Here is a 57,671-nt window from a genome sequence, read left to right on the forward strand (position 1 = left end):
GGCCTTCTTTGTGCAGGGATGATATTATTTGTTATTATTTGACCTGATACTTTTTCAAACGGTATTGAAGGCTTTGGCGGCTAATATTCAGGGCCTTGGCTGCTTGGGAGATATTCATGCCATGTTCCTTCAATATCTTCTCCAAGTATTGCTTTTCAGTATTGGCGATATAATCATCAAGAGATAAGGTCGAATCCTGTAAATCTCCATTTGCATGAGTCTCTTTTCTTCCGGGATGAATGTCTTCCAAATGGGCTTTCTTCCTAAATAGAGCCGGAAGGTGGGTGATGGCAATCTTTGTATCGCCAGGCTCCATTAAATTCATGGCCCCCTCAATGATATGTTCGAGTTCCCTTACGTTCCCGGGCCAGTCGTAATCATAAAAAAGCGAGTAGACTTCTTCGCTGATCCCTTCTATATTCAATTCGAACAGCGCATTGAATTTCTCGATGAAGGATTGCGCCAGCAAAGGAATATCCTCTTTCCGTTCACGAAGAGGCGGGATGAATAACGAAACGACACTTAATCGGTAGTATAAATCCTTTCGTAAATGGTCATTTGAAATGGCATCTATCGGATCTTCATTTATCGTTGCAATGACCCTAACGTCAATTTGTTTATCCTTAGTATCCCCAACGCGGCGAATCGTCCTTTCTTGAAGGGCCCGTAATAATTTCGCTTGCATGTTCGGATTTAATGAGTTGATTTCATCTAGCAGGATGGTACCGCCCTGTGCCTGTTCGAATAATCCAGGCCGTTCGATCGATCCGGTGAAGGCGCCTTTCTTTGTGCCGAAGAGTATTCCTTCAATTAGACTGTCTGGCAGGGCAGCACAGTTTTGGCTGATGAAGGGTTGAGTCGAACGGCTGCTGCCATTATGGATGCTTTGGGCGAAGAGCTCTTTTCCGGTGCCCGTTTCCCCAACGATGAGGATGGAGGATGCCGTCCTGGTCGAGCGCTTGCACTTTTCTATCACTTCCAGGAAATTTTCACTCGTTCCGATGATGCTGTCAAAGGTATATTTGGTATCGCCCTTATTCAATATATTATCTTTAATGATTCTTTCCAGATTCGTTATATCCTTTGCCACTTCAATGGCCCCGATGATATTTTGCTTTTGATCCAAAATCGGAAACGTATTATTGATTGTTGTAATTTCCTGACCAAGATTATTGAAGTAGGTCTGCTTCGAGTTCTCGGTTGTCTTCCCCGAATGAAGAGCCCTTATTAATGTACTCTCCGTTTCTTCCTTGAATTTAAAGATTTCGTGAATCTTCTTCCCTAACACTTCTTCTGAATCCATTCCTTCGATTTCTGCCATTTTCTTGTTATATACAATCGTCCGCCCTTTTATATCGATTATATGTATCCCTGTATCGATTACATCCACAAGCGAATAGAGGATGGATTGGAAACCATCTATTTTAATGATTTGATCTAAATTCATGAATGCCTCCCGTTTTTCTTCTTTTCTTAGAGCTATTGTAGAGGAATTGAAGCAAAGGCGCAAATAAAATTTGCACAGCAAGATTATTTTGCATTGAAGTGCAAAAATATTTTGCGGAAAAAGTGAAAAAATGCTGTTTTTTATGGTTTTTCTAGTTGGCACGAAATTTGCATTAATAAAAAGTGTAAGGGTTAAGCGACAAAAATAGGGATTATAGCAAAAAATAATGGCATACTATGTCAATTTTGCCCTTAAAGTGCTGAATTTCATTGCATTTTTCAAGAAAAAACATTATTTTTTCGAAAAAATGAAAAGTTGGCACGGAACTTGCTTGTTTAATTAAGGGAGAAGTAAAAACATAAACTTAGGGAGATGAGACATAATGGTCCAAACATATAAACACGAACCATTTACTAATTTTAAAATCGAAGAAAACAATAAAGCTTTTCAAGCGGCATTGAATGATGTAGCTAATGATCTAGGGAAGAAATATCCGCTGATCATTAATGGTGAAAGAGTGTTTACTGATGAAGTCATTACCTCTGTAAACCCAGCAAATAAAGAAGAAGTTATCGGAACCGTATCCAAAGCGAATAAAGATCTTGCAGAGCAAGCGATGCAAGCGGCAGATAAGACATTCCAAACTTGGAGAAAAACGAAAGCGGAAGTGCGTGCAAACATTTTATTCAGGGCTGCAGCGATCGTTCGCAGAAGAAAACACTATTTCTCGGCTCTATTGGTTAAAGAAGCAGGGAAGCCTTGGAATGAGGCGGATGCAGATACAGCGGAAGCGATCGACTTCATGGAATACTATGCACGTCAAATGCTGAAGCTTAAAGACGGCATGCCAGTGGAAAGCCGTCCGATTGAACACAATGCTTTCAGTTATATTCCGCTTGGTGTCGGTGTCATCATCTCACCTTGGAACTTCCCGTTTGCGATCATGGCAGGCATGACGACGGCTGCTCTTGTTTCAGGTAATACGGTCCTATTGAAACCGGCCAGTACAACACCGGTCATTGCAGCTAAATTCATCGAAGTGCTGGAAGAAGCGGGCATGCCTGCAGGAGTTGTGAACTTCATTCCAGGAAGCGGTGCCGAAGTGGGCGATTATTTGGTAGATCATCCTCGTACACGTTTCATCAGCTTTACCGGATCTCGTGATGTCGGTATCCGTATTTATGAGCGTGCGGCAAAAGTACATGAAGGCCAGATCTGGTTAAAACGTGTCATCGCTGAAATGGGCGGTAAAGATACGATCGTTGTTGATAAAGAGGCTGATCTGGAATTGGCGGCACAATCAATCGTCGCTTCTGCATTCGGATTCTCCGGTCAAAAATGTTCTGCTTGTTCACGTGCTGTCATAGTGGAAGATGTATATGACCAAGTCTTGAATCGTGCCATTGAATTGACGAAAGAAAAAACGATCGGGGAACCAACAGATCTAAACAACTTCATGGGTCCGGTCATCGATCAAGCAGCTTTCGATAAAGTCATGAGCTACGTTGAAATCGGTAAAGAAGAAGGGAAAATTGTTACAGGGGGAGAAGGAGACAATTCAAAAGGTTTCTTCATCCAGCCAACTATCATTGCCGATGTGGATGAGAACGCACGTGTCATGAAAGAAGAGATTTTCGGACCGGTTGTTGCATTCTGTAAGGCAAAAGATTTCAATCATGCAATCGAGATTGCCAATAACACGGATTATGGATTAACGGGTGCAGTCATCTCAAACAACATTGAACATATCGAACAAGCGCGTGAGGATTTCCACGTAGGTAACTTGTACTTCAATCGTGGCTGTACTGGTGCCATTGTAGGATACCAGCCATTTGGCGGATTCAATATGTCAGGTACAGATTCAAAAGCGGGCGGTCCTGATTATTTAGTTCTTCATCTTCAAGGTAAAACAACATCTGAAACGCTATAAATTTTAGGGGGAATCAACATGACAACTTTAACTGAAAAATTAATCGAGCAAACAGAACAATATGGTGCAAACAATTATAATCCACTTCCAATCGTCATTTCGAAGGCAGAAGGAGTTTGGGTGGAAGATCCTGAAGGCAACAAATATATGGATATGCTTAGTGCCTATTCAGCAGTGAACCAAGGCCACAGGCATCCGAAAATCATCGACGAATTAAAAAAACAAGCTGATCGCGTAACATTGACATCCCGTGCATTCCATAGTGATAAATTAGGACCATGGTATGAAATGGTTTCACGCATTACGCAAAAAGACATGGCACTGCCTATGAATACAGGTGCTGAAGCCGTTGAAACAGCCATCAAAGCTGTTAGACGCTGGGGCTATGATGTTAAGGGAATTGCAGAAAACCAAGCTGAAATCATTGCTTGTATCGGGAACTTCCATGGCCGGACGATGGCAGCCGTGTCCTTGTCATCCGATGATGAATATAGAAGGGGCTTTGGACCGATGCTGCCTGGGATCAAGCTTATCCCTTACGGCGATCTTGATGCATTGAAAGAAGCGATTACACCGCAAACGGCTGGATTTTTAATCGAACCGATTCAAGGTGAAGCGGGAATCATCATTCCGCCACAAGGATTCTTAAAAGAAGCTTACGACTTATGTAAAGAAAATAATGTCCTATTCGTTTCTGATGAAATTCAGTCAGGACTTGGACGTTCAGGAAAAATGTTCGCCTCTGACTGGGATGGAGTAGTTCCCGATATGTACATTTTAGGTAAAGCGCTGGGCGGAGGGGTTTTCCCAATCTCTTGCGTAGCAGCGAACCGTGAAATCCTTGGCGTATTCAATCCTGGTTCCCATGGTTCTACATTCGGCGGCAATCCATTGGCATGTGCGGTTTCCATCGCTTCATTGGAAGTCCTTGAAGAAGAGAAGCTTGCGGAACGTTCATTGGAGCTTGGGCAATACTTTATGGATCGTTTAAAAGAAATCAAGAATCCAATGATTAAAGATATCCGCGGCCGAGGCTTATTCATCGGAGTCGAATTAACAGAAGCGGCAAGACCTTATTGTGAGCAGCTTAAAGAAGAAAAACTGCTATGTAAAGAAACACATGATACAGTTATCCGTTTTGCTCCGCCATTAGTGATTACTAAAGAAGACTTGGATTGGGCAATCGAACGCATTAATAAAGTTTTATCCTAATATACCTATGAGGTGAATTCCATTGAGTACAACAATCAAAGAAGAAAAAGAAACAGCCAGCTTGCTTGATTCAACACAGGTCGTAATCAAGGAGGCGCTGAATAAGCTTGGCTATTCTGAAGAAGTGTTCGAGCTTTTGAAGGAACCTCTACGGATGCTTACCGTCCGGATTCCAATTAAGATGGATGACAATTCGACGAAGATTTTTACTGGATACCGTGCCCAGCACAACGATGCTGTCGGTCCGACGAAAGGCGGAATCCGTTTTCATCCTGAAGTCGATGAGGAAGAAGTCAAGGCACTTTCAATGTGGATGAGTTTGAAATGCGGAATCGTGAATCTGCCATATGGCGGAGGAAAAGGCGGCATCATCTGTGATCCGCGCCAAATGTCAATCGGTGAATTGGAAAGGCTTAGCCGTGGATACGTTCGGGCAATCAGCCAAATAGTGGGGCCGACTAAAGATATCCCGGCCCCAGATGTTTATACGAATTCACAAATCATGGCATGGATGATGGACGAGTACAGTAGAATAAGAGAACACGATTCTCCTGGTTTCATTACAGGTAAGCCACTGGTACTGGGCGGTTCACACGGCAGGGAAAAGGCGACTGCACAAGGTGTCACCATCTGTATCGAGGAAGCGGCAAAGCGTAAGGGCATAGAATTGAAAGGTGCACGCATCATCGTCCAAGGGTTTGGGAATGCAGGAAGCTTTTTGGCCAAATTCATGCATGATGCAGGTGCGAAAGTGATTGGCATATCGGACGCATATGGTGCCATCTATAAACCTGAGGGTCTGGATATCGATTACTTACTTGATAAAAGGGATAGCTTTGGAACGGTAACGACACTATTCGATCATACAATCACCAACCAGGAGCTTCTGGAACAAGATTGTGATATTTTAGTGCCTGCTGCCATTTCCAATCAAATCACCAAAGAGAATGCACATCTTATCAAAGCCCAAATTGTCGTAGAGGCCGCGAATGGACCTACCACATTGGAGGCAACCAAGATCTTGACGGAACGCAATGTGCTTCTCGTACCTGATGTTTTGGCAAGTTCAGGCGGTGTGACAGTTTCTTACTTCGAATGGGTTCAAAATAATCAAGGTTATTATTGGGAAGATGAAGAGGTCCAAACCAAATTAAAAGCGTTATTGGTCAACTCATTTAATCAAATATATGAAATGTCCGAGACGAGAAAAGTGGATATGAGGCTTGCAGCGTATATGGTGGGTGTCAGAAAAATGGCAGAAGCCTCGATATTCCGCGGCTGGGTATAAGCTATAGTCTAATAATGGGGAGTGGAGGAGTGATTCCGTGTTAAAACCGATTCATACCATCGAGTGTGCTCAAGATGGGACCGTCGAACAAGTTTACGTTCAAAAGGATTCCTATGTTTATGAATGGGAAAGGCTCTTTTTAGTGAAGACGGAAGATGGGAAATTGATTGATGTTTCAATAGGTGCCAGTGGTCACATTACTGAAATTAATGTTTCGGCAGGGGATCCTATTAATAGAAAGCTTCCTTTAGCTTTGCTCCAAGACGATTTTGTTATAACTGGCTCTGATTGATTATAGGAAAGAGGGTGTTCCAAAGGCGGAAGCGATTTCTGCTTTGGGATGCTCTTTTTTTTGTTGTGATCATTTATAAGGCGGTGACAAAGCCAGGAAAAAGTTTGAAAAGGAAACACGATGAGGGCTCGATCGTGGTGAGAAGAACATGAAGGACAATCCCACTTACGAAGATTCATCCCACACTTCAATCAGATCGTAATGTCGATAAGTGGTGGGTAGTTCAACCATGCTGTTCGAAAGATTTTGGAATAGATTAAATGAGTGGCCCGGTCTACCTGGGAAAAGGAAAAAAGAACTAGATTAACATAAGGACTTTTAACTAAGATAAATACATGCTCCTTCGCTGACCATACGTCATAACAGGGTATGGTTCCGCGAAGGTATTTTGATTTGGAAGGGCATATTGTCTTATTCCTGTTCATAAACTTTTACAAGCCAATACCAAGGCAAGAAAGGAGTGGATCATGGTTGCTCGAAACCGGTTGACTCTATCCGTGTGCGCTTTCTAGGAATTTAAGCTCGCGGCTAGAAGCTAGTATGTTAAATACAAATTGAGATTTAGACATCAAATAAATAGTGGTTTTTCTGAATCCATCCAAATTTACAATGAAAAATTCAGAATTCCGCCGTTTAAAAGAGGGGAGTTAATCAGAGTATGAGAATCTCAGAATTAAAGAGGAAAGCCCTTCAGTCGTTGGGAGGTAAATGGGGAGTAACTGTTTCGCTTATGTTGCTGTTATTCTTGATCAACCTCATTTTTCCTTTAATTGTCGAAGTGATTGGAAGCGGTGGTTTTTCAGAATGGCTCATGCAGGAAGACACACCGTTATGGTCCGATATCTTCAGTATGGTCTTTTCCATTGCCTTAATCCCGCTTACCATTTCAACCACTTGGTTCTACCTGAATTTAGTTAGGGAAGGGAATCCTGGCATTCCAGAAGTGTTCGCTATCTATAAAGATGGAAAAACCTCTTTCAAGCTTATTGGGGCTTCCATCTTACAGGCAATTTTCATTTTTTTATGGTCATTATTATTAATCATTCCGGGTATCATCAAGGCCATCGCTTATTCGCAGCAGTTTTTCTTATTGAAGGATCATCCTGAATACACGGTGCTTGAAGCCATTACAGAGAGCAAAAAAAGAATGAAGGGCTTGAAATGGAAGTATTTCCTTATGCACCTAAGCTTCATCGGGTGGGGCATCCTTTGCATGTTCACGCTGGGAATTGGTTTACTATGGTTGATTCCTTATGCAGGAACAACAACGGCTGCATTCTATGAAGAACTGATTGTACCTCAAGAAGATATTGACGATGATCAACAAATAGAGGGATAAAAGATAAACCGATAGCATTTGGCTATCGGTTTAAATTTATAGACAAAAGTGGTTTTACCTAAAATTTTAAAACATAGTTGATTGGAACGGAAGGTGCGAGACTCCTGCGGGAAAAGCGCGTCGAGGGGAGACCCCGCAGGCGCAAGGCGCCGAGGAGGCTCCCGGACCGCCCGCGGAAAGCGAGTGCCTGGAGTGGAAATCGACGTTCGAGGTTTTATAAACCCTCATAAAAACTGAAACAAACTTGATTTTCATCGATTTTGTCTAAAGTCTGCAATCGGTAGCAAAATGCTATCGGTTTTTTATTCCCGATTCTCCTTAAAAAGGTTAAATTGTTCATTTTGCCTGGTGTATAATAGAATATTGAGAATGCCATTTAGGGGGATTACATAGTGAGTGGGTATAATATTGCGGATCTGGTATACCAATTGCTTTGCCTTTTATTTCTAATCCTGATCATCGTTGGGACCGTATCCCTTTTCCGTTCCATCAAGCACCGTAAAACCAGACTGGATATCATGGAAAAGAAAATGGATGATTTGCATGAACTGATTAAAAGGGGAAAAAATTGACGGCGGCATCGTGCAGGCGTTCAAGCTGCAGGTAAACTCGAAGAAAAGCGAGTTTGCCTGCAGTTTTTTTATTTAAACAGCTTGATTTCAGAAATAATTTAATCCTATATAAAAGTGTGAAAAAGTCTAGCCTTATTTTAAATCATGGTTATCACCTGTGATAGCTTGATGGGCATTCGGCAGGAAACCATTCCGAACCCTATGTTGTCGCAGTTTTTATTAATTGGAAAACGTTCCAGTTGATTTGAACGGAAGGTACGTGACTCCTGCGGGAAAACCGTGTCCAAGGGAGACCTCACAGGCGCCAAGAGCGCCGAGGAGGCTCCCGGACGGCCCACGGAAAGCGAGTGCCTGGAGTGAAAAGCAACGTGATCAACAAACTCCGGCAATTATAAAATAATTTATACTGAAATAACTTAGTGGAAAGCGCTGTCTCCAAATTTGAAAAAAGAGGAGTGGATTTTAGCATCAATTGAGAGACATAAAAAAATAGAAAAAGAAAGGGAATTGTAAAAAAATAAGCAGTTTTACATAGGGGTGTCGGGATTTTGGGGCAAATTTCATGTAAGGCCGCTGGTATGTAAGATGCATGGTTTGTTGCGGTCTTTTACCCTATAATGGAATAGATGTGTATTTAAGGATTTGGTGAAAAAGTCTATCAGGAATGCTCGACCCTATAACAAATCGACGGAGTTGGAGAATGCTTAACATTCGGTCCTTTTGTTAGGTAACTTTTAAGAAGTGGGAGGAGTCGGTATCATGAAAGAAGTTATTGCAGTAAAAGAAATTACTGGGTTTAAAACAAGGACGGAGGAATTTAGCCCGTACGCTTGGTGTAAAAGGATGTTAGAAAATGACCCTGTGAGTTATCACGAAGGAACGGATACGTGGAATGTTTTTAAATATGAAGATGTGAAGCGGGTTCTCAGTGATTATAAACATTTTTCAAGTGTACGGAAACGGACCACGATATCGGTTGGAACGGATAGTGAGGAAGGTTCTGTGCCTGATAAAATCAAAATCACTGAAGCGGATCCACCTGATCATAGAAAACGTCGTTCACTGCTGGCAGCAGCATTCACACCTAGAAGTCTTCAAAACTGGGAACCTCGCATTCAGGAAATTGCAGATGAATTGATTGGACAAATGGATGAGGAAACGGAAATCGATATTGTGGCATCATTGGCGAGTCCGCTTCCGATCATTGTCATGGCCGATTTGATGGGAGTTCCCTCGAAAGATCGTTTATTGTTTAAGAAATGGGTGGATACCTTATTTCTTCCTTTTGATAGAGAAAAACAAGAAGAAGTAGATAAATTGAAGCAAGTGGCAGCAAAAGAATACTATCAGTATTTGTATCCGATTGTTGTGCAAAAACGTTTGAACCCGGCGGATGATATCATCTCAGATTTATTGAAGTCAGAAGTGGATGGGGAAATGTTTACGGATGATGAGGTTGTCCGGACGACCATGCTGATTTTAGGTGCAGGAGTCGAGACAACCAGTCATTTATTGGCCAATAGCTTTTATTCGCTGCTATATGATGACAAAGAAGTTTATCAAGAGTTACATGAACACCTGGATTTAGTTCCGCAGGCGGTCGAAGAAATGCTCCGTTTCCGATTCAATCTTATTAAATTGGATCGCACTGTAAAGGAAGATAACGATCTATTGGGAGTGGAATTGAAAGAAGGGGATAATGTGGTTGTTTGGATGAGTGCAGCTAATATGGACGAAGAGATGTTTGAAGACCCCTTCACACTTAATATCCACCGCCCTAATAATAAGAAACATCTCACATTCGGTAATGGCCCTCACTTCTGCCTGGGAGCGCCGCTTGCCAGGCTGGAAGCGAAGATTGCGCTTACTGCATTCCTGAAGAAATTCAAGCATATTGAAGCGGTGCCATCGTTCCAGTTAGAAGAGAATCTTACCGATTCAGCGACAGGGCAAACTTTGACCTCACTGCCGCTTAAGGCAAGCCGCATGTAAAAAACGAAAAACCTTGTGCCTAACCTGCATAAGGTTTTTTTTTCTTTTTACATGTTGAATGGTATGCGTTAAATATGTTCCTGTCGCTCCTTGAAACGTTCGGCAGGAAATCTTATAGTAACCTGAAGTTGAGGTGACAATGACGAATAGAGTAGTATGATAAAGTAGAAAATTTTGTGCCCAGGCATGTTCCCCGAATTAGGTTGGCGGGCGATGAAGCAATTACACCCACCATGTAATGAAGAAGATATGATAAAATAGAAATTTCCAGATGAAACAGTTTTAATAAGTGAAAGGATGTTATCATGAAATTGAAGCAGCAATTAACCATTGCCTTTATAATAAGTGTATTTTCTTTAATCGGGTTCAGTTTCATGGCATTTACAATAAGTGCAAATGAATACCTGAAATTTGATGAAGATGTGATTTCCTTGGTGCAGGGAATTGAGTCCCCTCTGCTGACGGACATCATGAAGTTCTTTACTTACATAGGTTCAACTGCTTCACTGATCATCCTTTCCTTGGTCATTTTGTTTTTCTTATATAGGGTTTTGAAGCATCGTTTGGAACTAGTTTTATTCACTGCAGTCATCGTGGGTTCACCTCTTCTCAATTTGATGGTTAAGCTATTCTTTCAACGCGCCCGCCCCGATTTACATCGACTCATCGATATAGGGGGATACAGTTTCCCGAGTGGACATGCCATGAATGCATTTTCTTTATACGGTATTCTTACATTTCTGCTATGGCGTCACATTACGGCTAGGTGGGCAAGGATTCTCTTGATTCTTTTCAGCATGATGATGATCCTCTCGATAGGTATTAGCCGAATATACTTGGGGGTCCATTATCCTAGTGATATCATAGCCGGGTATTTGGCAGGCGGTTGTTGGATTGCGATTTCCATCTGGTTTTTCCAAAGGTATCAAGACCGGCGGAAGAACAAAGATCGTTAATAAAGGGAGCAAGGTTATTGCAAGATAGGCAGCCGGCAGGTAACAAGCCAGCTGTTGATTCAAGAGAGTTAGGAGCGTATTAAATGGAAAACTGGATTACGGAATTCATGAATGATTTTGGGTATATGGGAATCTTTCTATTAATAGCATTGGAGAATATTTTCCCGCCGATCCCGTCTGAGGTCATTCTTACTTTTGGCGGTTACATGACGACTAAAGCGGATATGACGATTATCGGTGTCGTTATCGCTTCGACTCTAGGGTCTGTGGCAGGGGCCGTCGTCCTTTATGGAATTGGTTTACTTCTTGATGTGAAGGTCATTGAAAGGTTCGTGGAAAGATGGGGCCATATTCTTCGGTTAACGGTATCGGACGTCCATAAGGCGAATTCATGGTTTGACAAATACGGGTCATGGACCGTGTTTTTCTGCAGGCTGGTTCCGCTGATCAGAAGTTTGATCTCGATTCCAGCAGGGATGTCCCATATGAGCTTTTGGCTCTTCCTGATTTACACAACATCCGGAACATTAATTTGGAACATCATCTTGGTGAATATCGGGGCAGCTGTTGGCTCTTCGTGGGAAGATATTGTAGGGTACATGGACATTTATTCAAACATCGTATATGCGATACTGGCCTTGCTATTGATCGCTTTCGTTGTTTTGATTTTTAGAAGAAATAAAGGCAAAGTATAATCTCAGTTTAGTTGATTGGGCAGTTATCATCGGCATTCATTCCCTAACCGAATATGACCATCAAAGGCTGTCATTGCGACAGCCTTTTTCTTATTGGAGGAAGAACACTGAACCTAGAATAAAGGGGGGGTGCTTTGGACAAAATGAATGAAACGAAAAAGGAATGAGGTTCGGTGCTATGGCTTCTTTTTTCAAACAAAAGAGACAAGTGAAGCAACGTGAAAAGAAAAAGGAAGATGAAAGTCAATCCAAAAGCAAAACGCCTGATTATATTGAAAGTTCCCTTTCTGCCAATCTGGAAATCGTGAAGAAAAAGACGGGAAAAAGTCCCGACATCATTATCCGAACGTTGAAAATCGGACTAAACCCGGAGATAAAAACAACTATTTTGTATGTGCAGGGTCTGATTGATAATCCTAGCGTTACGGATTTTATAATTGAATCAATCATGAAAAATCCCCACCTATCAAAAAACATACTTCCACTGGAAGCAATGGAAATTATCTCTGAGGACGTGGTTTCCCTCGGTGGCGTGGAAAGGGTCACGGACTGGGAAAAGCTATTTTTGACATTATTATCAGGGGACACCATCATTTTTATTGATGAAGTAAACGTCGCCCTGGTTGCCAGTACAAGAGGAGGAGAGAAGCGCTCCATTCAGGAGCCAAGCACGCATTTGACTGTCCGGGGATCTAGGGAAGGGTTTACGGAATCGAATGGAACGAACATCGCCATGTTACGCCGCATCATCAATACCCCGGATTTATGGATAGAGTCGATGAAAATAGGCACGGTGACAAAAACGGACGTTTCCATCATGTATATAAATGGAATTGTCAAGGAAGGAATTGTCGAGGAGGTCAAGAAGCGCTTAAATCGAATTAACATCGATAGCATTCTTGAATCAGGATATATTGAACAATTGATAGAAGACCAGGTCATGACCCCATTCCCAACCCTTAACCATACAGAAAGACCGGATATGGTCGCAGGAAACCTGCTGGAAGGAAGAGTGGCGATATTCGTAAATGGAACGCCTTTTGTCTTGATCGCCCCGGCATTGTTCGTACAATTTTTCCAATCTGTCGAAGACTACTATAATCGCTTCGACATTGCTTCAGCGACACGTTTTTTACGGATCATCGTTTTCATCATCTCGATAGTCGGGCCGGCTGTCTATGTTGCAGCCACGACTTTTCATCAGGAAATGATTCCAACGAAGCTGCTGGTCATTGTAGCGGCCCAAAGGGAAACGGTTCCTTTGCCTGCCGTCGTTGAAGCGCTTCTTATGGAAATGACCTTTGAAATATTACGGGAAGCAAGTCTTCGGATGCCAAAGGCCGTTGGTTCGACGATGTCCATTGTCGGGGCATTGGTCATCGGGCAGGCGGCCGTCCAGGCTGGTATCGTATCGCCGGCAATGGTCATCATCGTCTCGATCACGGCGATTGCCAGTTTTGCAACGCCTTCTTATGCCATAGCGATTTCTGCCCGCATTGTGCGGTTCGGATTCATCATTTGTGCCGGCATGTTAGGCTTTTATGGGATGATTTTAGCCTTTATCATCCTTATTGTCCATTTATGCAGCCTGCGTTCACTTGGAGTTCCTTATATGACACCGCTCGCCCCTCTGAACCCAAAAGGGCTGGGCGACACATTCTTCAGAAGACCTATATGGGCATTCAAGGAAAGGCCGCAATATTTGACCAATGAAAATAATCTGATCAGGGAAGGCAATAACCAAAGACCGCTGCCTCCTGAATCGCGTGGAATGAAAACTTCTGACGGGAAAAAAGGTGAAGGCAATGAATCGTAAAAGATTAGTTCTGCTCTTGATAATATTGATCGCCGCCACATTCACCACAGGCTGTTGGGATAAAACAGAGTTAAATGAAATGGCCATCGTTTCGGCGGTCGGACTCGATAGAAATAAAGAAGGAAAGTTAGTGGGAACTTTCCAAATCATTAATCCGGGGAATGTTGCCGGAGCTCTTCAGGGCGGCGGCGGATCGAATCCACCCATATCCATTTTTAGGGCCACGGGAAATAATGTGCTTGAATTGGATGGCATCGCTTCAACGAAAATCTCCCGAGATATGTATTTTGCCCATGCCAACCTGGTTGTCATCGGTGAGGAACTAGCAAAAGAAGAGGGCCTTAACGATATTTTCGATGCATTTGAGCGCTCACCGGAATTCAGGGCAACTACGAGGATCGTGATTGCCCGGGGTGTGAAAGCCAAGGATATTGTCGAAACGTTAACCGCAATCGATAAGGTATCAGCCGAGAAAGTCATTAGGACGATTGAAACCACTGAAAAAACCCAGGGGAAAAGTATTAGCATCAATCTCCAAGAGGTAATCAAGAATCTGCTTAGTACCGGAAAAGAACCGATAATAAGCGGTTTTACCGTGAGAGGAAACACGGGTAAGGAAGATAAAATGGAGAATACCATGTCCTCGGATATTGAGGCGAACCCTAATGCAGCAGGGATAGGTGTTTTTAAAGATGGCAAATTGATTGACTGGCTGGATGGTGATAAGGCAATAGGATCAATGTGGGTATTGGATAGAATCGAAAATGTCCATTTATACCTTGATTGGGAGGGTAAAAAAAACGCAGTCACCTATTCAGTCATTCGCCAAAAAACCAACATCGGGGTAAAATTGGTAAACGGGAAACCGAAAATATCGATAAAGGTCCGTGCAGAGGGAGATATCCGGGAAGCGAATGTTCCTTTGAATCTAACCGATATGCATGTTCTGATAGATATTGAAAGGAAGTTAGCGAAAGACTTGAAGAAGGAGATGGAAGACGCAATCGTTCGGGCACAAAAAAATAAATCCGATATTTTTGGCTTTGGGGAGCTCATGCACGAATCCCATCCGAAAGAATGGAAGAAACTAGAGAAAAACTGGGACGACGAAACTTTTCCTAAACTGGAAGTTGATGTGCAGGTAGAAACTTTCATTCGCCGTACCGGATTACGTAATAAGCCATTTCTTTCAAATTTACAAAAGAAAGATCAATAATGGAAAGGAAGTGGCATTCTCATGGAAAAGGCAAATATCAGCGGGTACCAGCTGTTCGTCCTTATTTTCCTGTTTGAAATGGGCAGTGCACTTTTGGTTCCGCTTGCAGGTGAAGCCAAGCAAGCTGCCTGGCTGGTCATCCTTATTGCGATGATCGGCGGATTTATATTATTTTTCATTTATTATGGCCTTTTTCAATACTACCCTGATCAGCTGTTAACGGAATTTGTACGGAATATATTGGGGAATTTTCTAGGCAGGATCGTAGCTTTTCTATATATCCTTTATTTCATCTATCTTGCTGCAAGGGTGCTAAGGGATTTCGGAGATACGCTGCTTACTTTTGCCTATCCTCATATTCCGTTATTTGTCGCAAACGCTGCATTCATTTTAGTCGTAGTGTATACGGTCCGTAAGGGGATAGAAGTAGTGACGAGGACGGGGGAATTATTCTTTGTCTTGGAGAATTTACTTTTAATGACCTTCTTTCTTCTGATTATTGCTTCAGGCATGATCCATTTAAACAACTTAAAACCCATTTTTGAAATAAGCGGGACAGAGATGGTGAAAATGGCTTTCACTAAAACCGTATTCTTTCCATTTGGTGAAATCATAGCGTTTTTAATGATTTTTCCTTATTTAAATGAACATAAGCGATTGAAAAAAATTGGAATATGGAGCTTGGCTACAAGCGGTATTTTTCTCGCGGTAATAATGGCTGTGAATGTTTCTGTACTTGGTGTGGACCTTATGACGCGTTCGCAATACCCTCTTCTTACCCTCATTCAGTCCATAGAGGTCGCTGGCTTTCTTGAACGTCTCGATGTGTACTTCTTGTTTTTGTTAATGATTGGCGGGTTCATCAAGATATGTGTATTTACTTATGTAGCGGTAACGGGTACGGCGAATGTTTTCAATGTTAAACAGCCCTCCAGACTTGCATACCCTGTTGGCATTGTCATTTTATTGATTTCGATTATTATTTCAAGCAGCTATACGGAACATATCCATGAAGGCCTGAAGGCGGTACCAAATTACATCCATCTGCCATTTCAGGTGATCATTCCATTGCTTCTCTTGATCATTGCCTTTTTTAAGAATCGAAAAAAAGGGAAGACAAGCACCAAAAAAAGTTCCTGAAAGGCGGAGTTGATCAAAAATGAAATTCTTCGGTATTACGCTTTTGCTTCTTGTCCCTTTAGTGGTCATATCTTTAGGTATGGATATTCTAATGGGATTTGATCTGGATAATTCGATCAAGCATGCCTTTAACCCATTTTTGGTGAAGGACCCCGCTGAACTTATCCTTTTTTTCATTCTTCTTGCATTCCTTGTATTCAGCTTCTTTTATCGAAAAAAAAAGAAAAAGAACAAGGGCAAAGGACAACAATGATGTTGCAATTCCTGTTGCTGAAATAGAGATGAACTCCAAATGGGGGAGTTTGTCTTTTTGCTTTTTTATAACCTTGTAAACCCATTTCATAGTATGATGATAAAATGAGCTTATTTAACAGCGGAATGTAAAATCATTCAACCAAAAACCCCGGGAGGAGGACGGCAATTTGGATATCAAATTGAATCGAAAAATCATAAAAGACATGTGCGGGGCCGTCTCCTTTAAAAGAGGGGAAGCTTTTCATCGTGCCAATAAAGTGACATTTGAAAGCTATCATCATGATGGTTGTGAAGCATCGGTTAGAGGCAAGGAAGACTTCCATGTCATGATTGAACTGGATGCAGTCGGCGGATTTCAGACGAAATGCAGCTGTCCTGCGCTAGCTTCCTTCCATAGGGATTGCCAGCATATTGCAGCCGTCCTGCTGTCGGTTTACGACCATAAGCGAGATGGAACGATTCCTGAAGGGATACGTGCAACCGGTCTTGATGCAACAGCCCATAAGGAGTTGTCAGAGGGCTTGCTTACCCTTTTCAATAATCAGCCTGTACGTAAAAGCGGTCATCAGCGCCATTTTGAAAATAGAACGATGCTTGAAGCGGAGTTTACGTGTAATCCAGTATGGATGGGAATGGAACAATATATGTTAGGACTGGAAATGAAAATCGGTTCTCTCAATGTATCGAATATCCGAGATTTCCTGAAGCGAGTCAAAGCAGGAAAGCCTGCCCAAGTGTCCCCTTCATTTATATATGACCCGGTGCTGCATTGTTTTCAGAATGAAAATGATTTAGTGCTTCAGGAGCTCATTACAGTGATATCGGATGAAAAAGTCTATGTGGACGCCCTGACGGATAAATCCGAATATACATTGGACCATCACTTATTACTTCTGCCTCCATCATCTTTTCGAAGGCTTGTCCCCATCCTTGAAGCGGCGCCAATGGTGAAGCTTGCCTATGGCGGCCTTACATTCAATGGCTTTCGTGTAACAAACGGACCGCTTCCTTTACAGTTTGACTTTACTGAAAGCGAGGACAAAGGTTATCAGCTGAATATTAAAAGGCTGCACGAGATGATCGTCATGAATGCATACACATTGGTCCTATTTGAGGGGAAATTGGTTCAGCTCGAAAATGAGGATTTCAAACGCCTTTCAGAGTTAAAGCAAATGATGGAGGATTCGGGGATGAATCAAATTCCAATCCATCATGACCAGTTAGAATTATTCCTGGACAAAGTGGTACCAGGCTTGAAAAGACTCGGTGAAGTCCATATAGCAAGATCCATCACCGAATTGTTTTTGAAGACACCGCTGGTTGCAAAGCTATACTTGGACCGAGTGAAAAACAGGCTGCTTGCCGGGCTGGAATTCCATTATGAAAATATCGTGATCAACCCTTTGGAAAAACAGGAATCCAAGGTTATGAGGGATGTTGAGAAAGAGGCAGAGATAATAAAGCTGATGGAGGATAGCCAGTTTGCCAAGACGGACGGAGGCTATTTCTTGCATAACGAAGAATTGGAGTATGAGTTCTTGTACCATATCGTTCCTAAACTCCAGAAGCTGGTGCAAATCTATGCCACTACCGCTGTAAGGAACCGAATTTCCCGTGGAAATGCTGCCCCGCGCATTAGGTTGAAAATTAAAAAAGAGCGTACTAATTGGCTCGAATTCAAATTTGAAATGGATGATATCCCAGATATACAAATACGTGAGGTCTTAGCCGCGCTTGAAGAAAAAAGGAAATACTATCGTTTAAGGAATGGATCGCTGCTTTCCCTTGAAACAAGGGAATACGAGGAAATCAATCGTTTTCTGAATGCACTGCCCGTACAGGATGAAGACCTGGAAAGCACACTGAACATGCCCCTCATAAAAGGGCTCCAGCTCCTTGACTCCGTTCATGACAGCCAGACATTCACGATGGAAGAATCATTCCGGCAGTTTTTGGATAACATCAGGAATCCGGGCGCCTTGGAGTTCACTGTGCCAAAGAGTCTGTACCCGATTTTGCGCGAGTATCAAAAAAATGGCTACAAATGGATGAAAATCCTTGCACAATACGGTTTTGGCGGGATTCTTGCTGATGATATGGGTCTGGGAAAAACACTGCAAAGCATCACGTTCATTTTATCCGAGCTACCTGACATCCGTAAGAAAAGGGTTCCGGTGCTTATTGTCTGCCCATCATCATTGACTTACAATTGGCTGAGTGAATTCACTAAATTCGCTCCTGATATACAAGCCGTCGTCGTGGATGGAGACAAGACGGAAAGGTCGAAGCTGCTTAAAGAAATGAAGGACGTGGATGTAGTGATCACTTCTTATCCATTGCTTCGGAAAGACATCAATTCGTTTGAAAAAGAGGACTTCCATACGGTGTTTTTCGATGAGGCACAGGCCTTCAAGAACCCGGTGACACAAACGGCACGAGCGGCCAAGAAGATAAAAGCGGCACATCGCTTCGCGTTGACTGGTACGCCCATCGAGAATTCACTGGAAGAGCTCTGGTCCCTTTTCCACGTCGTATTCCCTGAACTATTCATGGGGTTAAAGGAGTATAGCAACCTCTCCAGGAAGCAGATTTCCCGCAGGATCCGTCCATTTTTGCTGCGGAGAATGAAAGAGGACGTACTAGGGGAATTACCGGAAAAAATCGAGTCGCTGGAATCGATGGAACTGCTTCCCGATCAGAAGAAACTGTACGGGGCTTATCTGGCCAAGCTGCGGCATGATACGCTGAAACACCTGGACAAGGACACCCTTCGCAAAAATCGGATCAGGATCCTTGCTGGCTTGACCCGGCTTCGGCAAATATGCTGTCACCCCGCCTTGTTTGTGGACGGATATAAAGGCAGTTCAGCAAAATATGAGCAGCTGATGCGAATTGTCGAAGATTCGAAGCATTCTGGAAGACGGGTGCTGATTTTCTCGCAATTTACAAAAATGCTTACGATCATCGGCAGGGATTTGGCCATGGAAGGACAACCCTTTTTCTACCTGGATGGACAAACCCCATCAAAGGAACGTGTGGAAATCTGCAATCGGTTTAATGCGGGAGAACGGGATATATTCCTCATTTCGTTGAAAGCTGGCGGTACGGGTCTCAATCTGACGGGTGCCGATACAGTTATACTATATGACCTTTGGTGGAATCCGGCAGTTGAAGAACAAGCCGCGGACCGTGCCCATCGAATGGGGCAGAAAAATGAAGTTCAAGTCATCAAGCTTATTGCCCGTGGGACAATCGAAGAAAAAATGAATGAACTCCAAGAGAAAAAGAGACATCTTATTGAAGAAATCATCGACCCTGGAGACAAGTCGTCTTCTGCACTTACAGAAGAGGATATCAGGGAAATCCTGATGATATAAGGGTTTAGCCGAAGGTAATAAATAAATAGTTTAGTTATGGAGCATTCCTTTGTAAAGAGGAATGCTTTTTTATTTTTAAGGCACTTTTTCGTAAAGATTGTTGTTTTAAATTAAGGTTTATTGGAGCGGAAGTGCGAGACCCCACAGGCGTTTACGCCGAGGATGCTCACCGCCCGCACCAAGGAAAGCGAGCATCTGAAGTGGAAATCAACCACAACTCACTACCTGGTAAATAGCAATAAAGTATGTGGAAACAGCCATTTTTTAAAAGAATAGGATATTTCATTAACAATAATAATATAATAAAAAACAACAATGATTTATTGTAAAACGATAAAACGTATGTTAAATTAAATGGACAATAAATAAGTGAGGTGCTTTTTATGAAACTAGGAACAACACTCTTTTTAAAGATGGCTGTTATTCTTATTGGAATTCCAGTTCTTGCTTTGTGCATCTTCTTGGTGCCTGGGATAGCGAATTTTGCAGCAGAATTATATCCGGATATGGCTTATTTGAAATATCTCGTTTTAATCGATTTGTATGCATCGGCGATACCTTTTTACTTTGCCCTATATCAAGCCTTTAAACTTTTAAGCTATATTGACAAGAACAAAGCTTTCTCGGAATTATCTGTAAGAGCTTTAAAGATTATAAAAAATTGTGCAATCACAATAAGTGGCTTGTATGCGGCAGGCATGCCGCTCTTTTATCTCATCGCGGAAATGGACGACGCCCCAGGTATCATAGTAATCGGAATGGTCGTCATTTTTGCTTCAATGGTGATTGCAGTCTTTGCTGCTGTTCTTCAAAGGCTTTTACAAGAAGCCATCGATATAAAATCAGAAAATGACTTAATAGTCTGAGGTGATTAACTTGGCAATTATAATCAATATTGATGTGATGTTGGCTAAAAGGAAAATGAGTGTTACAGAACTTTCCGAGAGGGTTGGAATAACGATGGCTAATCTTTCCATATTGAAAAATGGCAAGGCAAAAGCGATTCGATTAACAACCTTAGATGCGATTTGTAAGGCTTTAGAATGTCAACCCGGGGATATTTTAGAATACCGAAATGATGAAGGCACTCAAGATTAGGATTTATAAAGGGGAGTTACTCATGAATGTAGATGAAAAAATGGAGGCACCAATCATGAGGGCACTAAAACAACTCGTTCGTTTTGGTTGGGAGCAGGCCCTATCATGCTTGTTTCCTGCCGTTATTTTTGCCTCTTTGGCTATTACAAAATTCATCCCGCTTCCCTTTCTGCCGCGGTATGACTGGCTGCTCATCATCTGCCTTATCATGCAGTGGCGGATGCTGCGTTCCGGGCTTGAAACACGGGATGAACTAAAGGTCATCACCTTGTTCCACCTTATTGGTCTTGCCCTTGAACTTTTCAAGGTACATATGGGCTCCTGGACTTATCCAGAGGAAGGATATTTCAAGATTTTTGGAGTGCCTCTGTATAGCGGATTCATGTACGCTAGTGTAGCGAGTTATCTTTGCCAGGCGTGGAGGAGGTTAAAGGTTGAACTGATCAAGTGGCCGCCGTTTTTTGTCGTTGTATCCCTTGCGCTTGCGATTTATTTGAATTTTTTCACCCACCATTATTGGATGGATGTTCGTTGGTGGCTATCTGGACTTGTCATCATCGTCTTTTGGCGAGCATGGGTCACATACGAAGTTGGTGGAACCCGTTATCGTATGCCAATCGCATTTTCTTTTGTGCTCATCGGATTTTTCATATGGATAGCCGAAAATATCGCAACGTTCTTTGGAGCTTGGGAATATCCTAACCAAACCGATGCATGGAGTCTCGTACATCTAGGAAAGGTAAGCTCATGGCTTTTACTGGTGATTGTCAGCTTTCTTATAGTAGCGACGCTAAAACAGGTTAAGGGGAATGATTCCGCTGTGATGGATGAGGGTCAATTTTTATAAGATGAATTATTCAAGTTAGATAAAAATAGTATAGACGACACATTGTGTCGTCTTTGGTTTTTTCTATGCTTTTATGTCATTCCTATGAAACAAGTTTTAATCCCACTGCTGCGCCAAGGACCATGGCTATAAAAACGACCCTGCGCCAATCTTTGGATTCCCCGTATAAGAGCATCCCGATTATCGCTCCGCCTGATGCACCGATTCCTGTCCAGATAGCGTAAGCCGTTCCCATCGGCAAGGTTTTCATGGCATAAGCAAGAAACAGGAAACTTGCTCCAAATCCGATGAATAACAGCAGTAGGGATTGGCAATTTCTGTCTTTGTGCAATTTATTGATCATCGCAACCCCAAACATCTCAAAAAGCCCCGCTAAGATTAAAGAGACCCAAGCCATTATGATTCATCCCCTTTCTCAGCCTTATCATCCGTCACTAGCTTCAAGCCGATCACCCCTGATAATAAGAGGAGGATCAATAGTGTTTTGCTCAGCTTGAAGGATTCTCCAAAGAAAAGGATTTCGGATAAAACGGTCCCGGCAGTCCCCATACCGACAAAAACGGCATATACCGTTCCGACAGGAAGCTTCCTGCCAGCCATTATCATCAAGTAAAAACTGATGATGATCGAAATGACCGTTCCAGTCCAAGCCCAAAAGTCATCCGCATGTTTTAGGCCAATCACCCAAAATACTTCAAAAAAAGCTGCAATGAATACTTTAATCCAGTTTGTGCTCATGTAATAACGCACCTCCGATTTTATTCTTTACCAAAAAAACAAAAAAAGCCCAAGAGATAACTGTTAAAACAGTTTCTCCCAGGCTTTTATCCTTCCGTGACACAGCATGCTGTGAGTTTTCTCTCGGACCAGACCAGCAATGAGACGCACTGCGGAACCCTAGAAAACCTTTGACATATACAATTACCTTTCATTATACATACTTTTTGAACTTACTCAAGGTAAAAGTTTTGCCGAATTCCATGCCGATTTATCCCTAATATCCGCATATGTCCCGTAACGTTTGCAGCTTTCATCTGAATACAGCGGTTCGAACTTTCCGGACTATATTCAAATTTGAAAAACCAGTTTTCCCATAGTTTTTTTATTTGGGTGAGTTGTGGTTGATTTCCACTCCAGATGCTCGCTTTCCTTGGTGCGGGCGGTGAGCCTCCTCGGCGTAAACGCCTGTGGGGTCTCACCTGTCCCGCTGCTCCCGCAGGAGTCTCGCACTTCCGCTCCAATCAACCATAAATAGTTTCGTTTTAAAAACAACAATCTTTACGAAAAGATAGCAACAAAGTATGTGAAAACAGCCTTTTATTTAAATAACGCAACATAAGGTACGAGGCACCTGGGGGCGAGTATTAGCGGATTGCTTTGCAATATGATGAAAAAAAGTGGATATTTCCCTTGCCGGCATTTTCAGGGACGGAAGCAATATTGTCGTGGAGAAAAAGAAATGGGATATGGTGTTGTTGGATTTAATGCTGCCAGGAATGGACGGGGAGGAGGTTCTTCGTAAAATTAGGGAGCATCATCATGTCCCTATTTTGATTATATCTGCAAAAGGAGAACAGCAAACGAAAATAAATGGATTGCGCGCTGGGGCAGATGATTTCATTACGAAGCCATTTGATATTGAAGAAGTAATGGCAAGAATAGATGCTCATATCTTTGATAGGTTTTATACAGGTGATACTGCAAGAAATAAAAAAGGAACGGGACTAGGGTTATCCATTGCGTAAAGTTTAATGAAAAAAAATGAATGGTGAGCTTTTTGCCACTCTGAAAAATCATCAATTCATCATGACCTGTCAATGGAATAAAAGAACGTAGTCTGCTTCAGTTTTCAGCTCAAAAAAGCCCCGAAATCTTATCCGGGGCTTTTTTTCTTGCTATTTAGGCATTCACTGTCCGTTTCGGGGATGGACCTTCTTTTTTATGTGATACATAGCTATGCAGGATCATTCCCATGATGACGATAAAGATGCCGAACCACGATAACGGAGAAGGAATCGGTAAAGATAGGAATAGTAATTCGCCAGCCAGGGCAAAAAGGACCTCCATCGATTGTGTTGCTTCAACTGAAGCTAATTTCTGCATATTTCCGCGTACCAAATCGGTCGCCATGAAAAAAAGGACCGTGGCGATGACTCCAGAAAATAGTGCCACCAAAAGGGATTGGAAACTCTGCATCTTCGTCGGCACACCTACTGTAAAGAAACCGTACAAGGAAAGCAAAAGCCAGAATGGAAGACTCGCCAAAGTCATTCCCAAAACCCGCTGATAAGCATCCAGACGCCCTTCGGATACTTCCATCATTTTGCGATTTCCCAAAGGGTAGGCAAACGAGGCGATGACGATCGGGATCACTCCCAGCCAAAGATCGGCCATTGAAATGTGTTTGGTATGTTCCAGCTGCATCAGGATTATGCCAAGCAGAATGATCATGGACATGAGGAGGCCTTTCACAGAAACCCTTCCTCTTTGCCTTTCGATCCCATCTTTCGTTTGGACATTTTCAAAAAACAGCGGCGCAAGCAGCGCACCCGAAATGATCGTGATTTGCCAAGTTCCGGCGATCAGCCAGCCAGGTGAGTAGGCGGACGCAAAGCATAAAGGAGCGTAAAATAACCCAAATCCGACAAAACTCCAAAGCAGCCAAGGACCCGGCTTTTCTCTCATCACTTGTAAAAGGGGACGCAGGTTTTTTCTGCTCCATACGATACACAACAGAAAGGGCACCATGAAGAAATAACGCAGCGAAGCACTCCAAATCCAACTTCCGCCAGACAGCTCCATGGCCTGATTCAAAACAAACGTAAATGCAAAAAAGAAAGCAGAACAAATACCTAATATAATCGGACGCAATTGACTCACCTCAATCTGTTTTATAAGTCAGTAAGACTCTGGAAGGATGGCAATCGTTTCGGCTTTCTGAAAAAAATTCAGATATATCCACTGTTTCAAAAGCGGAATGAATTTTCGGAATATTATAAGCGATCAATTTAAATTTTCCTTTAAAAGCAAAAGAAAATCAACAGGATTCTTTTAAGCTAGTGAAATTCATTCTTCGTGATTCGACATGAAATGAAAAGAAAGCTTTTTGGAATTAAATGAAGGCGTTTCCACTTGAGAATTTAAATTAGAAATATATACCAAATGAAGAAGCGGTAAACGTTGTCCTGACGCGTGTTATGAAGGAATTGCTAATATTTTATATAAAAATCATATAGAGGCAGATAGTATAAGAAGATACGAGAATTGACGAATATGGTAGGTAGTGGTATCTTAATAGAAGTGCAAATAATGTCGAATGGTGACGAAATATATAAATGCAACATTCGCAAGAAAGTTAGTGGGGTAAATTAAATGAAATCTACAGGTATTGTACGTAAAGTTGACGAATTAGGGCGGGTAGTCATTCCAATTGAACTGCGCCGAACATTAGGAATTAATGAGAAAGACGCTCTGGAGATTTATGTAGAACAAGAGCGCATCATCCTTCAAAAATATAAACCAAACATGACTTGTCAGGTAACAGGTGAAGTTTCCGATGACAATATGAAACTTGCTGACGGTAAATTAATACTTAGCCCAGAAGGTGCCGAACTTCTAATTAAAGAAATTCAAGCCAGCATGGAAACTGCTAAATAATTAATATACTAGATAAATAGCATCCAAGTGTAGGGAGATTTCCCTACACTTTTTTTATTAAATGGTGAAATAATAAAAATGGTTCGATTCACGGGCGAAACCAATCTTTTCATAAAGTCTCTGTGCTTTCACATTATCCTGGCCAGTCTCCAGTGAAACCCCTTTAGCACCTGTTTCACGCGCAAAACCGATGGCCGCGTTCAATAACTCCTCGCCAAATCCCTTTTTACGGGCGGACTCCTTCACGAATAAATCATTCAATATCCATGACCGCATCATACTCACAGACGAAAACGAAGGATACAATTGTACAAAACCAATTGGATTTCCTTCATCAAACGCCATAAAAACCACAGACTCCCCTTTTGTCAGCCTTTCCCTTAAAAACTCCCTTGCACAACCAGGATCAGAGGTTTGCTCATAAAAAACCCTGTATAAATCAAAAAGTTCCGCCAGTGATTCCAGCTCATGTAATGTAGCCTTCTGTATGCTCATAAATGGCCCCCTAAATGTTAGAATACTCTAAATTTACCATTTAACCATGCTATCCGCCAAATTCCGGACCGCATTTTCCAGCCCCCTAAATCAGGATGGAGCTCAAAAAGGCACCATCCTGATTTTTTCGGCTATAAACCCAAGGTGAGCAGCAAACTTATGAGATATCAGCGTTTACTCGTGAGTTTAGTCGATTTACTCGTGAGTTTGGAGCAAATACTCGTGAAAATGGTACAAATACTCGTGAATTAAGCCGATTTACTCGTGAATTCAACATTATCCAATAATATTGGGTACTATAAATTCCAAACCGAATCCTCAAATCTTCATTATTCCAGTGGTTTAGCCTCTAAGCCACCTGTGTTAAGGATATGTACCTTTACGTTTATATCATGTATTGAATCCTTATCTAAATAATCCTTAGGCTCCTTTAAATGATTCTTTTGCCAGTATTTTATCTCTTTGATATAAAGGGCTTTGCCTAGGTTTAAAGGGTCCGCGTTCTTTTGGAGCCCTGTTTTAAACGTTGATAGGATTTCCTTTTTTATTTGGCTTTCGAATTTCCGTTTTATTTTGTCGATATCGATTTGGGTATCAAGCCCCAGTATTTTGCCGGAAACGTCAATTTCAATATCGAATTTGTACTTGCCATCCTTTAGAACAGGTTTCACTTTATGAGTCGGATGGGAAAAAGAGGCATAGATATCTTGCTTATTCATTGTGATGTTCACTGGAGTTTTGTTGGTCCTTTTAGTGAGCCAGCGTAAACCGCTCAGTTCTTTTTCAGAGAACCAGGGCTGGGACACTTTATAGTAAATGATAAATGCACCATCCATATAGAGGCTTTTTCGCTTTTTATCTTTTTCCTTCCAAACTTTATCGTTCCAGGAAATGGAGGGTAATATGGTGGTAGATGCTTTTTCCCGCTGGTCAGAGTAATACCTTTGGACTGTAATGGGTTGGATGAATGATATGATCCGGTATACATCATCCGGAAAATATAATGTCGTGTATAAAGGTGATAAATTAAAAAAGCCGTTAATGGAGAAAAGCTCATCCATGGAATTTTTTGTGGCAAAGATATTGGATGAGTATCTGAGTAATTGGTTTCTGTATATATAATCCACTATTTCTGTGCTTTGCCGGTTCAAAACATTTTCACTGATTACAAATGTGGATACATGCCCTAAATAGAGAGACTGTTGAGTATTGCTCATTAGTTTATTAATGGCGATCGAAATCGACGGTCCTTTTTGTTTCCCTACATATACGGGAGGGGCTTGCGTCGGCTTTGCCTCCGTTTTAGCTACCGCAGCGAAGTCTACAAGTTGCGTATAGACTATGTATTCCCCATCTTTGAAATCTATCCCGATGGCCGTTATATAATGGAAGTCCTGGATCGTTTTTTCATCCCAACAGCCTGAAAGAAATAGGAGTAATTGCAGGGTCAACCAAATTTTACAGATGCGGAACATTGCCTTACTGCCCCTTTCTGGTTTTATCATTAGCGGCCAAGGATCGTTTGCTCATTGAATTCCATGGCGACTTCAGGAATGAATCCAGGAGTTTTGTGATTCTTGGCGGGTTCATTCCGCCAATATATGAAACACCGAATGAATCAAGCCTGGATAGTAAAGTGACAATGGAAAGGAAACCGATTATCAAGCCGTAGATTCCATAAATGCAGCTTAGTAACAGTACAAACATTCGCAGAACGGTAACGGCACCAGTTAAAGACTGGTTTACAAGTGTATAAGATGCAACAGAGGTTACGGCAGTGACGACAAGCATGGTTTGTGAAGTCAGTCCTGCCCTTATCGCCGCATCACCGACAATCAGGCCTCCTACAACCGCAACTGTCTGCCCAACCGCTTTAGGTAACCTGACCCCGGATTCACGGAATAATTCAAATAAAATGAGCATGAGAATGAATTCCATCGTGGCAGATAAGGGAAGCCCCAGCCTTGAAAGGGTTATGGTGGCCAGTAATGGGAACGGCACCTGTTCAATATTGAAAGCGGAAATGGAGATCCAAAACCCCGGCAATAAAACGGTAATGCCAAGCCCCATAAAGCGAAGAAGTCGCTCAAGGCTTACAAATAGATAAGGAAGATTCGAATCTTCTGCGGTTTTTATTTGCAATAGTAAGGTAGAAGGGGCCACGATTACCGTTGGCATGCCATCCACGATTAGAATGAATCTTCCTTGATTGAGTGCTTCGACTACGAAATCAGGGCGACTCGTATAATGAGTGAGTGGAAATATACTATATTTACTGTTAGTGATCAATTCCTCCAATTGTTGGCTGCTCACCAATATATCTAAATCAAGGGAGTTAATTTCCGTTCTTACATTTTTAATGAGTTCTTTATTGATGATGTCATCCATGTACATCAGTCCGACTTTCGTTTGACTGCGCCTGCCAACGATAAACTCTTCATAGGCAAGCGACTTTGTTTTTAGCCGCTTTCTGATTAAAGCCGTATTGATGGAAATGTCCTCGACAAACCCATCTCTTGGCCCTCTTACCGAGACCTCGAAGGAAGACTCCTCGGGCTGCCGGTTCGGCACGTTGGACAATTCGATTGAAAATAACTCTTGGACTGAGGGTATGAATAATAAGGCATGCCCGGAGAAAATCAGCTGCTGGACGTTATTGAATTCACTATCGATGGTTACTTTCCTGAGGTCTATCAAGGGTTTTAGCTTATTGATTGATTCTTCGGCATCGATGTTCTCATCCAATTCCATCATTTTGTTTAACTTTTCCAAAATCCCTTCGTTCAGTAAACTTATGTCGGCCATACCCGAGCAGTAAAAAATAAGGACAGTAATGGGTCTTTCGGTTTCTCCGATATAAATCATTTCAAACTTGATATCTGAGCTTGAACTGAATAACTCCCGAAATGTTTCCTCCCTTAATTCTAAGAGGGGTGGCTCATTTTTGGATCGTTTCATTCGCATGTCGTTTCCCCTCCTTAGATCTGATGAAAGTGCCGATAAACAAAAAGGCGGACAACAGTAACAGGAAATAAAAAGCGCCAGGATAGTAGAATGTCTGGCTTATATGCAAGAACTTGAAATTACTGAATGGTACGATGGAGATGACGACCATCAGAAAACCTACAGCGAAAAGAATTCCATGCTTCACATTATTAGTTTTTCCTTTAAAGACTTCCATTATTAAGAATAACGCCATTGAAACACGGATATAGGCACCAGCAAGCCATTGGTAAATGGAAAAGAAGTCTGTATGTTCAATATATTTACCAATTGTCAGCAAACGCCATTGTTCATAGGCGGGGTACCTCATGACTTCGGCTAAGTTCGGCCCGAATTCAGCGAGTGCTGCTGTTAATGGACCAAGAAGTAAAAATACTAGTCCAAGGCATAAGAATACTAATACCTTTATCTTGAGCTTATCCGAAAGTTTCTCTTGAAAAAAAACGATTAAAATCAGTTCGGCAAGGCCATAACCAGAATATTGAAGGGTTTTTATGCCATGAAAATAGCCATTCTCGAAAAGGGGAAGGAGGTGGCTATAGTCTTTTGTCGGTATATTTCCGGTCGCAACGAAAATGCCAAGAATGACGACTATTGGCAATAATACAGACGAGCAAATGGCGATGGACCGCATACCAGAATGGGCAAGAAAAATGCATAGCAGCGTAAACGGAATGATAATCGCTAAACTTGGGGTTTCAAAAAGAAAGCTTGTCGTGATCCAATCAATCGTTTCCTTTGTAGTGGCCAAAACAAGACTGATCAGATAAATTACGATAAAGAATAAAGCGATATTTTTAATGTGTTTTCCAAATCTATTTTCAAGCCAATCCGTCAGGGATTGATTATTCATATTCTTGATTATTCTCGATAATATATAGGCCCAAATCGGGATCAATCCAATAGTTAGGATAGAAAAAAACCAAGCATCCCTTCCGCCGGTGGATAGGAGGAAAGGGATCAAAATAACGTGATTAAGAAGGCCGATTGATAAAAAGAAGATGCTAAGGGTTTGTATCGAACTGATTTTTTTCAAGATGATCCTATCCCCATTTCCATTGTTTAAAGATGGATTGATGTACATGCCATTCATTTGTTTATGGTTGCTAAATATGGAAATAGTATTCGTGCTAATGTAGTGGGATAAATTTCCTGGTGTTTAGTGATGAGTAGTAGAGCAAAGCAAAGTATGCCGGAAAAAGGATTTGTCTTAATCGATAAAGAATATATATAGATGCTGTTTTTATTGAACATCAAGGGGGAATGAAGTTGGATTTAAGATACCCGGTCGGGAAGTTTCAGATTGACGGGGAAATTACTTGTGGTATAGCCGAGGCGTGGCTCAAAGAGATTAAAGCTTTGCCTCGGATGCTGCGTGAAGCGGTAGGTAACATGGATGATGAACAGCTTGATACGGCTTATCGGCCTGGAGGATGGACGGTCCGTCAGGTGGTGCATCATGTTGCCGATAGTCATATGAATGCGTATATTCGCTTCAAATTGGCCCTTACGGAAGAAAGTCCTGTCATTAAAACGTACGAGGAGGGGCAATGGGCTGAGCTGCCTGATTATGATTTGCCGATTGAAGTATCTCTATCACTGCTCGAAAGTATACATATCCGAATGTGTAAACTTTTATCGGACCTTCATGCTGATGACCTGAGCCGGACCTTCATCCATCCTGATTCAGGAAAGGTGACTGTCGGTGAAAATATAGGCATTTATGCTTGGCACGGACGACATCATCTGGCTCATATTACTTCTTTATCAAAGCGCCAGGGATGGTGAATCTATTATATCTTCTAAAAGGTTGTGATTACTTTGAATGCCGATGTGAAAATCGAACAATTAACATCAATTGGATACCATCTTAATGAACTTTCCGACCTTTTGGTTCAGGTGGTGGATGATGGTGCGTCCATCGGTTTTTTACCACCCATGAAACAGTCTGAGGCCGTCGATTACTGGGGTAGTGCCATGAATCGTGATGTGATTCTGTTGGTCGCAAAGTTACAGGGTAAGATTGTCGGGAGTGTACAGTTACATTTATGTTCAAAGCAAAATGGCGGCCATCGAGCGGAAATCGCAAAATTAATGACACATACTGGTTATAGAAGAAATGGCATAGGACGATCACTCATGCTAGAGGCTGAGAAGAAGGCCAAGCAGGAAGGGCGGACATTATTGGTCCTTGATACGAGGGAAGGAGATCCTTCAAATCTCCTGTATACCTCATTGGGATATATTCAGGCAGGCAGGATTCCTGATTATGCGAAATCTGCAAATGGTGAATTCCAACCGACCATTTTTTATTATAAAAATAATCTCGGGTAACGAATTGAGTGGGGGGAGTCCAAGTGCAAGCTGTAATCGAAAAAGAAGGTAATGGGATTATCGCAAGATTCGATCGCCTGCTCAATCATCCGGTTGAAAAGGTATGGGGTGCTTTAACGGAGAATGATAAGGTGGAAAAGTGGATGTCCAACCTGGAAATGAAGGACCTCCGAAAAGATGGGACGATAAAATTCAATTTCAATGATGGGTCAGGGAAATCTTTTGATATGAAGATCAGGGACTTCCGGGAATCTGCCGTTTTAGATTTTGAATGGGGGGACGGCTGGGTTCGTTTCGAGGTATCCCCTGAAAAGGATGGATGCTCATTGGTATTGAAAGAATCCATCACGCCAGTTAATGATCATACATCAAAAGATTTGGCAGGCTGGCATATTTGCCTTGAAATGTTTAGTGATTTACTTGATGGACACCATCAGGACTTCCCAATGGATGAATGGGAAAAATGGCATAAGGAATATACGGCCGCCGTCAAACGAATGGATGGATAATGGATGTGTGACATGCAGCAGGATACATAAGGAAGCGGAATGATGAATTTCGGCCGAAGCCGAAATGATGCTTCTGCCAGATGGAAGTTTTTTATTGATATTCCAGTTGGTACCATGATAAGATGACTTTAACTTTTGAGAAATGGAGGTTTTCCTTGTGACATTTATCAGACTGCGTTTCCAATCTTTGAACCGTTAATTGAATACGTTCAAGAGCTCTGCCGTCCGCAGGGTAAATGGGAATGGTCTGTCTATTTTTAAGGAAACCTTCATTTTACGCATTTAAGAAAAAAGAGACGATTTCAACTCTTTTTTGTGTCCCGCTGAAGCCGGGGCAACCTTTGTGATCAAAGGTTTTCACGATTTCAATTGACTATAAAATGGAAGAATTATAAGGGGAGAATTACTTTACCTATCCAAGGGTCATTTTGGATAAGTGTAAGATCCTCCATTGTATTGACCAAACTGAAGGCCAGTGGGAGATTGATTTTTTTATCGTTAAAATACTCATCCTCTCAGGTTTCTTTAGATAGGTTCTGATCCATTTACTCTAAACACAGGCAAATAGCCTGTGTTTTTTTTAGGGCATCAAGAAAAAAATATTGAAAATAGAATGAGGTGTTTAAGAGATGAAATCATTAAATGATCAAGTAAAGGACAATTGGAAAAAGAATATCACTCTTTTTCTAGGCAGTCAGACGATATCCCTCTTTGGTTCGTCCTTGGTCCAGTATGCCATCATGTGGTATATCACGTTGAATACACAGTCGGGTGTCATGATGACGATATCCATCGTTTGTGGTTTCGTGCCCACCTTCATACTCTCCCCAATCGCGGGGGTATGGGCAGACCGCTATAATCGGAAGATACTGATCATTCTTTCGGATTCTTTGATTGCCATTTCGACGCTCGTATTGGCCATCTTGTTTTTAATCGGCTACGATGAGCTTTGGCTGCTTTTCGTCATGTCCGCTGTCCGTGCGATCGGAACTGGGATCCAGACTCCGGCAGTAGGGGCCATTCTCCCGCAACTTGTTCCAGAGGATAAGCTTACGAAGGTGAACGGGACAAATGGAAGCATTCAAGCGCTAGTGATGCTCGTTTCCCCCATGGTGAGCGGCGCGCTGCTTACGATGGCTTCAATCGAAACCATTTTCTTCATTGATGTGATTACAGCTGCAATTGCCATCTTCACATTGCTGGCCTTTTTGAAAATTCCAGCACATGCGAAGGCATTACAAAAGCAAACAACCAGCTATTTCACCGATTTGCAAGAAGGCTTCAGTTATATCAGGAATCACGACTTTCTTAAGAAGTTCTTTATGTTTTTCGCATTTTTCTTCGTGCTTGCCGCACCAGTTGCATTCCTAACTCCGCTTCAGGTCACACGCTCTTTCGGGAATGATGTATGGCGGTTGACTGCGATAGAAATCACCTTTGCCATCGGTATGATGCTAGGCGGTATTTTCATGGCTTCCTGGGGAGGCTTTAAAAACAAGATCCATACGATGACACTTGCAAGCCTTATAATTGGTGCCTGTACTTTCGCTCTTGGAATCATCCCCGTTTTTTGGATTTACTTGATCATCATGGGGGTAGTGGGATTGGCGATGCCCATTTTTAATACGCCGTCCATGGTCTTGTTACAGGAGAAGATCGAGGGTGATCTTCTTGGGAGGGTATTTGGTGTTTTAGGAATGATCTCGACTTCCATGATGCCCCTGGGAATGCTTGTATTCGGACCGATATCCGACCTCATTAAAATTGAATGGCTCCTTATAGGAACGGGTATATTGCTGTTCATTCAAGGTTTTTTCCTACTGGGCAGCAAAGTGTTGGTCGAAGCCGGTAAACCTATCCCAAAAGATGCCTCCGAGTAATGGGGAAAGGAACGACATGTCAGGCTGAAGGGTTTTTCCGCATGCCGGATATTTATTCTTGTAGAAAGATGATACATGAAAGTCATAAAGGAGGAAAAGATGGGTTTTTTGGGAAATTTATTTAATTGGATGGTAGTTATCGGAATGATTCTGCTTATAGGACGATTGATTACGATGCTGTTCTTATTTCTGGAAATTCCATTTACGACCTTTTTTAAGGACTACAGTCTCATTTCGATCATCATTTTAATAATAGGTGCAATTGGACAGCAATTCACCAAGACGGGTAGAAAGTAAAATGAGTTATCACCTTTCCTTCATGAAAAGAATCAGCTTCGAATTCACTAGACCGAGATATTCTAATGTCGGTCTAGTTTTTTATTTAAAAAATGTTTCAGTTGATTTCAGAAATCCGCTCCCTTTCCGCCGACAGTCTGCCAAGCCTCCTCGACGCAAGCGTCTGCGGTGTCTCGTCTAGCCAGTTATTCGGCAGGAGTGTCGCAAATTTCTTCAATCGATTAAGGATTATAGTAAAGAAACATGAAGGATAAACTAGTTTACTTTTAAAATCTTGGTTCGGGCGAGAGCAATTCGAAACTTCCTTTTCCGAAAAATTGATGGAACCGCCGGACTGTATACGAATTGGAGTAGAAGAGCCAGTTTCCCTACAATGTTTCTTAAAAAAGAAGTTCCAGTTGATTGGAACGTAAGGTACCTGACCCCTGGGGGAAAAGCGTGGCCAAGGGGAGACCCCGCAGGCGAGCGCCGAGGAGGCTCACGGATCGCCTCTGGATAAGCGAGTGCCTGGAGTGGAAATCATTACACATACCCCTTTTCGGAAATCGCTCCCTTACCGCCGACTGCCTGCCAAGCCTTCACAGCATGCACTAGTGGGGTCCCGGCCCTTGTAAAGCGAGTGTCTGGAGGCAACGTTTCACATTTTACAATGGGCATTGTTTTTCGGGTCACGAATGCCATATCGAAAATATCGGAACAAACCAATTTATTATCTTTGAATGCATCTTTAGAAGCTGCAAGGGCAGGTGAGTCCGGCAAAGGTTTTGCTGTCGTGGCGAATGAAGTAAGGAGCTTGGCTGATGGTTCAAAAGAAGCTACAAAAAACATTCAAGCAATCATCCAAAGCATTCTGTCAGATACAGAGGAATTGCTAAAAAACGACCAATGAAACGAACCAAATCCGCAAGGATCAGAAAAATGCCGTGAGCACGGTAAGTGAAGCCATGAAAGAGCTGGAAGATTCCGTAGGGAAAATATCCAATTCGATTCAGGAGCAAGCTGCTTCTTCCAATGAACTTGCTCAATATACACAGCAGCTTACACAGTTAATAAATGATTTGGAGCAGACGTTAGGGGAATTCCAGATAGAGAAGTAGGGAATAACAAGTGTTGCAAAAAGGGAGGCCATTACAGTGGTTTCCTTTTTTGTTAGATTGCCATTACATCATTCTAAAGAGGTGAATCGCTGGGACATCTCTTTATGATGGACATATTCAATGGAAGTACAAAAGTACAATTTAGAGGATCGGGTCAAGTATCCATGCTTTTTTTACAAAGGGGAATAATATATAGGAATCGGACAAGTCGGCACGGATATTAAAAGCTTGCACAACTTTATATGGGATAGATTCATAGTAAAGAGAGGGAAATGCCATTTAGCTTTCCCTTTATTTACTTCTGCTAGATGATGGGTGATACCAATGGATTTGGGTTCCTGATCAAAAACCCGTCGCCTTCGTTATCAATTTTCGTTGTTATCATGCAAAACCTCAAATACGTTTCCCCTCCAAAACTATATCTTCCATTTTTATCAAACTCCTATATCGTCATCCTCATCATAAATAGGGCAAGCCGTATATAAACGACTTTATCATGACCGGGATTTCTCTAATCTACCTTTATCCATACTGCCAAGATAAATAAAATCCTTTAGGAATTCTTCGATTTCCAACTTTTATCGATGGGGTATAGGAATAAAGTTTGCTTTTGTTGTGTTTAATTGAATCTGACTGTTTGTTTTTAGGGAAAGTAGACTGAAAGTTTCATTTATTTTACCGATAATATAATTGCCGTAGACATTAAGGCTCATTTGATTAAGTGGATGATAGGATAGAAGGTTCATATGATGGTATTTACTTGAACATTATAAATATAAAAAAGGAAGGTTAAAATGTTTAATGGAAAAATAAGCTGTATGATACTGACATTGGTATTCATGGTTAGTTTCATTTTCTTACCTGGTTTAAAGGCCGAGGCTGCAGATCCTGTGCATACTGTAAGCTCTGGCGAAACGGTGGAATCGATTGCCAAGACATATGATATATCGGCAGAGCAATTGATGAAGACGAATGGTTTACCGGATGATAAGTTATTTGCGGGCCAAAAGTTGACGATCATTCAAACGGCGTATACCCCTTCCATCTATCAATGGTCGGAGAGAGGGAAAAAAATTGCGAAATATGCGAGATCTTTCATAGGGTTTAAAAAGACAGCCGGAGAGGAAACGCCTGAAAAAGGGTTCGATTCGAGCGGATTGATCCATTGGGTGCTGTCCCGGCAAAATGTGCCGGTCGACCGTTTGACAGTAGATGGTTTTTATAAGCAAGGGATGGATACAGTCACTCCGAAAACTGGGGATATAATATTCTTTTTGGAAAAAGACAGCTTAAAAGTCGTGACTGCGGGTATTTATGTCGGCGAAAACCAATTTGTCCATTCTGGATATGGTGCAGAAACGGTTCAGGTGAGATCCACCACAGAAGATTACTTTGCAAAATACCAAGTGGAGTACAAAACATACACGCCTAAAGGAGAGCATATCGTCCAAATGGGAGAAACGCTTAATAGTATATCTGAGCATTACAGCATTTCCATGAGTGCAATCAAAAGCCGCAACGCTTTAAATACCGATGAGTTGATGCAGGGGCAGTACCTTCAACTATACAGCAACCCGCTATTTCCGTTTTATGTAAACCAGGAGGCTGCATATGATAAAGCATATGATGTCATCAAGTATGCATACACTTTACGCGGATTCACCTATGTTTTCGGGGGAGAAGATCCAATGACCGGAATGGATTGCAGCGGCTTCATTTATTGGGTCATGAAGGAGCAGGGCCTTTCTGTAAAACGAGATTCCGCAGAGGATTACTTCTCATTGGTGCCCAAAGTCGATAATCCGAAGGCCGGGGATTTAGTATTTTTTAGGGACACGGGAACAAGGGTGGGTGTGACCCATGTAGGAATTTATCTGGGTGATGGCCGTTTTCTAAATTCAACGGAAAACACCGGCGTTCATATCTCCAACCTTTCGTCAGGTTATTTTGCCGAGAAATTCGAAAGCTTCGGTCAAGCCGAAAGCCTCATCGACTAAGAAGGTCATTCAACCTGTTTATATTCAAGAGTGGCTTTTTCAATGGCAGTAACGAACCGTTTAAGAAGATTACAGTGATTGACCCTGTTCTTACTGGTAAAGTCATCACCTTTGAAAAAGCTTTTTCTGAGCTTTGTGGAAAGTTCCAATTGTACGCCTGCGCCCGTTTTGGATGTGTTGGTGATGTTGTTTCCATTCATGCCTGAAAGGTGCTGCGGTGCATGATCAGTTTGAAATCCAGCTTTGTTGAGGCATTGCTGAATAAGGTTCTTATATGGTTCGTTCCTTCCGCCAATGTAAACCAGCCCATTATGTACGTCGTAGTGGCCATGGATCGAAAGGGTGGTCTGAGCGTTCGCTGCCATTGAAACGCCGCTCGGTTCATTGAATAAGCGGGATGGTATATGGAGGACCTGGTTGCCCCTTGGCTTTAGGCCTTCGAATAGGTAGGTGCTTGCACAAAGTTTCTCTCCAAGTGCGGCTGCAACTTCACTCGTGCCTGGTTCGATATTCCCGCCATGGATGGCTAGAACTGCAATATCAGGATTCCTGTGATGAACGATGATGCGGTAATCAAGGTATTCTAGTTCATTTTCCTGCAATTCAAAAAAATCGGTATAGCTATTTTCAATCATGGTAATCCTCCGTATCTGTGGTGTATCTAATCTTCCATACCCATTGACTGCAAAAATAAAGGCTCTTTTCGTAAAGATTGTTGTTTTTAAAACGAAACTATCTAAGGTTGATTGGAGCGGAAGTGCGAGACTCCTGCGGGAGCGGCGGGACAGGTGAGACCCCACAGGCGTTTACGCCGAGGAGGCTCACCGCCCGCACCAAGGAAAGCGAGCATCTGGAGGGGAAATCAACCACACCTCACTACTTGGTAAATAGCAACAAAGTATGTGAAAACAGCAAAAATAAAAAAAGCGGGGATGCCCCAGCTTTTTTATTTTTCGACTGTCGTATATAGTTCTATTTTCTTTTGCTCGTCGGGTGTTAATGTTTCTGTCCGTTTAAACGTATTCATTGTCACAAGCAGGGCTGCTACAAGAAGGACAGGTATTACCCAGCTTGTTATTTTTTTTACGATATTCATATTCAAAATCCCCTTATACAACGCTAAAATTTATATGATATTTAGAAAAGGAGGGGCTGGATTGCCTGTTTATTGCTGAGCTTTCCAGCTTCCGTTTCTTCTTTTATCTCCAGCTCCGGATATTTGTCCATTTTTCTCGTTTTTAACGAGTCCTTGAACCCCGCCATAATACATGGGGGAAATCTTCTGAATGACTTCGTATCCGGAATCTTCCAAGTCGGATACAGTTTCATCCGAAAGCCTGGATTCTGTATAAATCTTCTTTCCATCAAAGACGAACCGATTACGATCGACGATATCCTGCAATGAGCCTTCATTTTCTGTATAAGAATAAAGAACCTGCATCAATACTTGCGGAATCCTATCACCGCCTGGTGAGCCGATCCCGATCGATTCCCGCCCTGGTTTCTTGAGAATGGTCGGAGCGGTGAAAGTTCTTGACCGTTTATATGCCTTTTGTGAGTTCAAGCCGGACCTGAAATTTTTCAGTTGATCGTTAAGGAAAAATCCATTTGTATAATCCCCAGATCCGAAAAAGTTACTGAGCGTATTCGTTGTGGAAACGACAGTGCCGTTTTTGTCCATTACCACAAAGTGTGTCGTACTTTCATGTTCTTCGGAACCATTCGATTCTTTATCTTCCCATTTTTCACTTTTGATCTTATTTTTAAGACTATCCAAGTGAATGGGGGAGAGCAATTTTTCCGCCTTGGAGTGACTTATTCCATCTCCAACATTGACGGCCCGATCTTGATAAGCAGTATCCGTAATGCCCGCCAAGACTTTCATATAAGCTGATTTGCTTGAAGAATCACCTAGGTTCATTTCCTCGGCTAGCTTTAACATTTCAAGAACGGTAATTCCTGAAAAGGGCGGAGGTGCGGTAAAAACATCATAACCGGCAAATGTTCCTTGGACCGGTTTCCGTTCTTTCACCTCATAGCGCTTTAAATCCATCAAGTCGATATCTGATTCCCTTTTAATATCCCGCGCAATTTCGCCTTTATAAAAACCATCAGGACCTTCATGCTGGATCTCCTTCAGTGTTTCAGCAAGTCTTTCCTGGATAAGGGTTTTGCCTGGTTCAATGGCATCACCATCAGGATAAAAAAGTGAAGTCGCATCGGAAGATATCCTTGGCTGAGCCGCTTCTAAGCGTGATGATAACGATTCGTTGACTTCAAATCCTTCTTCAGCCAAATCTATAGCCGGCTGAAGAAGGTCTGCCATTGGTACGCTCCCATACTTATCACTGATGACCTGCATGCCGGCCACTAAGCCAGGAATCCCTGTATCGTGTCTTGAACTTGGGTCTTCTGGAGAGGACTCACGATAATCGATAAATTCGGGTTCGCCGGATTCCGGGGCAATCAGCATACCGCCGCCGCCGCCCACGCCAGATCCATAAGGTTCGACTACACCTAATACATACGATACCGCAATGGCGGCATCAGCCGCATTTCCGCCGTTTTCCAATATATCCATCCCGACATCTATTGCGATTGGATTTGAAGAACTGACCCCGTATGATTGTTCCGATTTACTCTTTATCGGATCATTCGTGTCAGAAATAGGGGGTGTCTTCGAACATCCAGCAATATATATGAGCAAGCTTAGGGATATGAGCACTTTTCCCGTCATACGGTTAATCATCGGTTGTTCCCCCTTTTCGTTGAGATTCTAAGTTGTGTGTCTTCATTCTTCAAATAGTAGTGATAAAGCGTTCCTTACTGAATGGGTTGTATTCCCGGTTGTTTAGCTTGTACGGCCTTTTTCTCTTGTGCTGCTTTTTTCTCCAGTGCAGCTTTCTTTTCCATTGCTGCCTTTTCCTCTTGTTCACGCTGTGCCTTATGATCGATTACCTTCTTGTGATCCAAGGTAATCTCGATGCGATCCTCTTTTTTAGACCACTGGACTTTTTCACTCGTTTCCTTCGTCAACTGTCGGTAAACACGTGATTTGTCAATGGAAGAGGTAGCTGGCCTTGGTGTTGCTTCTTCAATTTGCAGCGGTACGACATCGATTGTAGCTTTTCCGTCATTCGCTAAATGGTATTGAACCATGGCTGAATCCTTTGTGCGTGTCCAGCCTTGATCGAATATGAAATTTCCTAGACTATAGAAAATGATTCCATCTTTATAAACATCGAACGATTGAAGCACGTGGGGGTGATGGCCGATGATGATGTCAGCGCCCGCATCGATGATAGCTTTAGCCAAGTCTTTTTGTCGATCGGTTGTTGATGTTGAATACTCTTGTCCCCAGTGCATATTCACCACAACCAAGTCTGCGTTGCCTTGCTTGGCATCCCTTGCTTTGCCGATCATTTCAAATAATAAATCGGGATTGGAGTTCAATAGTCCGGCTTTATTACTTTTTGATACGGCATCCTTACCGTAAACGTCTGTGAAGCCAAGTGTTGCGACACGAACGCCATTAACATCCGCATAGTCGATGCTGTTTTTTGCTTCCGCAGTGTTCGATCCAACACCGACATAGTGCATATCCGCACTTTTGAATTCATCAATCGTGTCAAGGAGTCCTTGTTCTTCATAGTCCATCATATGGTTATTTGCCAATGACACCACAGAGAAGCCAGCATCTTTAACGGCCGCCACACCGCTAGTATTGGAGTTTAACCGGATGGGCGTATCGGCTCCCTTGTAGTTAGATACTTCTTCTTTTAAAGCGGTATGTTCATAATTCCCACTGACATAATCCGAATTGGCAAAATAGGGTTTCATATACCGGAAGAGGTATTCATACCCGTGCTTTTCCGTCACTTCTTCAACATAACGTCCCATCATCACATCACCGACCATTGTCATCGTCAATGGTTGATCGGATTTTGTTGCGACTGTTTTCACTTCCTCAGCCCGTCCCATCCAAGTGGTAATGACTAAAGCGATTAGTAATATAGGTAGTATGATTCCAGTGTATTTAAGATTCTTTTTCTTCGTGCGTTTTATAAAGATAAGTGTTTTTTCTTTTGCATTTAAAGTCCGTTTCATTTTTTGCACCTCAGAATAGGTAGTACACGTTCATTAAACCGAATGTTATGCCGGATAATAAAAGCGTGCTGCCAAGTGTCAATGGCATTCCTTGTCTTTGTATGGTATTCGCTATCAATCCAGGTACGATTATACCGATTCCCCGAAACTCGAATATTTCAAAGGGCATGACGGGGTAGACTAAGTCCAATAGGAGTTTCAAGCAAATCCCGGTCACCATCATGGCGGCGAATTTTCTTCTTCCATATAAAATCACCCATCTTGAAAGGCCATGGGTGACGATTAAATAAGTTACGACACTAATGATCAAAATGGTCAACATGATTTCCCATTGATCAAATACTAATGCCAAATAACCTGGCACGATAAGTCCTGCGGGTACGACACCCGTCTTTTCTGAAAATATAAGGCTAAGCGTTACTCCCAGTACTAGGGCTACATATAAATCCGATCCAAACATTAAGGTTCCTCCTACTTAACTTGCTTTTTGCTTTGTTTTAGATTTCATGAATGCTTCAATTAATGGTTCCGCTGCACCGTGAATATTCCCAACACCGTAGACGATGCGATTTTTCATCAATGGGCGGAGACGGGCCACGATTTCTTCAGTTGACCAGTTTTCTAAATCCCAATATTCTTTAGTATCCAATTTACCTTGCTCGAATACCTTCGTGATTGGTGATGTAGTTTCTCCAATGGCAATGACGATTTCGGATTTTATGTACGGCAATACATCTCTAGCAAACTGCTCGGTACGGTCCACACGGTCTGCACGGCAGTTCATGATGACGATAGGAGGTTCTGTGCTGTATCCGAACGTATTGACACGTTCCCATATGTTCAGCGTCGATGCCGCGTCGTTTGCAGCAAAGCCATTGACAAAGAAAGTTGGCTGGATGCGATCTCCGAATTTGGTGATCCGCATGGCCCCTGGATCTGGATGTGCATTCAGCATGCCGCGGAAAGCCGTTTTTTCATCAATTCCCAAAGCTTCCGCAACGGCCAAGGCCAGTGATGCGTTATCCGGAAATACCATATAGTCGAATTCGCGTAAGAAATCCTCGGAAATTCTTGAATTATCTGCAACGATCACTTTTGTGTTGCGTTCTTTGGCGATTTGTTTGAAAAAGTCCAAATATTCACTTTCAATGGTTATTAAGTGACCATTATGGGGAATGGTAGCAGTGAAGGCTTCAGCAACCTCATCCATAGTCGGTCCCATGACATCCATATGGTCTTCCAATACATTCACGATGACCCCGATGTTTGCCTGGATCATTTTGTTTTGGAAGATTAGTTGATAGTCAGGCTGTACGGCCATGCACTCACAAACCAGTGCTTCCGTGCCTAAGTCGGCAACTTCTTTAACTACACGCCGTTGTTCTCCTATGTTGGGTCCTTCCGGGCGGCGTACAATCGGTTTTTCCTTGTCGGTAAACCAATAGATCATTCTTGCTGATGTTCCGGTTGTTTTACCTACTGTTTTGTATTTTGCTTCTTGGATCACACCTGTAATTAGACGCGTTACAGTCGATTTCCCTCGAATCCCATTCACATTCACACGTACCGGGATGGAGTCGAGACGCTTCTGATGGCGTTTTTGTTCAAAAATGCCATAGCCAAGCAAAAAGATCGCACAAATAAATATTGGTGCCATTTTTTTTAAACCTCTCTTTTTTTCAAATATTTGAATTACTGAATACACACTACATGATTTTAAACTTAATAGGCAAGAGCCAATTATTCTATTGTAATATAGTTATCAATAGCTTTTTCAAATATATGTATATTAGTGTGTAATAGTATCTAATGGGATGAATTATTTTATGAGTACAAAGATATGTCTGGAAATCGAGGGAATCGAGGTTTCATTTACACTAAATTATGGAAAGTTTAATAAAGCCCCATTTCAGTCAGAATAAACATGGTTTTATGAGCATTTGAACCTAATTCATAATGGCTATATTTGAATAATATTTTTTTGAAAAAGTGAGGTTTATTACAGTTTGTTAATTGTTTATACCCATTGTTTGACATAAAGGTTACAATTTTTATGGATTTGTCATTCAATGTGAAATATTGCATCTAACGACTCAATTAGTTGAACTCTTTTGAATATGGACAAAGATGAGTAAAAGAACACATCTCTTTTTTTTAGTATTTTCCTCGGGAATACCCATGGGTCTATAATTGACCTTTTACCTAAAAAATGAAATGAACTAAAGTTAACCCATTTCTTTTAAAAAATACCTAGTTTCTTCTATAGATATAGTGTTTATATATGAATAAAAAATAAAAAAAGCCCAGAAGCATATCTGGGCTTTCGGCTTATATATTGTAAATGAATGGAATGGTCACGGATCTACGTTAATCATGGATGGATTTACCTTTTGTGGGTCTTGAGTTACAGCATGGGTAGCTGATAATGGAAGGAATCCAGGTTAACTTGATTTCTTTCTCTCAGAAATCTCAAGGGTGGAGTCCTTTTTACCGCCATCAATCACATAAAATCTAGGAGCTAATCTCCTTTTTTTACGTTGATTGTCAGGATTCATCTTCATATAATTTTCGTATTCTTTGCGAAAGAATTCTTTGGTTTCCCGTTGCAATGCTTTTCTTTCGTTAAAATCTGCGATGAATTTGAAAAAACGTTTCATATGAATTCCTCCTTATGGGGTTAAAAGGTCTTAGTTTAATAGTAACATATCGTTGGTGAAGTTTAACCTTTTTTTGCAATTTTGGAGTGGAAATTATGTTTTTGTGTGAATAAAGTTGTGAATGGTTTGATTCGAGAAAAAGCATGTAATGGGCCCTTGCTGAGTAAGTGACCGTGCATGGTATTGAAAGGGAATGTCGGGATTTGCAGAAAGCGGGTATTGGAAGCAATGATTATTTGAGTTAAAATATTCCTTATATTCATTATACACTAAATATTCTGAAAACAAAGGAAAATATTCACTTCCAGCCGCTTTTGATAGATTTGCTTTTTTTATGGTTCATTATTGTGTATAGTTATATATTCCCCGAATTTATGAAAATGAAACTTCCCTTATGTGGGAGGGAAAAAAGCAATTTCCCGCATACGGGCTTTAACGCTTTTCAAATTATTGGACCCCTTATCGATATTTTATTCACTTTTTTTTATCGGATTTTTAATGTAATTTTTAAGTAATGAAAAGTTAACCAAATTTGCCATCAGGTCTAATGTTCACTTTATATAAACATGTTGATTTCTTATCATTTTCAAGTTACTATTGACTTGGAAAAATATAATATTCCGCGTTAAGGCGGAAGAGGTTCTAGCTACCCTCTCAAAAAAACTAAGGAGAAACAGTGCTCTATTCTTAGGGTGCTGTTTTTTTCCGTAAAAAGGAGTTTTATAGAAATGAAGAAGAAAGAAAAGGCAGTGGTTGTGTTTAGCGGAGGGCAGGACAGTACGACGTGCCTGTTTTGGGCATTGGAGAGATTTGAGGAAGTGGAAGCGGTGACGTTCGATTATAATCAGCGGCATAGCTTGGAAATCGAATGCGCTCAAAACATAGCCAAGGAATTGGGCGTGAATCATCATATCCTTGACATGTCGCTGCTGAACCAATTGGCACCGAATGCATTGACGAGAAGTGATATCGCAGTGGCGGACGGAGAAGAAGGGGAGCTGCCGTCGACGTTCGTGCCAGGGAGGAATTTGCTTTTCCTTTCGTTTGCCGGAGTGCTGGCGAGTCAGATTGGCGCTAAACATATTGTCACAGGAGTCTGTGAAACGGATTTCAGCGGATATCCTGACTGCCGCGATGTATTCATTAAATCGTTGAATGTGACCTTGAACTTATCGATGGACCAGTCATTCGTGATTGATACGCCGCTAATGTGGCTTAATAAAGAGGAAACATGGGAGCTTGCTGACCAGCTTGGCGCGTTCGACTTTGTCCGCGAAAAGACCCTGACTTGCTATAACGGAATCATCTCCGATGGCTGTGGAGATTGTCCGGCATGCAATCTGCGGAAAAAAGGGCTGGATGACTATGTAAGCAGACGGAAGGTGCTTTCATGATGTACGGTTTTAAGATAGTGGATAAACTCCAAAAAATAGATGAAGATATTCAGCGCAGCCAATTGAAGTATACAAACAAGAGGGTTCTCGTGAGTAAGGAATTCACCTTTGACGCGGCGCACCACCTTCATGACTATGAAGGGAAATGCAAGAACCTGCATGGCCACACGTATAAAGTCATTTTCGGATTGAGCGGGTATACGGATTCACGCGGGTTGATGATAGATTTTGGGGACATCAAGGATATCTGGAAAAATGAAATCGAAATCCACCTGGATCATCGTTATTTGAATGAAACCCTGCCGCTCATGAATACAACAGCTGAAAATATGGTAGTCTGGATTTATGAAAAAATGGCCGAAGCCCTTTCATTAAAAGAATATGAGGGTGCTAGAGTCGAATTTGTTCGACTTTACGAAACGCCGACAAGCTATGCCGAAGCCAGACGGGAGTGGATGGAAAGTGAGTAAACTCCCGGTAATGGAAATCTTCGGGCCGACCATCCAAGGAGAGGGAATGGTCATTGGTCAAAAAACCATGTTCGTTCGGACGGCCGGCTGCGATTATTCATGTTCCTGGTGTGATTCCGCTTTTACTTGGGATGGCACAGGTAAGGAAGATACCGTTCAGATGACTGCTAGAGAAATATGGGATGAGCTGAAGCGAATTGGGGGTTCCGGTTTTTCCTTCGTGACGATATCTGGGGGAAACCCGGCCCTGCTGAAAAACCTAAACGGCTTGATAACGATCTTACATGAAAATAAAATGAAAATAGGGGTCGAAACACAAGGGAGCCGATGGCAGGATTGGCTTCTCGATATTGATGAACTGACTATCTCACCTAAGCCGCCGAGCTCTGGAATGGACACGGACTTTACCGTGCTTGACCAAATCATCTCGAATCTTGCCAATCGAAACCCAGAAAACCATGTTTCATTGAAGATCGTCGTCTTTAACGAGGAAGATTATCAATATGCTAAACATGTACATGGGCGTTACCCGGATATTCCCTTTTATCTGCAGGTCGGCAATGACGACAGCAGGACGGCGGATGATCGTCAATTGATCAGCGGCCTATTGAAGAAGTACGAAGAGTTAATTGATAAAGTGATAGCGGATGATGAATTGAATGATGTGAAAGTCCTGCCCCAGCTGCATACCTATATATGGGGTAACAAGCGGGGTGTGTAAAGTAAAGGCAGTGTGATGTTTAATCACACTGCCTTTTAAGCTTATTACAACCTTTGCATGTGTGTAGCTTTGAAGGATGATGTGTATTTAAGGCCATATCCGAATAAGCGATCCATTCCAATATGTGCGGTCCAAATTAAACCAATCATCACCCATGCATCCGACTTTAGGAATATGGCTAACAAAATCATGAGGATGGACACGATATAAGTATGGAATGCGTTATAAACCTTTGCTCCAATCCGGTCATTGATCAGATAGGCCAGCATGGAAACATCAGGGGACAGAATCAGCAAAAGGAAAATCCACCAGCTGAATTCATATAACGAATAGAAGTAAATCACCGCTAAAAGGACCATAAGTCCTTCAATATGAAGGAATTTCTTCACCATTTCATAACCTCCAAAGTTTAATTGACCATTGGTCAATAATTTCCGAAAAAATTATATGATGTTCTTGGTGATATTTTTTACATGAAAATAGGCTAAACCTTTTACATCTTGATAAGATAGTTCAGAATTAATGTAAAAAGTTATGAATCCGTGAAGAGAAAGAAAAATCGACCAAATGGATGCAGGATTCAGTTTGTTGTCCGTTAGATCCGTCAAGGACTGGATTAGCTTTTCGTATGTTTTATTAGAATCGAATTGGAGTAACTGCTGAATTTCTTTTTCCTTCGATAAAAACATGATGGAATAATGATTCTGTTGGGTTAAACCGAACTCCAAGAAGCACAATAAAATCTTTTCCATTTTTACGGAAGGGTCATTTTCCGACAGGATGATATCATCGAATGAAGAATTTAAAACAGAAAAATCCGTTTTCACCAAACTATAAAATATTTCCGCCTTGTTTTTAAAATGATAATAAATGGCTCCATGGCTGCAATCCAATGATTTAGCCAATTGCCTCATCGAGACATTCGAATACCCTAACGCTGCAAAAAGGTTTCTAGCTTCATTCAACACCATGTCCCTGGATAATTCTTGACCTGCCGATTTCCTTGGCGACATCTTATCACCTCCTTATTAATTGACCACTGGTTAATTAGGATGATAGCTCACGGATTTTTAAATGTCAATTATTAGATTGAACTATAAAGTACTGTCTTTAAGTGGGATTTTGCCATTTGTTTCACCAGTGTTGCAAAGGATAAACCCCCAGTTTATTGAGGGTTTATGCAATTTATTAAAAAACTAATGATGCTCTCAAAGTAGTGACGCCATTTTCTAAATAACCCTTTAAACAGGTTAATGTATATACCCAACCTTCTTTTTGTCCGATCATTTTGTTTATTATTTCAGGATCGTCTTCACTCAATCCTGATTCGTTCACTTCAATGATCGTACTCGTTTTATCCAACTCTTTTAGTGTAATGGCAACAATCGTTTCTTGATCATTTCCGCCCCATGCAAACACGATTTTCCTATTTTCCTCTACTTCCAATACATGAATGACCACTTCAGCATCGTATTCGTTGTATCTCAATGTAGGCGTCCGGCCTTTTTCCCATCTATCCGAACTCGATGAGAACCAGAAATTCCCGATTTTTTCAGGATTCACTATGGCTTCAAACACTTCATTCGTTGGCTTGACGATCTTGAATTTCGTGATTATTTGAGTATCCATTACTAACTCAACTCTCTTTCAATGTGTTTTTATAGTTTACATTTAATTATCCCAGTCTACTGATATGGGCGGCAGGGTCCGTCCAGTTTCAAGCAAACTCTTCAGGTTACTTAAAAGGGCTGGCCATCCATTATTCAAGCCTTCAAAGGTATTGTCATCATAGACGAAATCCGTCTCCAATAGCTCCTCATGCCTAAGAGTTAACTTCACAGTCGAATCGTCCATTTTCAGTAATTCAAAAGTGACCCGTGTAGGCTGCTCGCGCGGTGTTTCGTCTCCTGCCATGATCCATGTAAACGAGAGCAGGTGCAACGGCTCGCATTTAAGTACATGCCCATGATCAGTAATCCGCCCATCATCCAGCAAATATTTAACGGCTGACCCTTCTCGCCAGTCAGACTGTACTTGTAATCCGAAGTGGTATTTCTCCGTGACTTCACCACTCGTCAAGGCTTCCCAAAGCTTCTCTGGTGTAGTTGCGATATAAATAGGATAGACAAACGTAGTTTTTTTCATCATTCTTTTTCTCCTCGCCAAATAAAGTACATGACTCTATCTTTGATTTTCGGCTTTTGTATACAGCCGGTCAAGCAGTTTTAGGCGACAGAAATCGGCAAAAGGGGGAAACGGGGACATTGAAATAAATGGCTAAATCAATCGGTAACCGCGAAAACATACTAAAATCGACGGTATGGAAACTTCTTGATTTCCAACCGCTTTCAAGCTACGATGAATAAGGAAAATGATAATCCGCCCGGGCGGAAGAGGTTCTAGCTACCCTCTCAAAAAAACTAAGGAGAACAGGGCTCTTTCTTAGGGTGCTGTTTTTTCTGTATAAGGAGAATCAAGAAATGTTAAGAATTTTATTGTATTTAGTATCCATCATCACGGCGAATGTGGTTACAGCAGCTTTTGAGCCATTACATTTTGGCATGTTCATCATCCCGATGGGGACATTGCTCATCGGGGGAACCTTCATCTTCCGAGATCTGGTCCAGAATAAATACGGCCGTGTAAAGACCTATATATGCATCGTCACTGCACTTATTTTATCTGCATGTGTATCATTTTTATTAGGAGATACGTTACTGATTGTGTTTGCTTCCGCTTTATCCTTCGTGGTCGCAGAAACAGCGGATACGGAAATTTATACCCGTTTAAAGCTCCCGATGAGTTGGAGGGTATTTTACAGCGGGATCGTTGGAGGATTTTTCGATTCTGTGATATTTGTCGTGATTGGCCTAAGTCCTCTGGGTGCCAATATATTGCCATGGGAAGCGGTGCCCGCTGCGGTCATCGGCCAAATCATCGTTAAAACGATCATTCAGTCCATTGGTGCCATATTGTTGGGACGAATCAACGTAGAACTGGAGAAACGTGTAGTCTCCAGTTAAATGCTAGGAGGGATGCACTTGATGGATGGAACCAAAAAAGAAGAAGAAAAATGCTATTGCCTCGAGGCCTTTCGTGAAAAATATGGCCCGCATGTACAAGGGGAATGCATGAAGCTCTCCTGCGCCAATTCTCGCAAGCATAAAGGAATAGACAAAAAAAGGACCTGATTAGGTCCTTTTTTGCGTGATTGAAGTGACTCACGAGTAAACAGTGCGAATTCACGAGTAAACGTGCGAACTAAGTGTGCAGTCCGAATTCACGAGTAAAAGTACGAAATTCACGAGTAAAAGTGCGAAACTCACGAGTAAACAGCGAATTCACGAGTAAAAGAGCAAAACTCACGAGTAAAAGTGCGAACTAAGTGTGCAGGATGAATTCGCGAGTAAATAATCCAAACTCACGAGTAAAAGTACGAAACTCACGAGTAAACAGTGCGAATTCACGAGTAAAAGTGCAAAACTCACGAGTAAACGTGCAAAACCCACGAGTAAAAGTGCGAAATTCACGAGTAAACAGCGCAAACTAAGTGTGCAGTGCGAAATTCCCGAGTAAACATGCGAAAACTAAGTGTGCAGTGCGAAATTCACGAGTAAACAGTCCAAATTCACGAGTAAACAGCGCAAACTAAGTGTACAGTGCGAAATTCCCGAGTAAACGTGCGAAACTAAGTGTGCAGTGCGAATTCACGAGTAAAAGAGCAAAACTCACGAGTAAAAGTGCGAAACCCACGAGTAAACAGCGAATTCACGAGTAAATAATCCAAATTCAAGAGTAAAAGTACGAAATTCCCGAGTAAATGTGCGAAATTCACGAGTAAACAGTCCAAATTCACGAGTAAAAGTGCGAAACTCACGAGTAAACAGTTCAAATTCACGAGTAAAAGTGCGAAACTCACGAGTAAAAGTGCAAAACTCACGAGTAAACAGCGCAAACTAAGTGTGCAGTGCGAAATTCCCGAGTAAACGTGCGAAACTAAGTGTTCCGCATGAACAGCGAGTAAAACAGCAAAAAAAGCTTCCTGGGCCGTTCCATTAAGTGCAGGAAGCTTTTTATTTGGTTTAGAATTGTTCTGAGCTTTTTCGAACTAATTTTTCCAGGAAGAAAAAGCATTCGCGTTTCCGCTCAAGTTCGGTTTGTCCATTTTCGGTGACATGATAATATTTCCTACGGCATGATTCAGACTCTTTCCAATGTCCTTTTATGAATTCTTTTTTTTCTAATCGTTTAAGGGCAGGGTAGAGGGTGCCTTCACTTATTTCATAGTTGCCCTTGCTCATTTGCTTCAGGATTTTCGTTATTTCATAGCCGTAAAGCTTTTTTTGCGATAGAAGTGAAAGCAAAAGGAGGTCAATGCTTCCCTTCATTAATTCTTTATCCATATAAAATCTCCTCCTTTTCATTTTTAAAGTGTAATACGTTGTACATCGTATCACAAGGTGCATTTTACTTTTCTTAAAAAAAATGGTTAAATGACGATTGCTAAATAAATTTAATCATAGTAAAATGTGCTTCGGAACGGATGAGTTGTGAAGAGTGTGGTAAGGATACTATATATATGATTTAATTGTTTTAATGAAAATACGGAATAGGATAGAAGAATCACTACTCAAGGGGTATTAATTGATTTTTTTTCGAAAATCATTTAGATTCTATTTATCAACAAGAGCAAAGAAAGAAGGTCCTAGATAGATGAAAGTGAAAGCACCTGAATCATTCACATATATAGGTGGAAAGAGAGCAGTTCTTCTGCTTCACGGGTTTACCGGAAGTACAGGAGATATGAAAAAATTAGGGAAGTACTTAAGTGATCTCGACTATACTTGCCACGGACCTCTTTATAGTGGGCACGGAGTATCAGCCGAGGAACTTGCTAAAACTGGTCCAAAGGAATGGTGGGGAGATGTAGTTAATGGCTATAATTTCCTAAAAGAAGAAGGCTATGAGGAAATTGCAGTTGTAGGAATTTCTTTAGGGGGAGTGTTCTCATTAAAAGTGGGAATTGAATTGCCTGTAAAAGGGGTAGTTTCAATGTGCGCTCCGACGCAAGGAAAAAGTATCGATCGACAAAAGAACCGCTTGCTCAATTATGCACAGGCGTATAAGAAGTTTGAGGGCAAAGATGCAGACCAAATTGCTGCAGAAGTGAAGCTGCTTGAAGAAGAGCCAATGCCTCAACTAAAAGATGTGTTGAACATTATAAATGAGACAGGTGAAAATTTAGATTTAATCACATCTCCAACTCTTGTTCTGCAAGGGCGTTTGGATGATCCCGACTATACGGAGAGTGCTACAGCGATTTTCAATGAAGTCGATACACAACATAAACACTTGATTTGGTATGAAAAGTCTGGCCATATTATCACATTGGGCAAGGAACGTGAACAGGTGTATGAAGATGTGTATAAGTTCTTGAATACACTGAATTGGTCGGAGTAATAAGCGATATATTTGATCCCCTTTAAGTTGAACGTGTAAAAAGCTTACAGTCGTAAGTAGGCTTTACACTATACTTGAGGGGATTTTATTTTGGCTGCAAATCTATTTGTAGAAAAAGACCTTTAAGGTATCATTATTATCAAGAGTTGCCAATAAAATATCGTTCACGTCGGCATTATATGTTATTTTGATTCTGTTTTTCAGCCATGCTTCTTCTTTACCGCCCCGGTTCAATTCATTAGAATCAATCTTTCCCTCTTTAATAATCGTTTTAGGAAAAGTGAAGGCGTTTGTTTCCAGGTGCATATCTGCTGGGGTTACTGCTTCATATTGGGGATCTAAAAACAATGAAATGGTACCGTCCGGTTCCCATAGCGCGAGGGATACTTTTTGAATATCTTCTACTTTTTCCTTTCTTAATTCCGATAATAAAACATCGATGGAGATTCTGGCCCTTGCTAAGCTTTTGTAAATGATTTGTCCATTTTCGATAAGCGGAAAGGGGTCTGAGTCAAAAAAACTTCGGAGTTTTCCCCACTTAAGGCCTGCAAACACACTAATTATATATAAAATGACCAATACACTGGTTGTTATCATTGAGCCCTTCAAACCTAACTGTTCATCAGATAAAGGGTGGGCAAGAATGTTTCCAAGGATTAAAGCCATTATGAAATCAAGTAATCTTAACTGCGAAATGGACCGTTGCCCCATCAATTTAACCGAAAGAAGCAAGAAGAAGAAGGAAATGATGGCTCTTAAAATCCACTGGATTGCAGTAAGAGTTTCCTGGCTACTAAAAAAATCCACAAAAATTCACGTCCTTATTTCCAATAAAGGAGAAGTAATGGGCCTCTTTAGAGTGGGCCGTTTATAGTTTTAGTCGGCTCCTTCATAAGTATTACCCAAATTGGCCCTTCGGAGACTTTATAGACTGTTTTCAAAAAATTTATATTAATATAACAACTTTAAAACGTATTGTAATTAAAAATAAACTGATTTAAAATGATATCTTTCCTGAGAAATTTATTTAAAAAATATCCTTGTATAATATCAGTGACAATGGTCTGATAGTTTCTACCTGGCAGCCGTAATGCCGGACTACAAGGAAGTATGAAAATAGAAGAGATGAACAGGTTAATGTTGGTTCGCTTGAAAAAAGCTTGATCCTAAAAAACATGCTTCGATGAAAGCTCTTACTTTTTCACACTTTCTTGCTGCGGCTGAAGGTGTAAAAAAGTGAGGGCTTTTTATATAAAAAAAACGAATGGGAAATGATATAGCTAAAGGGGATGAAAGCATGTATTTCTTATTGAATATACTAGGTGTTTTAGTTGTTATGGGCATCGTTTACCTTTGTTCACCTAATAAAAGGAACGTTAAGTGGAAAGCCATTCTTACCTTGCTGGTTCTTGAATTGCTTATCACTTGGTTCATGTTATCGACAAAAATAGGGGCATGGGTCATCAATCTGATCGCTTCATTCTTCACCTGGTTGATTGGATGTGCGAATGAAGGGATTTCTTTTGTCTTTCCTTCGCTTATGGCAAATGAACAAGTGGATTTCTTTTTCAGCGCATTGATGCCGATTATCTTCATTATCACGTTTTTTGATGTTTTATCGTATTTCGGTATACTTACGTGGATCATTGATAAAGTGGGATGGCTCATTTCAAAAGTATCCGGTTTGCCGAAACTTGAGAGTTTCTTTTCGATTCAAATGATGTTCCTCGGAAATACCGAGGCACTTGCCGTAATCCGCATTCAACTTAGTGCGATTAAGGATCAGCGTCTTTTGACATTTGGAATCATGAGCATGAGCAGCATCAGCGGTTCAATCATTGGAGCCTACCTGTCCATGGTACCGGCAACCTATGTTTTTGTAGCGATACCTTTGAACTGCTTAAATGCCTTGCTGATAGCTAATATGCTGAATCCCGTCGATGTCAGTAAAGAAGAAGACGTCGTTTATGTACCTTCTAAAGAGGAACGTAAAGATTTCTTTTCCACCATTTCCAACAGTATGTTGGTTGGGGCCAAAATGGTCTTCGTCATCATGGCAATGGTTATCGGCTATGTGGCGTTGACGGCTAGCGTAAACGGCATTTTCGGTTTCTTCGTGGATGGATTGACCATTCAAAAGATTTTCTCTGTCATTTTTAGTCCATTTGCATTCCTGCTAGGATTAACTGGACATGATGCCATGTATGTCGCTCAATTGATGGGAATCAAGCTTGCCACGAATGAGTTCGTTGCCTTGCTCGATTTAAAGGATAAAGTCAGTACACTGCCTCCGCATACAGTAGCCGTGGCTGTCACTTATTTGACGTCTTTTGCCAACTTCAGTACAGTGGGCATGATCTACGGAACATTCAATTCCATCCTCAATGATGAGAAATCGAACATTATCGGAAGGAATGTTTGGAAGCTGTTGGTTAGCGGGATGGCTGTTTCCCTGTTAAGTGCCATGGTCGTTGGATTATTCGTTTGGTGATTTAAAACGGGCATCTGAAAAAAGCTGTGCAGGATTTTCCATGCACAGCTTTTTCTTATTTAGTCAAATAATTCTCTGTATAATATGGTTTATTTTCCTCATCGAAGGCAACTCCGACACCGAGGGATTCAAAATCTTTCTGTAATTTGTTTTCCCTGTGTCCAATGGAATTCATTAGGCCTTCATGGGCAAAGATACTGCTATTCTGACCGGCTGCCAGGTTTTCCCCCGCCATTCGGAAATTGATTTTGTCATCTTCCATCCGGTCAAAAGGGGATTCCCCTTCAAGGTTTGTATGGTTGAAGTATTGATTCACGGCCATATCTGCACTATGATCCTGGGCGGTGACCTTCACTCGTTCATCCCATGTTAGTACGGAGAGATTATGATTGACCCGTGATGCATTGGTCAAATCGAATAATTGATATTCAAAGCCCTTCTTTAATTCGGGGCCGGCTTCTGCAAAATAGCCGCTCTTTTGCTTTTCGAGTTTTGCGTCGATGATTTGGATTGCCGTGACTGTATTTTTTTCATGTTTGTCATAAAAAATGGTCACATAGCTATTATCCATTTCGAACATATCGTATTCGCCGCCGTCACTTCGAATCTGGTAATAGACGTTTCCTTTAAGCAGTTTTGTTACTGGCTCCGCCATTTTCCCCGTCACGGTTTCTTTGGGGGTACCGCGTTTAATGCCTTCCTTTGAGGAAATCAAATCTTGGTTCGTATATAAACCAACAACTTTATTGTTGTTATCGTAGGCAACCATGAAGAAGTTTTGATAATTTTCGTGATAGGCAAACCAGTCCACGCCATATTCATTCCGCGTATTCCGCTTAGCTTTACCAGCCATTTTTTCTACATCATCCTTCGTGTCGCCAATTTCGATATTACGGACTGAAAAGGATGCATCAGCAGGTGCTTCCAGTGCCGGTTTTTTCACTTTTTCCGTTTCCTGAGATTCTTTTTCAGAAGCGGTATCCAATGTTTCCGTCAGCGAGCCAATCAGGCTGCTGACTCCTGTACTCAGTTTTTCCAAGGCTGTCGTGACCTCGGGCCCGTTTATAAATGAACGAACATCTGATGCAAAGGCACTAACCCCCGCTTTGAATCCAGATTCCTGAATATCTTTACCATATCCATACCATAATCCAGAGAGTAGGAGTATGAGGACCACAATATTAAACAATTTACGCAAATCGTTCACTCCTGCTCTATCCAGGATATAGAATCCCGATTAATGAAAGTCCGTCTGCAGCATACTTAAAACAGGTGGGACACCTAACAAAAATAGTGAACACATAATGAGTGTTTGCGAGACCATTTTTGGAAGCTTTTCCTTCCCTTTTCCCGAATACCAGCCACTGAACTGAAGTTTATTTCTATACCAGACGAATAATAAAAGCAGTATCGCAATCGAGCCTAGCCAGCCATACTGAGTCACTTCCAAGTTTATATATATGCCGTTTACAATGCTCGAAATGATTGTTCCGGCTATCCCGAATATTAATATGATGCGTACCAATTCTAATAAGACTTTCATATGTCACTCCTTGGTTTCCCTATTATACTTCGTCGATTACAAAATAAAAAATTTAAATGTTTGGTTTTACATATTATACCAAAAATAAAGAGGGGAATAAAACAGGTAGCTCTTTCGAAGGTGAAGTTTTCATTATTAGTTAGGCTGTTTTCACATACTTTGTTGCTATTTACCAGGTAGTGAGTTGTGGTTGATTTCCCCTCCAGATGCTCGCTTTCCTTGGTGCGGGCGGTGTGGCTCCTCGGCGTAAACACCTGTGGGGTCTCATCTGTCCCGCTGCTCCCGCATGAGTCTCACACTTCCGCTCCAATCAACCTTAAATAGTTTCGTTTTAAAAACAACAATCTTTATGAAAAAGAGCCATTAGTTAAGTCTTTATAAACAAAAAAAGATTAGCCATTGCGCTAATCTTTTTCATTTGGGATTACTTTAATTGATCATTCAAGACACTTTCCTCGAGAACGGAAAACTTATCACCATACACCTTTGTTATGTGGTTTTCCCCCCATGTACATAGTGCGGATAGGATACTTTCCAGGCTTTTTCCATACTCACTAAGTTCATATTCCACTTTTGGAGGGACTTGGTTGTAAACGATCCGGTTGATGACTTCGTCCTTTTCCAACTCCCTCAACTGTTGGGTCAACATTTTTTGGGTGATGTTCGGCATAAGGCGCTTCAATTCACTAGTCCGCTTTTTCCCGTGGGTCAGATGGCAGAGGATCACGCATTTCCATTTTCCGCCCATTACTTCAAGTGTCGCTTCAACGGATATATTGTATTTCTTTTTTTGCATGATTTGCATACTCTCCTTATTTTATAGGTACTAAAAGGTGCCTATATCACTTTAAAGTACGTACTGTTTTTTATTTGTATTATATCTCATAATAACATTTGCACACCGAATTCCACTGTACCATTTATAAAAAAAGTTGCTCAGGCAATTTCAATGATAGTACAAAATGACAAGAAGGAGAAGAGGATATGATTTCAAATAAAAATAGAAGTACATGGGCATTGCTGGCTTTGGCGATCAGTGCCTTTGCGATTGGAACAACTGAGTTCATCAGCGTGGGATTATTACCACTCATTTCTAAGGATTTACACATTACAGTGACAACGGCGGGACTGACGGTATCCTTATACGCTTTGGGGGTCATGTTCGGGGCACCTATCCTGACATCACTGACATCGAATATGTCGCGTAAGACTTTATTGCTTTGGATAATGGTCGTGTTCATTATCGGAAATGCATTAGCGGCTTCTGCGACCACGGTCGGTGTATTATTGATCGCGCGTGTCATTTCAGCGCTTGCACATGGTATCTTCATGTCAATCGGCGCTACGATTGCCGCTGATTTGGTCCCTGAAAACCGCAGGGCGAGTGCCATCGCCATCATGTTTACAGGTCTGACGGTGGCAACGGTGACCGGAGTTCCTTTTGGAACCTTCATCGGTCAGCAATTCGGCTGGAGATTCGCTTTCATCATCATTGTGGCAATCGGCTTGATCGCTTTCATCGGAAACGGCATCCTAGTCCCATCGGATTTAAGAAAAGCGGCACGGACCACTTTCCGTGACCAAATCAAATTGGTGACGAATGGGCGTTTGCTGCTAGTATTCATCATTACGGCTTTAGGGTATGGCGGTACATTCGTTGTCTTCACGTACCTGTCGCCATTACTTCAGGAAGTGACAGGGTTTAAAGAAGGAACTGTGGCCTTGATTTTGTTAATATATGGAGTAGCCATAGCGATAGGAAATACCCTTGGCGGGAAATTCGCCAATCGCAATCCTATTAATGCCCTATTCTATATGTTTCTTATTCAGGCCATTGTACTTGTGGTGTTGACTTTCACGGCACCGTTCAAGGTAGCTGGTTTAATTACGATCATTTTAATGGGATTGTTTGCATTCATGAATGTTCCGGGGCTTCAAGTGTATGTCGTCATGTTAGCGGAGCGTTTCGTGCCGAGTGCAGTGGACGTGGCGTCAGCCATCAATATTGCCGCCTTCAATGCGGGTATCGCCATTGGTGCCTACTTAGGAGGGGTGATTACGGATTCGATCGGATTGATCCATACAGC

The 57,671-nt window shown here is 41.7% G+C and carries 58 protein-coding genes, 1 pseudogene and 4 riboswitches (1 of these 63 cut by a window edge); of the genes and pseudogenes, 35 read left to right on the plus strand and 24 right to left on the minus strand.

Annotated features, from left to right (window positions below; all coding sequences use genetic code 11):
- Positions 1 to 34: 34 nt before the first annotated feature.
- Entirely contained in the window at positions 35 to 1,447 is a 1,413-nt protein-coding gene (locus tag OTG27_RS21255) for a sigma-54 interaction domain-containing protein (protein ID WP_057276823.1), read from the minus strand.
- 382 nt (positions 1,448 to 1,829) lie between these two features.
- On the opposite strand from OTG27_RS21255, the gene pruA reads away from it, so the two are divergent.
- From pruA to OTG27_RS21340, 17 genes are all read left to right on the plus strand, one after another.
- A complete protein-coding gene (gene pruA, locus OTG27_RS21260) occupies positions 1,830 to 3,377 on the plus strand; it encodes an L-glutamate gamma-semialdehyde dehydrogenase (RefSeq protein WP_268938037.1) in 1,548 nt (515 codons plus the stop codon).
- An 18-nt stretch (positions 3,378 to 3,395) separates the two neighbouring features.
- Positions 3,396 to 4,589, plus strand: a complete 1,194-nt coding sequence (locus OTG27_RS21265) for an ornithine--oxo-acid transaminase (protein WP_268938038.1) — start codon at positions 3,396 to 3,398, stop codon at positions 4,587 to 4,589.
- 22 nt (positions 4,590 to 4,611) lie between these two features.
- Positions 4,612 to 5,877: a Glu/Leu/Phe/Val family dehydrogenase gene (locus OTG27_RS21270; RefSeq protein ID WP_194719320.1), complete on the plus strand. Its 1,266-nt coding sequence runs from the start codon at positions 4,612 to 4,614 to the stop codon at positions 5,875 to 5,877.
- 37 nt (positions 5,878 to 5,914) lie between these two features.
- On the plus strand, positions 5,915 to 6,169 hold the full coding sequence (locus OTG27_RS21275; RefSeq protein ID WP_048686804.1) for a biotin/lipoyl attachment domain-containing protein: 255 nt from the start codon (positions 5,915 to 5,917) through the stop codon (positions 6,167 to 6,169).
- A 658-nt stretch (positions 6,170 to 6,827) separates the two neighbouring features.
- Entirely contained in the window at positions 6,828 to 7,508 is a 681-nt protein-coding gene (locus OTG27_RS21280; RefSeq protein WP_048686802.1) for a DUF975 family protein, read from the plus strand.
- A gap of 392 nt (positions 7,509 to 7,900) precedes the next feature.
- Entirely contained in the window at positions 7,901 to 8,080 is a 180-nt protein-coding gene (locus OTG27_RS21285) for a DUF4083 domain-containing protein (protein WP_098937257.1), read from the plus strand.
- Positions 8,081 to 8,836: 756 nt separating this feature from the next.
- Positions 8,837 to 10,072: a cytochrome P450 gene (locus OTG27_RS21290; protein WP_268938074.1), complete on the plus strand. Its 1,236-nt coding sequence runs from the start codon at positions 8,837 to 8,839 to the stop codon at positions 10,070 to 10,072.
- Positions 10,073 to 10,377: 305 nt separating this feature from the next.
- Positions 10,378 to 11,028 carry a phosphatase PAP2 family protein gene (locus tag OTG27_RS21295; protein ID WP_063575398.1) on the plus strand — a complete coding sequence of 217 codons (651 nt, stop codon included), beginning with the start codon at positions 10,378 to 10,380 and terminating at the stop codon, positions 11,026 to 11,028.
- A gap of 83 nt (positions 11,029 to 11,111) precedes the next feature.
- The gene (locus OTG27_RS21300; RefSeq protein ID WP_063590355.1) at positions 11,112 to 11,723 is read left to right on the plus strand and encodes a DedA family protein; all 612 of its coding nucleotides are present in this window, start codon (positions 11,112 to 11,114) and stop codon (positions 11,721 to 11,723) included.
- A 178-nt stretch (positions 11,724 to 11,901) separates the two neighbouring features.
- Positions 11,902 to 13,539, plus strand: coding sequence for a spore germination protein (locus OTG27_RS21305; RefSeq protein ID WP_063575400.1), 1,638 nt, complete (start codon positions 11,902 to 11,904; stop codon positions 13,537 to 13,539).
- On the plus strand, positions 13,529 to 14,755 hold the full coding sequence (locus tag OTG27_RS21310; RefSeq protein ID WP_268938039.1) for a Ger(x)C family spore germination protein: 1,227 nt from the start codon (positions 13,529 to 13,531) through the stop codon (positions 14,753 to 14,755). The genes OTG27_RS21305 and OTG27_RS21310 overlap by 11 nt, the downstream gene beginning before the upstream one ends.
- Before the next feature lie 21 nt (positions 14,756 to 14,776).
- A complete protein-coding gene (locus OTG27_RS21315; RefSeq protein WP_098866163.1) occupies positions 14,777 to 15,895 on the plus strand; it encodes a GerAB/ArcD/ProY family transporter in 1,119 nt (372 codons plus the stop codon).
- A gap of 19 nt (positions 15,896 to 15,914) precedes the next feature.
- On the plus strand, positions 15,915 to 16,148 hold the full coding sequence (locus tag OTG27_RS21320; protein ID WP_063575403.1) for a YczF family membrane protein: 234 nt from the start codon (positions 15,915 to 15,917) through the stop codon (positions 16,146 to 16,148).
- Between the two features lie 169 nt (positions 16,149 to 16,317).
- Positions 16,318 to 19,527 carry a DEAD/DEAH box helicase gene (locus tag OTG27_RS21325; protein ID WP_268938040.1) on the plus strand — a complete coding sequence of 1,070 codons (3,210 nt, stop codon included), beginning with the start codon at positions 16,318 to 16,320 and terminating at the stop codon, positions 19,525 to 19,527.
- A gap of 383 nt (positions 19,528 to 19,910) precedes the next feature.
- Positions 19,911 to 20,393: a DUF2975 domain-containing protein gene (locus OTG27_RS21330; RefSeq protein ID WP_057276809.1), complete on the plus strand. Its 483-nt coding sequence runs from the start codon at positions 19,911 to 19,913 to the stop codon at positions 20,391 to 20,393.
- A 10-nt stretch (positions 20,394 to 20,403) separates the two neighbouring features.
- Positions 20,404 to 20,625, plus strand: a complete 222-nt coding sequence (locus tag OTG27_RS21335) for a helix-turn-helix domain-containing protein (protein ID WP_034309451.1) — start codon at positions 20,404 to 20,406, stop codon at positions 20,623 to 20,625.
- A 55-nt stretch (positions 20,626 to 20,680) separates the two neighbouring features.
- On the plus strand, positions 20,681 to 21,472 hold the full coding sequence (locus OTG27_RS21340) for a DUF817 domain-containing protein (protein ID WP_268938075.1): 792 nt from the start codon (positions 20,681 to 20,683) through the stop codon (positions 21,470 to 21,472).
- Between the two features lie 82 nt (positions 21,473 to 21,554).
- Here the strand turns inward: OTG27_RS21340 and OTG27_RS21345 are convergent, their stop codons facing one another.
- The gene (locus OTG27_RS21345; RefSeq protein ID WP_268938041.1) at positions 21,555 to 21,869 is read right to left on the minus strand and encodes a DMT family transporter; all 315 of its coding nucleotides are present in this window, start codon (positions 21,867 to 21,869) and stop codon (positions 21,555 to 21,557) included.
- Positions 21,869 to 22,210 carry a DMT family transporter gene (locus tag OTG27_RS21350; RefSeq protein WP_063575407.1) on the minus strand — a complete coding sequence of 114 codons (342 nt, stop codon included), beginning with the start codon at positions 22,208 to 22,210 and terminating at the stop codon, positions 21,869 to 21,871. The genes OTG27_RS21345 and OTG27_RS21350 overlap by 1 nt, the downstream gene beginning before the upstream one ends.
- 73 nt (positions 22,211 to 22,283) lie before the next feature.
- Positions 22,284 to 22,384: riboswitch (guanidine-I (ykkC/yxkD leader) on the minus strand.
- A 485-nt stretch (positions 22,385 to 22,869) separates the two neighbouring features.
- On the opposite strand from OTG27_RS21350, the gene OTG27_RS26555 reads away from it, so the two are divergent.
- Positions 22,870 to 23,217 (plus strand): response regulator transcription factor, encoded by a 348-nt coding sequence (locus tag OTG27_RS26555; protein WP_308789447.1) that lies wholly within the window; start codon positions 22,870 to 22,872, stop codon positions 23,215 to 23,217.
- A 154-nt stretch (positions 23,218 to 23,371) separates the two neighbouring features.
- On the opposite strand, the gene OTG27_RS21360 is transcribed toward OTG27_RS26555, so the two are convergent.
- Positions 23,372 to 24,343: a DMT family transporter gene (locus OTG27_RS21360; protein ID WP_268938042.1), complete on the minus strand. Its 972-nt coding sequence runs from the start codon at positions 24,341 to 24,343 to the stop codon at positions 23,372 to 23,374.
- Positions 24,344 to 24,844: 501 nt separating this feature from the next.
- On the opposite strand from OTG27_RS21360, the gene OTG27_RS21365 reads away from it, so the two are divergent.
- Positions 24,845 to 25,129, plus strand: coding sequence for a transition state genes transcriptional regulator AbrB (locus tag OTG27_RS21365; protein WP_053536026.1), 285 nt, complete (start codon positions 24,845 to 24,847; stop codon positions 25,127 to 25,129).
- A 57-nt stretch (positions 25,130 to 25,186) separates the two neighbouring features.
- Here the strand turns inward: OTG27_RS21365 and OTG27_RS21370 are convergent, their stop codons facing one another.
- The 4 genes from OTG27_RS21370 to OTG27_RS21385 all read right to left on the minus strand — a co-directional run bounded on the left by OTG27_RS21370 (position 25,187) and on the right by OTG27_RS21385 (position 29,663).
- Complete coding sequence (locus tag OTG27_RS21370) at positions 25,187 to 25,624, minus strand: GNAT family N-acetyltransferase (RefSeq protein ID WP_063575409.1); 438 nt, start codon at positions 25,622 to 25,624, stop codon at positions 25,187 to 25,189.
- Positions 25,625 to 25,953: 329 nt separating this feature from the next.
- Positions 25,954 to 27,099: a Ger(x)C family spore germination protein gene (locus OTG27_RS21375; protein WP_268938043.1), complete on the minus strand. Its 1,146-nt coding sequence runs from the start codon at positions 27,097 to 27,099 to the stop codon at positions 25,954 to 25,956.
- A 4-nt stretch (positions 27,100 to 27,103) separates the two neighbouring features.
- Positions 27,104 to 28,588 (minus strand): spore germination protein, encoded by a 1,485-nt coding sequence (locus tag OTG27_RS21380; RefSeq protein ID WP_268938044.1) that lies wholly within the window; start codon positions 28,586 to 28,588, stop codon positions 27,104 to 27,106.
- The gene (locus OTG27_RS21385) at positions 28,563 to 29,663 is read right to left on the minus strand and encodes an endospore germination permease (RefSeq protein WP_268938045.1); all 1,101 of its coding nucleotides are present in this window, start codon (positions 29,661 to 29,663) and stop codon (positions 28,563 to 28,565) included. Before OTG27_RS21385 ends, OTG27_RS21380 begins: the two co-directional genes overlap by 26 nt.
- 227 nt (positions 29,664 to 29,890) lie before the next feature.
- Between OTG27_RS21385 and OTG27_RS21390 the strand changes: the two genes are divergently transcribed.
- The 8 genes and pseudogenes from OTG27_RS21390 to OTG27_RS21425 all read left to right on the plus strand — a co-directional run bounded on the left by OTG27_RS21390 (position 29,891) and on the right by OTG27_RS21425 (position 36,741).
- Positions 29,891 to 30,415, plus strand: coding sequence for a YfiT family bacillithiol transferase (locus tag OTG27_RS21390; RefSeq protein WP_063575413.1), 525 nt, complete (start codon positions 29,891 to 29,893; stop codon positions 30,413 to 30,415).
- A gap of 33 nt (positions 30,416 to 30,448) precedes the next feature.
- Positions 30,449 to 30,961 (plus strand): GNAT family N-acetyltransferase, encoded by a 513-nt coding sequence (locus OTG27_RS21395; protein ID WP_098186286.1) that lies wholly within the window; start codon positions 30,449 to 30,451, stop codon positions 30,959 to 30,961.
- 23 nt (positions 30,962 to 30,984) lie between these two features.
- Positions 30,985 to 31,470, plus strand: coding sequence for an SRPBCC family protein (locus OTG27_RS21400; protein ID WP_268938046.1), 486 nt, complete (start codon positions 30,985 to 30,987; stop codon positions 31,468 to 31,470).
- A 629-nt stretch (positions 31,471 to 32,099) separates the two neighbouring features.
- Complete coding sequence (locus OTG27_RS21405) at positions 32,100 to 33,350, plus strand: MFS transporter (RefSeq protein WP_268938047.1); 1,251 nt, start codon at positions 32,100 to 32,102, stop codon at positions 33,348 to 33,350.
- A 99-nt stretch (positions 33,351 to 33,449) separates the two neighbouring features.
- Entirely contained in the window at positions 33,450 to 33,647 is a 198-nt protein-coding gene (locus tag OTG27_RS21410; protein ID WP_231892170.1) for a hypothetical protein, read from the plus strand.
- 664 nt (positions 33,648 to 34,311) lie between these two features.
- Positions 34,312 to 34,480 (plus strand): annotated as a pseudogene (locus OTG27_RS21415) (methyl-accepting chemotaxis protein); the annotation flags it as partial.
- A 90-nt stretch (positions 34,481 to 34,570) separates the two neighbouring features.
- The gene (locus OTG27_RS21420; RefSeq protein WP_156500257.1) at positions 34,571 to 34,744 is read left to right on the plus strand and encodes a hypothetical protein; all 174 of its coding nucleotides are present in this window, start codon (positions 34,571 to 34,573) and stop codon (positions 34,742 to 34,744) included.
- Between the two features lie 794 nt (positions 34,745 to 35,538).
- Positions 35,539 to 36,741, plus strand: coding sequence for a C40 family peptidase (locus tag OTG27_RS21425; protein WP_268938048.1), 1,203 nt, complete (start codon positions 35,539 to 35,541; stop codon positions 36,739 to 36,741).
- Between the two features lie 5 nt (positions 36,742 to 36,746).
- Here OTG27_RS21425 and OTG27_RS21430 read toward each other — a convergent pair whose 3' ends face one another.
- The 7 genes from OTG27_RS21430 to OTG27_RS21460 form a co-directional block, all read right to left on the minus strand.
- On the minus strand, positions 36,747 to 37,376 hold the full coding sequence (locus tag OTG27_RS21430) for a poly-gamma-glutamate hydrolase family protein (protein WP_268938049.1): 630 nt from the start codon (positions 37,374 to 37,376) through the stop codon (positions 36,747 to 36,749).
- A 311-nt stretch (positions 37,377 to 37,687) separates the two neighbouring features.
- Positions 37,688 to 37,837, minus strand: coding sequence for a CapE family protein (locus tag OTG27_RS21435; RefSeq protein WP_156319646.1), 150 nt, complete (start codon positions 37,835 to 37,837; stop codon positions 37,688 to 37,690).
- Between the two features lie 69 nt (positions 37,838 to 37,906).
- A complete protein-coding gene (locus OTG27_RS21440; protein ID WP_268938050.1) occupies positions 37,907 to 39,490 on the minus strand; it encodes a gamma-glutamyltransferase family protein in 1,584 nt (527 codons plus the stop codon).
- 74 nt (positions 39,491 to 39,564) lie between these two features.
- A complete protein-coding gene (locus OTG27_RS21445; protein ID WP_098186023.1) occupies positions 39,565 to 40,848 on the minus strand; it encodes a CapA family protein in 1,284 nt (427 codons plus the stop codon).
- A gap of 10 nt (positions 40,849 to 40,858) precedes the next feature.
- Positions 40,859 to 41,308 (minus strand): poly-gamma-glutamate biosynthesis protein PgsC, encoded by a 450-nt coding sequence (gene pgsC, locus OTG27_RS21450; RefSeq protein ID WP_034309410.1) that lies wholly within the window; start codon positions 41,306 to 41,308, stop codon positions 40,859 to 40,861.
- Positions 41,309 to 41,323: 15 nt separating this feature from the next.
- Entirely contained in the window at positions 41,324 to 42,505 is a 1,182-nt protein-coding gene (gene pgsB, locus OTG27_RS21455; protein WP_034309408.1) for a poly-gamma-glutamate synthase PgsB, read from the minus strand.
- 784 nt (positions 42,506 to 43,289) lie between these two features.
- Positions 43,290 to 43,505, minus strand: coding sequence for a hypothetical protein (locus OTG27_RS21460; protein ID WP_053536010.1), 216 nt, complete (start codon positions 43,503 to 43,505; stop codon positions 43,290 to 43,292).
- Positions 43,506 to 44,135: 630 nt separating this feature from the next.
- Positions 44,136 to 44,178: riboswitch (PreQ1 riboswitch) on the plus strand.
- Between the two features lie 55 nt (positions 44,179 to 44,233).
- On the opposite strand from OTG27_RS21460, the gene queC reads away from it, so the two are divergent.
- The 3 genes from queC to queE are packed head-to-tail and all read left to right on the plus strand — an operon-like array spanning position 44,234 to position 46,090.
- Positions 44,234 to 44,899 carry a 7-cyano-7-deazaguanine synthase QueC gene (gene queC / locus OTG27_RS21465; protein WP_034309401.1) on the plus strand — a complete coding sequence of 222 codons (666 nt, stop codon included), beginning with the start codon at positions 44,234 to 44,236 and terminating at the stop codon, positions 44,897 to 44,899.
- On the plus strand, positions 44,899 to 45,369 hold the full coding sequence (gene queD / locus OTG27_RS21470; protein WP_034309398.1) for a 6-carboxytetrahydropterin synthase QueD: 471 nt from the start codon (positions 44,899 to 44,901) through the stop codon (positions 45,367 to 45,369). Before queC ends, queD begins: the two co-directional genes overlap by 1 nt.
- Positions 45,362 to 46,090 (plus strand): 7-carboxy-7-deazaguanine synthase QueE, encoded by a 729-nt coding sequence (gene queE / locus OTG27_RS21475; protein ID WP_268938051.1) that lies wholly within the window; start codon positions 45,362 to 45,364, stop codon positions 46,088 to 46,090. The genes queD and queE overlap by 8 nt, the downstream gene beginning before the upstream one ends.
- A 44-nt stretch (positions 46,091 to 46,134) precedes the next feature.
- Here queE and OTG27_RS21480 read toward each other — a convergent pair whose 3' ends face one another.
- The 4 genes from OTG27_RS21480 to OTG27_RS21495 all read right to left on the minus strand — a co-directional run bounded on the left by OTG27_RS21480 (position 46,135) and on the right by OTG27_RS21495 (position 48,235).
- The gene (locus OTG27_RS21480) at positions 46,135 to 46,482 is read right to left on the minus strand and encodes a DUF4260 domain-containing protein (protein WP_268938052.1); all 348 of its coding nucleotides are present in this window, start codon (positions 46,480 to 46,482) and stop codon (positions 46,135 to 46,137) included.
- A gap of 51 nt (positions 46,483 to 46,533) precedes the next feature.
- Positions 46,534 to 47,103 (minus strand): TetR/AcrR family transcriptional regulator, encoded by a 570-nt coding sequence (locus OTG27_RS21485; RefSeq protein ID WP_268938053.1) that lies wholly within the window; start codon positions 47,101 to 47,103, stop codon positions 46,534 to 46,536.
- A gap of 175 nt (positions 47,104 to 47,278) precedes the next feature.
- Positions 47,279 to 47,719, minus strand: coding sequence for an SRPBCC family protein (locus OTG27_RS21490; RefSeq protein WP_191928730.1), 441 nt, complete (start codon positions 47,717 to 47,719; stop codon positions 47,279 to 47,281).
- Between the two features lie 42 nt (positions 47,720 to 47,761).
- Entirely contained in the window at positions 47,762 to 48,235 is a 474-nt protein-coding gene (locus OTG27_RS21495) for an SRPBCC family protein (RefSeq protein ID WP_268938054.1), read from the minus strand.
- A gap of 242 nt (positions 48,236 to 48,477) precedes the next feature.
- Positions 48,478 to 48,520, plus strand: a riboswitch (PreQ1 riboswitch).
- A 50-nt stretch (positions 48,521 to 48,570) separates the two neighbouring features.
- Here OTG27_RS21495 and OTG27_RS21500 point away from each other — a divergent pair.
- Positions 48,571 to 49,113: a VUT family protein gene (locus tag OTG27_RS21500; protein WP_268938055.1), complete on the plus strand. Its 543-nt coding sequence runs from the start codon at positions 48,571 to 48,573 to the stop codon at positions 49,111 to 49,113.
- Positions 49,114 to 49,134: 21 nt separating this feature from the next.
- A complete protein-coding gene (locus OTG27_RS21505; RefSeq protein ID WP_268938056.1) occupies positions 49,135 to 49,281 on the plus strand; it encodes a hypothetical protein in 147 nt (48 codons plus the stop codon).
- 891 nt (positions 49,282 to 50,172) lie between these two features.
- Here OTG27_RS21505 and OTG27_RS21510 read toward each other — a convergent pair.
- Positions 50,173 to 50,493, minus strand: coding sequence for a PadR family transcriptional regulator (locus tag OTG27_RS21510; RefSeq protein ID WP_268938057.1), 321 nt, complete (start codon positions 50,491 to 50,493; stop codon positions 50,173 to 50,175).
- Between the two features lie 310 nt (positions 50,494 to 50,803).
- Between OTG27_RS21510 and OTG27_RS21515 the strand changes: the two genes are divergently transcribed.
- On the plus strand, positions 50,804 to 51,550 hold the full coding sequence (locus OTG27_RS21515; protein ID WP_268938058.1) for an alpha/beta hydrolase: 747 nt from the start codon (positions 50,804 to 50,806) through the stop codon (positions 51,548 to 51,550).
- A gap of 102 nt (positions 51,551 to 51,652) precedes the next feature.
- On the opposite strand, the gene OTG27_RS21520 is transcribed toward OTG27_RS21515, so the two are convergent.
- Positions 51,653 to 52,357: a DUF421 domain-containing protein gene (locus tag OTG27_RS21520; RefSeq protein WP_268938059.1), complete on the minus strand. Its 705-nt coding sequence runs from the start codon at positions 52,355 to 52,357 to the stop codon at positions 51,653 to 51,655.
- A 213-nt stretch (positions 52,358 to 52,570) separates the two neighbouring features.
- A riboswitch (purine riboswitch) is annotated at positions 52,571 to 52,671 on the plus strand.
- 176 nt (positions 52,672 to 52,847) lie between these two features.
- On the opposite strand from OTG27_RS21520, the gene OTG27_RS21525 reads away from it, so the two are divergent.
- A complete protein-coding gene (locus OTG27_RS21525) occupies positions 52,848 to 54,041 on the plus strand; it encodes a nucleoside transporter C-terminal domain-containing protein (protein WP_268938060.1) in 1,194 nt (397 codons plus the stop codon).
- 55 nt (positions 54,042 to 54,096) lie between these two features.
- Here OTG27_RS21525 and OTG27_RS21530 read toward each other — a convergent pair whose 3' ends face one another.
- From OTG27_RS21530 to OTG27_RS21540, 3 genes are all read right to left on the minus strand, one after another.
- Entirely contained in the window at positions 54,097 to 55,239 is a 1,143-nt protein-coding gene (locus OTG27_RS21530; RefSeq protein WP_268938061.1) for a CAP domain-containing protein, read from the minus strand.
- 39 nt (positions 55,240 to 55,278) lie between these two features.
- Positions 55,279 to 55,584 carry a hypothetical protein gene (locus OTG27_RS21535; protein ID WP_268938062.1) on the minus strand — a complete coding sequence of 102 codons (306 nt, stop codon included), beginning with the start codon at positions 55,582 to 55,584 and terminating at the stop codon, positions 55,279 to 55,281.
- A gap of 424 nt (positions 55,585 to 56,008) precedes the next feature.
- The gene (locus OTG27_RS21540; protein WP_063575430.1) at positions 56,009 to 56,380 is read right to left on the minus strand and encodes a winged helix-turn-helix transcriptional regulator; all 372 of its coding nucleotides are present in this window, start codon (positions 56,378 to 56,380) and stop codon (positions 56,009 to 56,011) included.
- A 188-nt stretch (positions 56,381 to 56,568) separates the two neighbouring features.
- Between OTG27_RS21540 and OTG27_RS21545 the strand changes: the two genes are divergently transcribed.
- Positions 56,569 to 57,671: the 5' portion of an MFS transporter gene (locus OTG27_RS21545; protein ID WP_034309369.1), read on the plus strand. 103 nt of this gene lie beyond the right edge of the window; 1,103 of the gene's 1,206 nt are visible here — the first part of the coding sequence; its start codon is at positions 56,569 to 56,571; the stop codon falls past the right edge of the window.

Origin of the sequence: Peribacillus sp. AS_2 (assembly GCF_026891895.1) — a bacterium.
Lineage (GTDB): Bacteria > Bacillota > Bacilli > Bacillales > DSM-1321 > Peribacillus > Peribacillus frigoritolerans.

Excerpts from the sequence above, each read along its gene's own strand:
- OTG27_RS21255 (WP_057276823.1), bottom strand. The coding sequence starts at position 1,447 with ATGAATTTAGATCAAATCATTAAAATAGATGGTTTCCAATCCATCCTC.
- pruA (WP_268938037.1), top strand. The coding sequence starts at position 1,830 with ATGGTCCAAACATATAAACACGAACCATTTACTAATTTTAAAATCGAA.
- OTG27_RS21265 (WP_268938038.1), top strand. The coding sequence starts at position 3,396 with ATGACAACTTTAACTGAAAAATTAATCGAGCAAACAGAACAATATGGT.
- OTG27_RS21280 (WP_048686802.1), top strand. The coding sequence starts at position 6,828 with ATGAGAATCTCAGAATTAAAGAGGAAAGCCCTTCAGTCGTTGGGAGGT.
- OTG27_RS21295 (WP_063575398.1), top strand. The coding sequence starts at position 10,378 with ATGAAATTGAAGCAGCAATTAACCATTGCCTTTATAATAAGTGTATTT.
- OTG27_RS21300 (WP_063590355.1), top strand. The coding sequence starts at position 11,112 with ATGGAAAACTGGATTACGGAATTCATGAATGATTTTGGGTATATGGGA.
- OTG27_RS21305 (WP_063575400.1), top strand. The coding sequence starts at position 11,902 with ATGGCTTCTTTTTTCAAACAAAAGAGACAAGTGAAGCAACGTGAAAAG.
- OTG27_RS21310 (WP_268938039.1), top strand. The coding sequence starts at position 13,529 with ATGAATCGTAAAAGATTAGTTCTGCTCTTGATAATATTGATCGCCGCC.
- OTG27_RS21315 (WP_098866163.1), top strand. The coding sequence starts at position 14,777 with ATGGAAAAGGCAAATATCAGCGGGTACCAGCTGTTCGTCCTTATTTTC.
- OTG27_RS21320 (WP_063575403.1), top strand. The coding sequence starts at position 15,915 with ATGAAATTCTTCGGTATTACGCTTTTGCTTCTTGTCCCTTTAGTGGTC.
- OTG27_RS21330 (WP_057276809.1), top strand. The coding sequence starts at position 19,911 with ATGAAACTAGGAACAACACTCTTTTTAAAGATGGCTGTTATTCTTATT.
- OTG27_RS21340 (WP_268938075.1), top strand. The coding sequence starts at position 20,681 with ATGAGGGCACTAAAACAACTCGTTCGTTTTGGTTGGGAGCAGGCCCTA.
- OTG27_RS21345 (WP_268938041.1), bottom strand. The coding sequence starts at position 21,869 with ATGGCTTGGGTCTCTTTAATCTTAGCGGGGCTTTTTGAGATGTTTGGG.
- OTG27_RS21350 (WP_063575407.1), bottom strand. The coding sequence starts at position 22,210 with ATGAGCACAAACTGGATTAAAGTATTCATTGCAGCTTTTTTTGAAGTA.
- OTG27_RS21365 (WP_053536026.1), top strand. The coding sequence starts at position 24,845 with ATGAAATCTACAGGTATTGTACGTAAAGTTGACGAATTAGGGCGGGTA.
- OTG27_RS21370 (WP_063575409.1), bottom strand. The coding sequence starts at position 25,624 with ATGAGCATACAGAAGGCTACATTACATGAGCTGGAATCACTGGCGGAA.
- OTG27_RS21375 (WP_268938043.1), bottom strand. The coding sequence starts at position 27,099 with ATGTTCCGCATCTGTAAAATTTGGTTGACCCTGCAATTACTCCTATTT.
- OTG27_RS21380 (WP_268938044.1), bottom strand. The coding sequence starts at position 28,588 with ATGCGAATGAAACGATCCAAAAATGAGCCACCCCTCTTAGAATTAAGG.
- OTG27_RS21390 (WP_063575413.1), top strand. The coding sequence starts at position 29,891 with ATGAAGTTGGATTTAAGATACCCGGTCGGGAAGTTTCAGATTGACGGG.
- OTG27_RS21405 (WP_268938047.1), top strand. The coding sequence starts at position 32,100 with ATGAAATCATTAAATGATCAAGTAAAGGACAATTGGAAAAAGAATATC.
- OTG27_RS21410 (WP_231892170.1), top strand. The coding sequence starts at position 33,450 with ATGGGTTTTTTGGGAAATTTATTTAATTGGATGGTAGTTATCGGAATG.
- OTG27_RS21425 (WP_268938048.1), top strand. The coding sequence starts at position 35,539 with ATGTTTAATGGAAAAATAAGCTGTATGATACTGACATTGGTATTCATG.
- OTG27_RS21430 (WP_268938049.1), bottom strand. The coding sequence starts at position 37,376 with ATGATTGAAAATAGCTATACCGATTTTTTTGAATTGCAGGAAAATGAA.
- OTG27_RS21435 (WP_156319646.1), bottom strand. The coding sequence starts at position 37,837 with ATGAATATCGTAAAAAAAATAACAAGCTGGGTAATACCTGTCCTTCTT.
- OTG27_RS21440 (WP_268938050.1), bottom strand. The coding sequence starts at position 39,490 with ATGATTAACCGTATGACGGGAAAAGTGCTCATATCCCTAAGCTTGCTC.
- OTG27_RS21445 (WP_098186023.1), bottom strand. The coding sequence starts at position 40,848 with ATGAAACGGACTTTAAATGCAAAAGAAAAAACACTTATCTTTATAAAA.
- pgsC (WP_034309410.1), bottom strand. The coding sequence starts at position 41,308 with ATGTTTGGATCGGATTTATATGTAGCCCTAGTACTGGGAGTAACGCTT.
- pgsB (WP_034309408.1), bottom strand. The coding sequence starts at position 42,505 with ATGGCACCAATATTTATTTGTGCGATCTTTTTGCTTGGCTATGGCATT.
- OTG27_RS21460 (WP_053536010.1), bottom strand. The coding sequence starts at position 43,505 with ATGAAACGTTTTTTCAAATTCATCGCAGATTTTAACGAAAGAAAAGCA.
- queC (WP_034309401.1), top strand. The coding sequence starts at position 44,234 with ATGAAGAAGAAAGAAAAGGCAGTGGTTGTGTTTAGCGGAGGGCAGGAC.
- queD (WP_034309398.1), top strand. The coding sequence starts at position 44,899 with ATGTACGGTTTTAAGATAGTGGATAAACTCCAAAAAATAGATGAAGAT.
- OTG27_RS21480 (WP_268938052.1), bottom strand. The coding sequence starts at position 46,482 with ATGGTGAAGAAATTCCTTCATATTGAAGGACTTATGGTCCTTTTAGCG.
- OTG27_RS21485 (WP_268938053.1), bottom strand. The coding sequence starts at position 47,103 with ATGTCGCCAAGGAAATCGGCAGGTCAAGAATTATCCAGGGACATGGTG.
- OTG27_RS21490 (WP_191928730.1), bottom strand. The coding sequence starts at position 47,719 with ATGGATACTCAAATAATCACGAAATTCAAGATCGTCAAGCCAACGAAT.
- OTG27_RS21495 (WP_268938054.1), bottom strand. The coding sequence starts at position 48,235 with ATGAAAAAAACTACGTTTGTCTATCCTATTTATATCGCAACTACACCA.
- OTG27_RS21500 (WP_268938055.1), top strand. The coding sequence starts at position 48,571 with ATGTTAAGAATTTTATTGTATTTAGTATCCATCATCACGGCGAATGTG.
- OTG27_RS21505 (WP_268938056.1), top strand. The coding sequence starts at position 49,135 with ATGGATGGAACCAAAAAAGAAGAAGAAAAATGCTATTGCCTCGAGGCC.
- OTG27_RS21510 (WP_268938057.1), bottom strand. The coding sequence starts at position 50,493 with ATGGATAAAGAATTAATGAAGGGAAGCATTGACCTCCTTTTGCTTTCA.
- OTG27_RS21515 (WP_268938058.1), top strand. The coding sequence starts at position 50,804 with ATGAAAGTGAAAGCACCTGAATCATTCACATATATAGGTGGAAAGAGA.
- OTG27_RS21525 (WP_268938060.1), top strand. The coding sequence starts at position 52,848 with ATGTATTTCTTATTGAATATACTAGGTGTTTTAGTTGTTATGGGCATC.
- OTG27_RS21535 (WP_268938062.1), bottom strand. The coding sequence starts at position 55,584 with ATGAAAGTCTTATTAGAATTGGTACGCATCATATTAATATTCGGGATA.
- OTG27_RS21540 (WP_063575430.1), bottom strand. The coding sequence starts at position 56,380 with ATGCAAAAAAAGAAATACAATATATCCGTTGAAGCGACACTTGAAGTA.